This window comes from Armatimonadia bacterium (assembly GCA_039679385.1).
In the GTDB taxonomy this organism is placed as follows: Bacteria; Armatimonadota; Zipacnadia; order Zipacnadales; family JABUFB01; genus JAJFTQ01.
The window spans coordinates 1-57,671 of record JBDKVB010000141.1 but is presented as its reverse complement, the minus strand read 5'-3'; the positions used below and the strand labels follow the sequence as shown (position 1 = coordinate 57,671).

39 protein-coding genes (1 of these 39 running past the window's edge) are annotated in these 57,671 nt (G+C 65.4%); 18 read left to right on the top strand and 21 right to left on the bottom strand.

What is annotated here, in order from left to right:
* Positions 1-132 carry the 3' end of a sugar phosphate isomerase/epimerase family protein gene (locus ABFE16_16150; protein ID MEN6346836.1) on the top strand. Its footprint begins 708 nt before the window's first position, so only the last 132 of its 840 coding nucleotides appear in the window; its start codon lies off the left edge, out of view; its stop codon occupies positions 130-132.
* A 118-nt stretch (positions 133-250) separates the two neighbouring features.
* On the top strand, positions 251-1,828 hold the full coding sequence (locus ABFE16_16145) for a hypothetical protein (protein ID MEN6346835.1): 1,578 nt from the start codon (positions 251-253) through the stop codon (positions 1,826-1,828).
* Positions 1,829-1,948: 120 nt separating this feature from the next.
* Here ABFE16_16145 and ABFE16_16140 read toward each other — a convergent pair whose 3' ends face one another.
* The 13 genes from ABFE16_16140 to ABFE16_16080 form a co-directional block, all read right to left on the bottom strand.
* The gene (locus tag ABFE16_16140; protein MEN6346834.1) at positions 1,949-2,662 is read right to left on the bottom strand and encodes an ABC transporter ATP-binding protein; all 714 of its coding nucleotides are present in this window, start codon (positions 2,660-2,662) and stop codon (positions 1,949-1,951) included.
* Positions 2,638-3,363 carry an energy-coupling factor transporter transmembrane component T gene (locus tag ABFE16_16135; GenBank protein MEN6346833.1) on the bottom strand — a complete coding sequence of 242 codons (726 nt, stop codon included), beginning with the start codon at positions 3,361-3,363 and terminating at the stop codon, positions 2,638-2,640. Before ABFE16_16135 ends, ABFE16_16140 begins: the two co-directional genes overlap by 25 nt.
* 11 nt (positions 3,364-3,374) lie before the next feature.
* The gene (locus ABFE16_16130; protein ID MEN6346832.1) at positions 3,375-3,821 is read right to left on the bottom strand and encodes a formylmethanofuran dehydrogenase subunit E family protein; all 447 of its coding nucleotides are present in this window, start codon (positions 3,819-3,821) and stop codon (positions 3,375-3,377) included.
* The gene (locus ABFE16_16125) at positions 3,811-4,419 is read right to left on the bottom strand and encodes an ECF transporter S component (protein ID MEN6346831.1); all 609 of its coding nucleotides are present in this window, start codon (positions 4,417-4,419) and stop codon (positions 3,811-3,813) included. The genes ABFE16_16130 and ABFE16_16125 overlap by 11 nt, the downstream gene beginning before the upstream one ends.
* On the bottom strand, positions 4,406-5,062 hold the full coding sequence (locus ABFE16_16120) for a prepilin-type N-terminal cleavage/methylation domain-containing protein (GenBank protein MEN6346830.1): 657 nt from the start codon (positions 5,060-5,062) through the stop codon (positions 4,406-4,408). Before ABFE16_16120 ends, ABFE16_16125 begins: the two co-directional genes overlap by 14 nt.
* A 288-nt stretch (positions 5,063-5,350) precedes the next feature.
* Positions 5,351-6,634 (bottom strand): response regulator, encoded by a 1,284-nt coding sequence (locus ABFE16_16115; GenBank protein MEN6346829.1) that lies wholly within the window; start codon positions 6,632-6,634, stop codon positions 5,351-5,353.
* Between the two features lie 115 nt (positions 6,635-6,749).
* A complete protein-coding gene (locus ABFE16_16110) occupies positions 6,750-7,694 on the bottom strand; it encodes a type II secretion system F family protein (GenBank protein ID MEN6346828.1) in 945 nt (314 codons plus the stop codon).
* Between the two features lie 13 nt (positions 7,695-7,707).
* Positions 7,708-8,658 (bottom strand): type II secretion system F family protein, encoded by a 951-nt coding sequence (locus ABFE16_16105; GenBank protein ID MEN6346827.1) that lies wholly within the window; start codon positions 8,656-8,658, stop codon positions 7,708-7,710.
* Positions 8,652-9,998 (bottom strand): CpaF family protein, encoded by a 1,347-nt coding sequence (locus tag ABFE16_16100; protein MEN6346826.1) that lies wholly within the window; start codon positions 9,996-9,998, stop codon positions 8,652-8,654. Before ABFE16_16100 ends, ABFE16_16105 begins: the two co-directional genes overlap by 7 nt.
* A gap of 17 nt (positions 9,999-10,015) precedes the next feature.
* The gene (locus ABFE16_16095) at positions 10,016-11,095 is read right to left on the bottom strand and encodes a pilus assembly protein TadG-related protein (GenBank protein MEN6346825.1); all 1,080 of its coding nucleotides are present in this window, start codon (positions 11,093-11,095) and stop codon (positions 10,016-10,018) included.
* 18 nt (positions 11,096-11,113) lie between these two features.
* Positions 11,114-11,602 carry a TadE/TadG family type IV pilus assembly protein gene (locus tag ABFE16_16090; GenBank protein MEN6346824.1) on the bottom strand — a complete coding sequence of 163 codons (489 nt, stop codon included), beginning with the start codon at positions 11,600-11,602 and terminating at the stop codon, positions 11,114-11,116.
* 16 nt (positions 11,603-11,618) lie between these two features.
* Positions 11,619-12,182: an A24 family peptidase gene (locus ABFE16_16085; GenBank protein ID MEN6346823.1), complete on the bottom strand. Its 564-nt coding sequence runs from the start codon at positions 12,180-12,182 to the stop codon at positions 11,619-11,621.
* 103 nt (positions 12,183-12,285) lie between these two features.
* Complete coding sequence (locus ABFE16_16080; protein MEN6346822.1) at positions 12,286-12,462, bottom strand: Flp family type IVb pilin; 177 nt, start codon at positions 12,460-12,462, stop codon at positions 12,286-12,288.
* Positions 12,463-13,467: 1,005 nt separating this feature from the next.
* Between ABFE16_16080 and ABFE16_16075 the strand changes: the two genes are divergently transcribed.
* A complete protein-coding gene (locus ABFE16_16075) occupies positions 13,468-14,568 on the top strand; it encodes a Gfo/Idh/MocA family oxidoreductase (protein ID MEN6346821.1) in 1,101 nt (366 codons plus the stop codon).
* A gap of 82 nt (positions 14,569-14,650) precedes the next feature.
* On the opposite strand, the gene ABFE16_16070 is transcribed toward ABFE16_16075, so the two are convergent.
* A complete protein-coding gene (locus ABFE16_16070; GenBank protein ID MEN6346820.1) occupies positions 14,651-15,559 on the bottom strand; it encodes a class II fructose-bisphosphate aldolase in 909 nt (302 codons plus the stop codon).
* A 198-nt stretch (positions 15,560-15,757) separates the two neighbouring features.
* Between ABFE16_16070 and ABFE16_16065 the strand changes: the two genes are divergently transcribed.
* Positions 15,758-20,032 (top strand): hypothetical protein, encoded by a 4,275-nt coding sequence (locus ABFE16_16065; GenBank protein ID MEN6346819.1) that lies wholly within the window; start codon positions 15,758-15,760, stop codon positions 20,030-20,032.
* Between the two features lie 74 nt (positions 20,033-20,106).
* Here the strand turns inward: ABFE16_16065 and ABFE16_16060 are convergent, their stop codons facing one another.
* A complete protein-coding gene (locus ABFE16_16060) occupies positions 20,107-22,002 on the bottom strand; it encodes a hypothetical protein (GenBank protein MEN6346818.1) in 1,896 nt (631 codons plus the stop codon).
* Positions 22,003-22,266: 264 nt separating this feature from the next.
* On the opposite strand from ABFE16_16060, the gene ABFE16_16055 reads away from it, so the two are divergent.
* The 4 genes from ABFE16_16055 to ABFE16_16040 all read left to right on the top strand — a co-directional run bounded on the left by ABFE16_16055 (position 22,267) and on the right by ABFE16_16040 (position 28,012).
* A complete protein-coding gene (locus tag ABFE16_16055; protein MEN6346817.1) occupies positions 22,267-22,707 on the top strand; it encodes a flavodoxin in 441 nt (146 codons plus the stop codon).
* Between the two features lie 76 nt (positions 22,708-22,783).
* Entirely contained in the window at positions 22,784-25,240 is a 2,457-nt protein-coding gene (locus ABFE16_16050; protein MEN6346816.1) for a right-handed parallel beta-helix repeat-containing protein, read from the top strand.
* Between the two features lie 83 nt (positions 25,241-25,323).
* Complete coding sequence (locus ABFE16_16045) at positions 25,324-26,304, top strand: glycosyltransferase family 2 protein (protein ID MEN6346815.1); 981 nt, start codon at positions 25,324-25,326, stop codon at positions 26,302-26,304.
* A 73-nt stretch (positions 26,305-26,377) separates the two neighbouring features.
* Positions 26,378-28,012, top strand: a complete 1,635-nt coding sequence (locus ABFE16_16040; protein ID MEN6346814.1) for a sialidase family protein — start codon at positions 26,378-26,380, stop codon at positions 28,010-28,012.
* A gap of 27 nt (positions 28,013-28,039) precedes the next feature.
* On the opposite strand, the gene ABFE16_16035 is transcribed toward ABFE16_16040, so the two are convergent.
* A complete protein-coding gene (locus tag ABFE16_16035; protein MEN6346813.1) occupies positions 28,040-29,242 on the bottom strand; it encodes a hypothetical protein in 1,203 nt (400 codons plus the stop codon).
* 194 nt (positions 29,243-29,436) lie between these two features.
* Here ABFE16_16035 and ABFE16_16030 point away from each other — a divergent pair, with 194 nt between their 5' ends.
* Together ABFE16_16030 and ABFE16_16025 are read left to right on the top strand one after the other, a co-directional pair.
* Positions 29,437-30,720: a hypothetical protein gene (locus ABFE16_16030; protein MEN6346812.1), complete on the top strand. Its 1,284-nt coding sequence runs from the start codon at positions 29,437-29,439 to the stop codon at positions 30,718-30,720.
* 102 nt (positions 30,721-30,822) lie between these two features.
* Positions 30,823-33,852, top strand: coding sequence for a sugar-binding protein (locus tag ABFE16_16025; protein MEN6346811.1), 3,030 nt, complete (start codon positions 30,823-30,825; stop codon positions 33,850-33,852).
* A gap of 133 nt (positions 33,853-33,985) precedes the next feature.
* Here the strand turns inward: ABFE16_16025 and ABFE16_16020 are convergent, their stop codons facing one another.
* The 3 genes from ABFE16_16020 to ABFE16_16010 all read right to left on the bottom strand — a co-directional run bounded on the left by ABFE16_16020 (position 33,986) and on the right by ABFE16_16010 (position 39,529).
* Positions 33,986-37,261, bottom strand: coding sequence for a LamG-like jellyroll fold domain-containing protein (locus ABFE16_16020; protein MEN6346810.1), 3,276 nt, complete (start codon positions 37,259-37,261; stop codon positions 33,986-33,988).
* Between the two features lie 67 nt (positions 37,262-37,328).
* A complete protein-coding gene (locus ABFE16_16015; GenBank protein ID MEN6346809.1) occupies positions 37,329-38,324 on the bottom strand; it encodes a metallophosphoesterase in 996 nt (331 codons plus the stop codon).
* Between the two features lie 80 nt (positions 38,325-38,404).
* On the bottom strand, positions 38,405-39,529 hold the full coding sequence (locus ABFE16_16010) for a hypothetical protein (GenBank protein MEN6346808.1): 1,125 nt from the start codon (positions 39,527-39,529) through the stop codon (positions 38,405-38,407).
* A 255-nt stretch (positions 39,530-39,784) separates the two neighbouring features.
* Between ABFE16_16010 and ABFE16_16005 the strand changes: the two genes are divergently transcribed.
* The 6 genes from ABFE16_16005 (at position 39,785) to ABFE16_15980 (ending at position 49,025) form a co-directional block, all read left to right on the top strand.
* Positions 39,785-42,439: a hypothetical protein gene (locus tag ABFE16_16005; GenBank protein MEN6346807.1), complete on the top strand. Its 2,655-nt coding sequence runs from the start codon at positions 39,785-39,787 to the stop codon at positions 42,437-42,439.
* Positions 42,440-42,568: 129 nt separating this feature from the next.
* Positions 42,569-43,777 (top strand): GDSL-type esterase/lipase family protein, encoded by a 1,209-nt coding sequence (locus ABFE16_16000; GenBank protein MEN6346806.1) that lies wholly within the window; start codon positions 42,569-42,571, stop codon positions 43,775-43,777.
* 239 nt (positions 43,778-44,016) lie between these two features.
* The gene (locus ABFE16_15995; GenBank protein MEN6346805.1) at positions 44,017-44,985 is read left to right on the top strand and encodes a Gfo/Idh/MocA family oxidoreductase; all 969 of its coding nucleotides are present in this window, start codon (positions 44,017-44,019) and stop codon (positions 44,983-44,985) included.
* A complete protein-coding gene (locus ABFE16_15990) occupies positions 44,982-45,860 on the top strand; it encodes a sugar phosphate isomerase/epimerase (GenBank protein MEN6346804.1) in 879 nt (292 codons plus the stop codon). Before ABFE16_15995 ends, ABFE16_15990 begins: the two co-directional genes overlap by 4 nt.
* Before the next feature lie 55 nt (positions 45,861-45,915).
* Positions 45,916-48,081: a hypothetical protein gene (locus ABFE16_15985; protein MEN6346803.1), complete on the top strand. Its 2,166-nt coding sequence runs from the start codon at positions 45,916-45,918 to the stop codon at positions 48,079-48,081.
* 71 nt (positions 48,082-48,152) lie between these two features.
* Complete coding sequence (locus tag ABFE16_15980; protein ID MEN6346802.1) at positions 48,153-49,025, top strand: sugar phosphate isomerase/epimerase family protein; 873 nt, start codon at positions 48,153-48,155, stop codon at positions 49,023-49,025.
* Positions 49,026-49,028: 3 nt separating this feature from the next.
* Here the strand turns inward: ABFE16_15980 and ABFE16_15975 are convergent, their stop codons facing one another.
* Entirely contained in the window at positions 49,029-49,898 is an 870-nt protein-coding gene (locus ABFE16_15975) for an AAC(3) family N-acetyltransferase (GenBank protein ID MEN6346801.1), read from the bottom strand.
* Between the two features lie 55 nt (positions 49,899-49,953).
* The gene (locus tag ABFE16_15970; protein MEN6346800.1) at positions 49,954-52,923 is read right to left on the bottom strand and encodes a beta-galactosidase; all 2,970 of its coding nucleotides are present in this window, start codon (positions 52,921-52,923) and stop codon (positions 49,954-49,956) included.
* A 206-nt stretch (positions 52,924-53,129) separates the two neighbouring features.
* On the opposite strand from ABFE16_15970, the gene ABFE16_15965 reads away from it, so the two are divergent.
* Both ABFE16_15965 and ABFE16_15960 read left to right on the top strand, forming a co-directional pair.
* Positions 53,130-54,653: an SBBP repeat-containing protein gene (locus ABFE16_15965; GenBank protein MEN6346799.1), complete on the top strand. Its 1,524-nt coding sequence runs from the start codon at positions 53,130-53,132 to the stop codon at positions 54,651-54,653.
* Between the two features lie 108 nt (positions 54,654-54,761).
* The gene (locus ABFE16_15960; protein ID MEN6346798.1) at positions 54,762-57,479 is read left to right on the top strand and encodes a hypothetical protein; all 2,718 of its coding nucleotides are present in this window, start codon (positions 54,762-54,764) and stop codon (positions 57,477-57,479) included.
* Positions 57,480-57,671: the final 192 nt, after the last annotated feature.

Below are 57,671 nucleotides of genomic sequence, written 5' to 3'. Positions count from 1 at the left end.
GCTTCGAGCTACCGCAAGTGGATCAACCTGGAGGTCTCGCAGTCACGCTCGGGCTATGAAGATGAGCAAGCCTTCCTGCGCGACGCCTTCGCCATCGCCAACCGCCTGACCGAGGCAGTACAAGCGGGCTAGGCCAGGCCCCGCCTCGCACCCTACACGTCCTCCTCGGGCAAAAGGAATCGCCGGCGGGAACGCGAACACCGCCTGTGTTTCCTGCGCACGCACACTCGGCCCTCGAGGAGGACGTACCATGCCCGCCTGGACCTTTGCTCTTGTGTGTCTGTTGCTCGCAGTCGCCGCGAACGCGGCACCCCCGGTCACGACGGTCTCTCTTGACGCGAACCGCGCTCTCTGCGTCAACGGTCAGCCCTTCTTCCCCATCATGATCTGGCTGCAGGACCCCGCGAATTTCCCGAAGGCCAAGGAGACCGGCTGCAACACGGTCGCGGGTTACTGGCCCGGCAGCGGCGGCACCAAAGATGTCGCCGAGTACCTCAAGCTCGTGGAGCAAGCGGGCCTGTACGGGGTCATGCCCTTCGACGCCAAGCTCAAGGGCCATCCGGCCTTGCTCGCCTACATCCACGGCGACGAGCCCGACCTGTCGCACGAGGAGAGCGATGCCCAGGTCCTGCCCGGCGAGGGCCTGCGGATCAACAAGAGCGCTCCGCTGTGGAAGATCCTCGATGGTGTCACCAGCACCTGGTCCGTCCTCGATCCAATGGAGGGCGCGTCCCTCACGATCAAGCCGAAGGCCCCCGTGAAGCTGCAGAAGCTGGTAGTCTGGCTGACCATCTCCGCCGGGCTGGCAGTGGCGAAGGACGTCGAGTTTTTGGCCGACGGCAAGCCCCTCGTGAGCGCAACCCTGGAGAACAAGCGCGGCGGTCAGGAGCTGACCTTCGCACCCACAGAGCTTGCCGAACTCACCCTCCGGGTCAAGAGCGCCTATCCCGGCACCAACGTCTGGGGCTCGATCAGCGAGATCCAGGGCCTCGACGCCGAGGGCAAGAACCTGCTCCTCAGCGCACCTCATCAGGTTCCCCGCGCCACACCGGAGGAGACGCTCAAGTCCTACCAGGACTTGCGGCAGGCCGACAGCTCCCGCCCAATCTTCATGACTCTGACCGCAAGCTTCATGCCCGTCTTCTCCAAGTGGCCCGAGGAGCAGCGCGAGCCCCTGTACCGCGCCTACATCGAGGCCGCCGATGCCGTCGGCTTCGACATCTACCCGCTCTATGGCTGGGGACGGGCAGACTGGATCGACCGCGTCAGCGACGGCGCCGCTCAGCTCCGTCAGCTTGCGGGCAACCGCCTCACCTACCAGTGGATCGAGACCTCCAAGGGCGGCCAGTGGGTCGGCGAGAAGAACCAGGTCGACGTAACCCCGCGCCATATCCGGGCTGAGGTCTGGATGGCGATCTGTCGGGGCGCAACCGCTATCGGCTACTTCACCCACATCTGGAAGCCCGCCTACTCGCAGTTCGGCGTGCCGCCCGAGAACGTGGCGGCGATGAAGCAGCTCAACGACCAGATCACGCGCCTGAGCCCGGTGCTATTGACCGCAGACAGCAAGAGAGAGGTCAAGATCACTCTCGCAGGCGATCTCAAGGCCGCCGTGCTGGCCAAGGAGCATGACGGCGCCCTGTACCTGTTCTGCGTCAACTGCGACCCGCACGATAAGGGCGGCCTGGCCACCCTCTCCGTCGCCGGGCTGAAGGCAGGCACCGAGATCGAGGTCGTAGACGAGGGCCGCAAGCTCACCGCCGCCGAGGGCAGCTTCACCGACGACTTCGGCCCTCTGGCTGTCCACGTCTACAGAATCGCCCAGTAGCCTGTTGCAGTCACTGAACCGGGAGCGTACTCCGTGTCTTGAGGATGGGCGAGAACGGCTTGGTGAGCATTGCCCACCAGGGGTAGAGCCTGAGAGCACTGTGTGGGCGGGCTACGCCCGCTAACCCAGTAACGCTGACCGGTGTTCTCGGCACCCGTCCACCAGCTCCGGCAGAGCTCCGTCGCGAACCACTACCCCGTCCTCGATGACGACGCCGCGTTCGCAGGAGGCAGAGGCAAAGGACAGGTCGTGGGTAGCGACCAGGATCGTGGAGGGCAGCGAACCGAGGAGGGCAATCAGGGATTCCCGTGCGGCGGGGTCGAGACTCGCCGAGGGCTCATCCAGCACCAGAAGACGGTTGTCTGTCACGAGCACCGAGGCGATGGTGAGCCGTTTCCTCTGCCCCAGGCTGAGGTTGAGGGGATGCTTGGCCTCCAGCCCGCAGAGGCCGGTGATGGACAGCGCCTCGTCGACGCGTTGCCGCACCTCGTCCCGGCTGTAGCCCGCGTTGATGGCTGCGTAGGCAGTCTCATCGAAGACGGTGGGCATGAACAACTGGTCGTCAGGGTTCTGGAACACGAGACCGACCTGCCGACGTATCGCCGCCAGATTCCGACGGATCAGCGGGAGCCCCAGGACACACACCTCCCCAGAGCCGCGCAGCAACCCGTTCAGGTGCAGGAGCAGAGTGGACTTACCGGCACCGTTGTTGCCCAGGACGGCGAGGCGCTCGCCCTCGCGCACGCGCAGGCCAATGCCCCGCAGGGCCTCGGTGCCGTCAGGGTAAGCGAAACGCAGGTCCTCGATGCTCACAGCCAGAGATGTGTCAGCCACAGCAGCGCCCCTGTCAGGAGAGCAAGCGCCAGGCCGTGTGAAAAGCGCAGCGGCCGGACCTCCAGCAACTCCAGGCTTCCTCGAAACCCCCGCGCTGCCAGAGCCAGACCCTGAGTCTCGGCCCGGCGACCCAGCCTGAGCAGCAGCGTCTGACTCGTTGACGCCGCTACCCGCAACGCATAGAGCCCTCGCGGTCTTCCACGGGCTTCCCGTGCGCGTGACAGCCGCTGGACGTCCTCGCCCACAGCGTTCAGACCACGGACCATGAGGTAAGTCAGGACCGTCACCCGCGGCGGCAAGCGCCAGGCCATCAACCCTTCCAGCAGATCTCGCTCTGAGAGGGCGTGCGCAAAGGCGGTGAGCCACAGGACGATCAGTCCCGACTTGACCCACAGCGAGAGCACAAACGCCGCACCCTGGGCGGGCACGGAGCGTCCCCATAGCGGGAGTACCACCACCGGTGCACTCGGGGCAGCGGGAGCGAGGAGAAGAAGGGCTACTGCAACCAGTCCGCAGGAGACCAGGGGCAGGAGGCGATGCACCAGCGTCAACACCGGAGCTCGCAGAACTGCCATGGCGCAGAGCCCAAGACCCAGCATGGCGATAGGCCCGGCCCCGTGCGTCATGTCCAGGACTGCGCAGACGACAAGCCCGCAGGCAAGCAAACCAAGATGGAAGGCCGCGCTCACCAGGGGACCCACAGGCCCATTCCTCACCGCGTCGGCAACTCCTCGATCAGTTCCTCATCCGACAGCCCCTCCACGAAGGCAGCCCCGGCGACGTCGTTGGCGCGTTCCATCTCCTCAACGGCCTGTGCGATAGCCTCCGGACGCAGCCGAACCGTCAGCGTCTCACCCGTACTCCGCTTCCGGAAGGTCGCCGTAACGCCCTCGGCCACATGGTGATGGATGTTGCGCTTGCCAAGAGTGCAGCCGCTCGCGAACTGGATGCCGTCCATCGCACAGGACGGCGGCGGCGCGTCCGGGCAGTACACATCGGCCTCTACACCAAAGTGAGGATCGGCCTGGAGGCGTCGGAGCGCGTAGCGTCCCAACCGTAGACCCGCCACGACATACGGCCCGAGATGACCGTGAAAGGCCTTCAGGATGGTCATGTCGTCTACGCCTTCGGGCACGACGCCGCGATGCTCATGCTCCATAGGTGACCTTCCTCCAGCGTGATCCCAGTAGACTTGTCTTCTCCAGCGCACACACCGTCGCAGGGACCACAGTAAGTTGCAGAACGAGGCCCGGCCAGGCAAGAGCCAGGCTCAGCACCGCGTACTGCCAGATGCTCTGGTTGTAGCCCAGGGCATGGCCTATCGTCAAGAGCGCGAGCGTGCCCACAACCCGCGAGGCCACTAGGGCCAGGACGCAGGAAACCCACAGGGGCACACCAGCACTTCGGGCCAGCCCGGCGGCCGCAGCCAGCGCCGCAAGCTCGGCACTCATCAGCAGGGCAATCGGCGGCGCCATGGGGGGCATCCCGGTCAGCACGGAGGAGAGCAGTGGAGCCAAAAGCCCCACCAGTACCGATGTTCTCCATGAGACCAGCAGGCCTAGCGCCAGAATCGGCAGATACATCGGCAGGAAGACGGGGCCTACGCCCGGGCCGAGGGCATGGAATACCACCGGCAAGACGATGGCAAGCGCCCCAAACAGCCCGCCCAGGGCCACATCCCGAGCCTCGAAGAGCGGCTCGCGATCGGTCGCTTCCGGCGTCTCTACTGCCTCGGGAAGAGGGCTAGTCGGCTTCATAGGTGATGTCCCAGTATTTGCGCCAGGTGCTTTCAGACACGGCGGCCGCTGCTGCCGGCACCGGATTGCCTGAACTGTCGGCGTACTCAGTATCACTATGGTACACGCTCGGGTTCATCCACTTCGCGTGGCCGTCGCAGAACACGATGTTCGACCCACCGCCATGCACACGCGTGACCGCCCAGTAGCAGGTCGCACCGCCCGAGAGCAGCCCTTTCGGCCCGCAGGGAGGGCCGGCGTTGCAGCGATCCCACTCCACTATCAGAATCTTGTGGCTCGGCGAAACGATGGCGGTCTCGCTCTGCAGCGGCACACCGGTCACCACAGGTGAGCTGCAGCCGATGTTCAGTCCCTGACCGTAGTACCACGGCAAGGAACTCCGGCTCGGGCAGACATTGATCTGGGTGTTCTTGATGTACGGTTGGAGGTTCATCTTCCAGTTCGGGACCATCGGATAGGTCGAGTCATAGTCCTGAATGTACATGAAGAAGGCGGTTCCCAACTGACGCAGGTTACTCAGACATGTCACCTGCCGGGCCTTGTCGCGAGCTTTCGCGAACACCGGGAACAAGATGGCCGCCAGGATGGCGATGATCGCAATGACTACCAACAGCTCGATGAGTGTGAAACCACGCCGTGACATGATGTGGCCTCTCTCCACCTGCGACTGAGGTGCCGGCAAGCTCAAGCATTGTAGCACGAACGGAAATTCTGTGCTACCGCCTTTCGCACCTCTCTGTGTGGAGCGAGGAACCAGCCCGCGCTTGAGGCCGTCGGCGAGATGGGGGAAACGCAAACCGCCGGCACCGAAGTGCTGGCGGAGGGTCGACTCAAGTTCACCGTGACGGCCAAGACCCGGGCCTTCCGTCTGCATCAGTAACCCGACGCAGGGCGCCCTCCGGCCTCTCGTTCCCGGCTCTGGCTTCCCCCTCTAGGTGAGCCTCTTGGGAGAGCCGCCACCAACCTTTCCACGGCGCCGCAGCTTCTCGAGCACACTCTCAGCTGGCTTGTGCGCTCGCGGAGCCGAGGGTCCGCTCTTGGGAGGCATCAGCAGGTCCGCAAGCGCTTTCACACTTGCGCTCACCGGCGCCTCCGGGTTGCTGATGACGAAGGGAACGCCCGCATTCAGTGCGGCTACAGGGAGGTCGCCGCCGTCAGGAATCCGATAGGCGACGGAGTGGCCGAGGACCTGCTCGAGCTCCTCCACCGCATACCGGTTCTTCGGGGTCACACGATTGGCGATCACCCGGATCCGGTCCTTGCTGGTCCACTTGCCCGAGACGGCCTGCAAAAGAACGGACGTGTCGCGCAGGGTCGTGAGCTCCATCAGGTTGCAGATGACCAGGAAGTGTCCGCAACGCGTCATGATGTGCGCAGACGCCGGGGTGATGATGGGGGGCAGGTCAAACACCGTTACCCGGAACCGCCGTCGCAGCACTGTGAGCAGCCGCGCCACGAACTCCGGGGTGATCATCTGCTCCCTGGCCACAGGCTCGGTGGCGCCCGGCAGGAGCCACAGGCCACTGCTGTGCTTCACGAGGTACTGCTCAAGGTCCCCGTCCTCGATTGGCCCGTGCGCGGCGAGGTCAAGGATGCTGTGCCGGTGTGGCAGCCCCAGGGCAACCGCGTCATCGGCATACTGCGCGTAACAGTCGACCAGAACGGTCTCGTTGGGCATACGCTGAGCGAACACGCTCGCCAGGTTGACCGCGATCGAGGTCTTCCCGACACCACCCTTGGCGGCACTGACACCGACGACAACCGGTGCCTGCGTCGGGTCGGTGACCCGCGCGAACTCGACGGAATGACGTCGTTCGTCGATGGCCGCGATATCCGCCAGGATCTCCAGGAGTGCTCGGCTGTCAGCGTGCGGGCTCACACAACCACGAGCGCCCACCCGCATCGCGGTCTCCATCAGGAAGGCGGAGGGCTCGCCATCCAGGATCACCGTGGCAACCTCGGGCGCCGCGAGGCTGATGAGCTCACAAGTCTGGTAGCCGTCCATCCCCGGAAGCTCCGCGTGCACCACGCAGGCCATCGGACGCCACTCGCGCGCCATCTGCGCGGCTTCGAGCCCGTCCCGGGCCTCCCCGATTACGTCCACCAGGGCATGCTCTGCGAGGGCGGCACGCAACCAGGTAGCCGTCTCGGGGTCCGAGACTGCGAGCAGAACGGGGATCCGTTGTGCCTCGTCGGCCGGCTCTTTCCCAGGCATGCTGTCTCCTCGGCACCTCACGCCACTGCCGGTTGCTTGGACTTCGACGCTCGTCAATCCCAGCCCTCCCTTGCCCGGTTGTCCGAGACCAGGCAAGCACTCCACTCCCCGCCGGCTACGGGTTCAGGAACACCATGCTGCGCATGATGCTAACCGCGGCCGGCCCCAGCACAACCACAAACAGCGCTGGGAATATGAAGAACACCAGCGGAAACATCATCTTAACCGGCAGCTTCGCTGCTTCCTCACGGACCCACATCGAGTAGCGAGCGCGCAAGGCGTCCGACTGTCCACGCAAGACCCGCGCAATGCTGGTACCCATCTGGTCGGCCTGGTAGATCGCCGATGCGAAAAGCCGCAACTCCTCAACCCCGACCCGGTGCGAGAGATCTCGCCAGGCTTCCGCCCGCGTCTTGCCGAGGGCGACCTCTTTCAGCAGCCGCCCAAACTCGTCGGCCAGTGCACCCGGCTGACGACGCATGACCTCGGACAGAGCCTGATCGAGACCCAGACCGGCCTCTGCACAGGCGACCATCAGGTCAATGCTGTAGGGCAGTGCCACCTTTATGGCCCGCTCTCGGGTCTCTATCTGGCGTTCGAGCCAGTAGTCGGGCAGCAGGATCCCCGCGAAGGCCACGAGCACGGCCACCAGTCCGTTGGACATACCCGTCGCTATCGGCCATCGTAGCAGGGCGAGCCCCGCCAGGATACCAAGTGCCGTCGAAGCGGCGCGCAGACCCAGGAACTGGATCGCCGTTAGCCCATGAGGACTGCCTGCCCGTTCAACCCTCAGGCGCGCAGCGGCCAGAGTGCGTGCGGGGGTGATCGCCTCCAGCATCCCGCCCAGACGCAGCAGCAGCGGGACGACTACGCGCACGTGAAAGCTCTGGTCCAGGCCGGCAGCAAGGGGCAGGGGTCCGACGCGCCCACTCGCCTCCTGACCTGACAGAGAGGCGAGCTGCTCGGTCAGTCCCGGCTTCGATCTCATCGCCAGGACGCCAAACACAAGATAGAAGACCGATGCGAACCACAGCACTTCGATCGCCACTACTAGGATCATCGCTGTCCCGCCTCTACAGCTCGATCTTCACGAGCTTGTTCAGCACGTAGATGCCCAAGACGAAAGAGACCGAGCCGCCCAGGAGAATCAGGCGTCCCAGGGGGTCGGTGACCAGCGGATCGAGCCAGCCGGGCCTGATGAAAGCCAGCAGAACCGCCATGCAGGGAGGCAGCACAATGAGTACCCCCGCAGAGAGCCGCCCTTCGGCCGTCAGGGCTGCGACCTCACCGGCGAGGCGTACGCGCTCGCGAATCACCTCTGCGATGTTGGAGATCACCTCTCCCAGGCTGCCACCTGTTCGGTTCTGCACCTGGACCGCGGTGCACATCACTGCCAGGTCTGCCTGGTCCGTACGGAGCATCATCCGGTCGAGGGCCTCGTGCAGCGAAAGCCCCATGGCGAGCTCATCGACCACACGACGAGCCTCCTGCCCCAGAGGCGGCGGTGTACGGTCTCCCACGGCCTTCAGCGCCTGCGAAAACCCATAGCCGGCGCGGAGTGACGCACACATCTGATCAAGCGCGTCCGGCAATTGCCGCATCAGGGCTTGTTTCCGGCTGCTCTGGCAGATCTCCATGGCGACCCAGGGCAGCACGGTCAGCAGCGCAGCCCCGGTGACTGCTCCTGGCAGGCGCCAGATGAAGGCCCCTACAAGCCAGCCAACTGCCCCGGCCATCACACTCATCGCAACAAGCTCCGACGGACGTAGCGGCCAGCCCGCACGTATGATCCTCAACTGCAGCCGGCGTCCGAGGGGTGTTCGGGCAAGAACCCGCGTCAGGGTCGGTATCGCATCCGGGCGCGTGCTGATATCCGGCGGTTCAGGACTGTCCAGCGTCAGCAGCTTCTGCAGCGAGCGCTGGCCGGGCGCCGCTCCCGAAGTGCTCGACCATAGCGTGAAGAGGACAGCCGCAGCTACGACCACCAGTGCCAACAGGCCCCAGAGGAGGCTCGCAATCACCATTTGCTCGCACCACTCTCTCGGACGAAGCTAATCGGGAAGGGGATCCCCTGGGCCGCCAGGCGCTCGGCAAAGAGCGGCCGCAGACCCGTGGACTCATGTCGCCCCTCGACGCAGCCCTCCTCCGTGATACGGTCCTGCTCAAAGGCGAAGAGGTCGGTCAGGGCGATCACGTCGCCCTCCATTCTCTGTACCTCACTGATCTGTACGATCCGACGAACGCCGTCGCGGAACCTCGCTTGGTGCACGATCAGGTCGATCGCGGAGGCTATCTGCTCACGGATCGCCCGCGAGGGCAGCTCCGTCCCTGCCATCAGGACCATCGTCTCCAGACGCGAGAGCACGTCCTGAGTGCTGTTGGCATGGACGGTCCCCATTGACCCCTGATGACCGGTGTTCATCGCCTGGAGCATGTCCAGGGCCTCAGCACCGCGCACCTCACCCACGATGATGCGGTCCGGACGCATGCGAAGCGAGTTCCGCACCAGTTGCCGGATCGTGATCTCGCCCTGCCCTTCGAGGTTCGCCGGTCGGCTCTCGGTCGTGATCACATGGCGCTGCTGTAGCTTCAGTTCCGCCGCATCCTCAATGGTGATAATCCGCTCGTCACCGGGGATGTGCGAGGAGAGTGCGTTCAACGTCGTCGTCTTCCCGCTACCCGTTCCCCCGGAGATGATGATGTTGAGCTTCCCGACGATACAGGCTTTGAGGAAGTCACTGATCTCCTGGGACATCGTGCCGAAGGACACCAGGTCCTCCGGCGTGAACGGGCTCTGCGAGAACTTCCGAATCGTCAGATGCGGACCGTCCACGGCTAGTGGTGGGACGAGAACGTTGACGCGTGAGCCGTCCGGGAGTCTGGCATCGACCATCGGCGAGCTCCCATCCACACGCCTCCCAAGCGGCGTCACGATCTTGTGGATGATCCGCATGAGATGGTCGTCGCTAAGGAACCGTGCGGTAGTCTCCTCCAGACGTCCCTTTCGCTCGACGAAAACCATGTCATGTCCATTGACCATCACCTCGGTGACCGTCGGGTCATCGAGGAATCGCTGGATCGGGCCATACCCGGTGATCTCATCCACCACTTCTGCCTCAGCCCGTTGGCGCGCTCCGGTCGAAAGCGGTATGCCGGCCTCCGCGGCGATTCCACCCACCAGGCCCTGCACATGGGCCGTGAGTTCCTCGGGGCTGAGGTTGTCCAGCACCGTGAACTCGGTCTGCTTGAGGATGCGCTCGTGCACCAGCCGCTTGACCTCAAGCAGCCGCTGCTGCTGCTCCTCCTCGGCAGACAGGAAGGACGTGCTCTTACGCCCCTGGAATCGGCCCACGTAGCTCGTCATCTCCCAGCCCTCTGACCTCACGCAATCGGCCTGACGATGAACACCCCGCCACTACCCCCGACGCGAGGGTCAAGATCGCCGCCGCCACCGCTGAAGTAGTTGTACTGCAGGAACTGGACCTGGATCTTCTTGCCGCCCTGGCACACGTCGAGGAGCCACATCTCTGCGAAGCCGACGACAGTGAACTTCGCCGTCGACCCCGTGCCACCGGCGTAGTCGACGACGGGCACCTGGATGAGCCGTGGGTTATCCCTGGAGTAGTTGCCGGGCTCCGGCGTCTCCTGAGACCACGTCGGGTCGTTCATCGCGCGCTCCAGACGGGCCTGCCCCTGGTACTGCCCCGTCTCCTGTTCGAGATAGTGCTCCCACTGCCCGGTACGCTCGCCGGTTAGGGCGGTCACCACGCCGCCGGCTTGGACGTAGGCGGCTCTCGCAACCGCCTCGGACACGTTGTAGCCACTCAGTAGCTGCCGAAACCAGTCCTCGCCCGACACCGAGAAGTCGAGGAAGCCGAAACTGCCCGGCGGGACAGCGCCCTTGGGGTCATCCACCTTGAGAAGGTTGATTGGCCCGCCGCTCCCCAGCTCGGGCGAACCTGACGAGATCCACATCGGGATACATTGCATCCCGCTTGCGGCTCCTCGCACGACGACCGCATAGCGTGTCGCGATGCCTGTCGCACGGCCGATCACTCCGGCGAAGGCGAAGTCGACCTGCACATGCGCCTTCACCATGATGCCGTGAGTGCTGCCGCCAAGCTGGGTCAGCACGCTCCCGTCGGGTCGGAAGATGGTGCTCCCGGGCGGGTAGTAGGTCACGTCCTCCGATCCCACGACGGTCGGCCAGGCCGGGGCCTGTGCGATGTTGGTGGCGGCAAGGCTCAGCGCTGTGGTCGTCGCCACAGTGCTGTCGGGAAGCTTGCCACCTGCCCCGAAGGCCGAGGCGTCCGCGACGCTCTGCGCCCTCTGCGCCGCGACGTACATCCGCGTGACGTCGATCGACAGAGCCGCCATCCCCAGCAAGGCCCCGAGTGCCCCAAGCAGCATCACCAGCGCAGCACCCCTGCATACACGTGTCGTCCGGTATCGCGCTCTCATGGCCCTACCCCTCTTTGCCTACTCCCGGCGCATGATGAGGCTGGCACCCAGTGTCATCGTGCCGGGTGTGCCCTTGTCTGACAGTCCGGAAAAGAGCTGCCCCGCCACGAGCTGGTGCGGATACGTAACGGTGATCATCACTTGCGCATCCACCGGAGCGATATTCCGCAGGTCGGCGCCGCTGCCGATGTTTGTGAGCTCTGTCCAGCCGCTCCATGCTCCCGTCGACTTGCTGAGCGTACGGTAGGATTTGTCGCACCTGATCGCGGCAGGGTTGAGCGACGGAGCGCTGCCGCGAACACGAGTCTCGATGGTCTCGATCGAAGCCCCCACAGCGGCGGCCCTGACACCCTCTCGAGCAGCCTGGTTGATCGTCAGCGCGTCCTTAATGATCAGACCAACCTCCAGGATCGAGAAGACCAGCAAGACCAGCAGCGGAGCGACGATGGCCATCTCCACCGTGACCGCGCCTCCGTGCAGCCTTCCATAGCGTGCCGGAACCGTCATGGTAACGCCCCTCCTTTCAGAAGAGCGGCGACCCCCGAAGGACTAGAGCGGCCGTAAGGGCTCCCAGACCCGTAGCCGCAGCAAAAGGCACGCGCACCCCTGTGGCCGCTGTCTCAAGACCACCGGTGTCCGGGTCCGTGCGCAGGGCCGGTGGCAGCAGCAACCACGACCCCGCCCTGCGAGCACAGGCAAGAAGCCGCCTCTGTCGGCAGGCCAGCACGATGCCCATCAGCCCTGCCCACAGGAAGGCGAGAATCATCGTATAGAGGAGGAACTGCGGTCCACGCAAGGCGCCAATGGCGGCCAGGAGCTTCACATCGCCGCCGCCCAGCGGCTTGCCCAGGATCGGCATCACAAACCACACCGCCACTCCGATGCCGAGGCCGATCAGGCTCGACCGAGTGCCGTCGAGCCCCAGGAAGTATGTGTTCAGCACCAGCCCCAGAACCGCGCCAGGAGCCGTCAGCCAGTTGTAGACCTTGCCGTCTCGGACGTCGGTAACGGTGGCGATGATCGCCATCATATATATGATTGCGGAAGTTACGACCGTCAGAACTGGGTCGTCGTGCATGGGCTCCATGCGATCACTCCCGGTGAGTGATGCCGGCGGAGGGGGCGCTGCGGACCATCGCCGGGGTGAGGATCCGCAGCGCCCGCAGCCGCCGGAAGCGGCTGGTGACCGACTAGGTGCTAGGGACCGCGATGTTGTCTGCCGCCCTGTTGGCGGCAACCGTCACGTTGCTGCCCAGCCGGCTCCACGCAGCGATTGCCACAATCGATACCAGGACCAGCAGTAGCGCGTACTCCACAGTAGTCGGCCCGTCTTCGTCCTTCCACAACCCGGTAAGTGCTCTCAGCATTTCCCCTGCCTCCTGAACCGTTTTTGGGGGTCACAATGCCCCCTACGACGAGTGGACGGGCGTGGCCGCGTGCCATCCGCCCTGCCCTTGCGTCCTCGAGAAGGTACGGCTACCGGCTGTGTGCCTGGTGCATGCGGCACCTCAGTCACGAATGCCACCGGTCAGGTCAGGGGGTCTCGAAGACCCCGACGACAAGTTGACAGGGGTTTGAACAGGAGGTTAATATGGGGGATGCGAACAGGCCGTAGCCAAGTTGTCTGTTTGCCCCCGGGCGTCGGGAAGTTGCCGCTTCTCGACGCCCCTTCTGTTCTCCCCAGTGCTTCTCAAGGGCGACCTACTCCAGCCCCTCACCATCTGGCAACTCCGCGTCCGTTTCTGGGAGGTGCCCCTCAGGCCTTCCCCACAAAACAACAACGCGGACGTGTCTCCGAGGTCCGGAGCCGTCCGCGTCTGCTCGCGCGAGTGGGTTAGGACGATCTAGAACCGCGGCGAAGTGTCGCACTGCACACACGGGCGGGTCCGCTCCGCAACTCAACCCAGGCCTCCGCTGCCCCTCAACTACTACCTTGCCCGCAACCAAGGTGCCGTTGCCATCACCGACTGCTCCACTTCCGTTGAGTTCACGTATGGTCAGTATACAGACGTCTCGGCAACAGTCAACTCATAAGTACCTAAAATGACTCGTAGCTGTATACAGTTACGCCCATCATGTGGTCGAGCGTCGCACAAACATCAATACCAATCCCCCACGTCCCCTAGGGACAACGGAATATCGCGCCCTTCTGTAGTAGCAAAGGCCGGCACACTCTCCCTTGGGCCACCGCAAAGTGCGTGCGCAGAGTACCGCCCCCGAGGGCGGTACTCTCAGTGTGATCCCCGCGTGCACGCAGATGCCACAGTGCCCAGGGAGGTTCGCACGCCCCGAGGGAGAAGTCAGCATCGCCGCCTGAACTGAAACTGGTGGCAAGGCCTTCGCACACCGACACGAAGGGAAACAGAGCAAGTATGCAAAAGCTGAACATCGGCATCGCCGGTCTGAGACGCGGACGCGGGTTCGTCTCCCTCTTTGCGGCCCATCCGCAGCTCAACGTCACCGCCCTCTGTGACTTGAGCACCGACACGCTGTCCGACCTGGGCAAGGCCTTCTCTCTGCCCGATTCGGCGCTCTACACCGACTACGACCAGTTCCTCTCTGCGCCGATGGACATCGTCATGATCGCCACACCCATTCGCTTCCATGCCGAGCAGACGATCAAGGCGCTGCAGTCCGGCAAGCATGTGATGTGCGAGCAGACCGCCGCCTACACCGTCGAGGACTGCGAAGCGATCGTCCAGGCCGTCAAGCAGACCGGGCGCTCCTACATGATGGCCGAGAACTACAGCTACTTCCACTATGTCCGCCAGTGGCAGAAGATCGTCCAGCAGGGCAAGCTCGGACCCATCTACTACGCCGAGGCCGAGTACATCCACGAGATCGAGAACCTGCTGATCGACGCAAAGACCGGCGAGTACTTCTGGCGCCACGAACGTCCGCCGATCTGGTACTGCGCTCACTGTCTCGGGCCACTACTCACGCTGATGGACGACCGCATTGTGGCAGCCTCCGGCAGCCAGGCAGGCTTCCACAAGCGCCCCGAGCAGAGCGACCACCTCGGCTTCCTCGACATGGAAGTCGGGCTCTTCCGCACGCAGAAGGGCGCGCTCCTCAAGATCGCCCGCAGCCAGGTGGCTCCGCGCTACCCGCACACCGTCTACTACTCCCTCTATGGCACGAAGGGTTACGTGGAAAACGGTCGCTCGGGCAGCAACACCGAAGGCTACCTCTGGATTGAGGGCGAGACCCCCGACGACGAAAAGGGGCAGCGCAAGGCGGAGGTCATCACCTGCGAGATCGTCGACCCTGAAGCCCCTGAGGAGGCCAAGCAGGGCGGCCACGGCACCTCGGAGTACTACATGATCCGAGACTTCCTCGAAGCCATCGAGAAGGGCACACACCCCCCGATCGACGTCATGCGGTCCATGGACTTCACGGTCCCCGGAATCATCGCCCATGAATCCGCGATGACCGACGGGAACTGGCGCGACGTACCCGTCTTCAACTGGTAGCGTCTCCCTTCCACCGGACACACAACGGCCCCGGGACCAATCTCGGTCTCGGGGCCGTCTCCATTCCAGCTTGCGGACTCCGCTATCCCTCTCGCAGCCGCTCCGCCGATCCGGCCAACTGGTACTCCTCCACCAGCAGGCGCACGACTTCGTCATAGACGGCCTGCCGACCGGCCTCCACGGACTTCACCAGCGCCGCCTCGTAGGCCTGACGCACATTCGTGCCGACGTTGATCTTCGCAATCCCCTCGCGGAATCCGGCGCGCACGAACTCCTGCTTGATCCCACTGCCGCCATGCAAAACCAGCGGAACCCCCGCTGCCTCGCGCAGTTTCGCCAGGTGCTCTAGGTTCAGCCGCGCCTCAACCTTCTTCTCGCTCCTCGCAGCCTCACTAACCGCCCCGTGGATGTTCCCCACGGCGACAGACAGCCAGTCGACGCCTGTCTCCTGCACGAAGCGTCGGGCCTCGCCTGGATCGGTGAACCCGCGACCGGACTCGTACAGCTCCTCGTAGGGCGGCAGCGGGCCGGCCTCATGTCCCAGCACAGCGCCCAGTTCAGCCTCCACTGCAGCACCCGTCTCCTGGGCCATCTCCACTACCTGATGCGTCGCCGCGATGTTCTCCTCGAGCGGCAGCCGCGAACCGTCCACCATCACCGAGTCATACCCCAGTCCCAAGGCCTCGGTGAAGAGCGGGACGTAGTCCACACGCTGCTGGTCCTCATCAACCACCGGGATATGGTCCAGGTGCAGACGCACGAAGCGCTCATCCTTGAAGCGCTGGTACTCCTCGAAGATCGGCGTCGGTCCACCGGCGGCGAAGCGCTTCCACTCCACCCTTGCCACTGCCACCTGTCCCATGGTCCCAGTATCACGCAGCGCCTTGATGATCGGCTCCATCATGGGCAAGTGCGGTACGTTGAAGCTTGGTAGCGCCAGGCCCAGCTTCCAGGCCCGGTGTACGAGTTCGCGAGAGGTCGGCTCTGTCATGATGTCTCCTACAGTCTTAGGGATGCCTTCCCTTTCGCAGCCGATCCGCGAATTCCTCCAACGAGGTCACCGGCACCCTCCGCGAGGAAGGAGCCGGCGGCACCGACGACCAACCTCCCTCCTGCCACCCAGAAGACAGACGCAGCCACGAGCAACACGCGACTGGCAGTCCCACTCCTGCGCCCGGAGGCCTTCCTGATGCTGCGGCCCACGCTTTCCCTGGTTGCCCTGTTGCTGTCCTGCAGCGCCCTTACTCACGCCGCCTCTTTACCCCGTGAGACACAGCCGGCTCAGCCCGTGCTGCCCGACCTTACCCAGGTGCGCAACTTCCAGACGCAGCCCGTGCCCTGGTGGCCCTACGTCATCAATGCCGGCTGGGGCGGCGGACGTGGTGGCCCGGAGCGTCTTCAGGGCTGGACCGCCGACAACTGGCTGCTGCTTGATGTCCTCGACCGCTCCGGCGACTTCACGAGCAACGAGTGGCTGACCCACCGTGGCATCTGGTATGAGGTCTACGGTCACAACGAGTACCAGGAGACCATCCACTTCGTCCTCGACGGCGCGAGGAGGCTGTTTTGGGACAACGGCTTCGCCCAGGACTTCAAGGGCGACCGCGTTCTCAGCCCCGAGTACAACAACAGCCAGCAGTGGTGGAAGGACAGCATCGGCTGGGATGCCTACATCGTGTGCAACAACGCGCCCCGCTGGTCGGCGGTTATCGACTACGACCTCCTCAGCGCGGCTGCTCTCGGGCACGCCACCAGCCAGGACAACATCGGCGGACCCACTTCCCGCATCGGCGCCGGAGGCCATGGCCGCTACTGCGACTTCTGCAACCGCAGGTTCTTCGACTACCTCACTCGCACTAACCGCCTGCCGGAGTTCCGCAGCCAGTACAAGAGCATCCGCGACTATGTGCAAGCGACACAGATGGACACCCTCAAGCAGCTTCCGCCCTTCGGCAAGTGGACCTTCGACCCCGCACAGGCCCAGGTCATCGAGAAGCTCTGCGCCCCGCCGGTCATGAACCAGTACCAGAAGTTCCTCTACCTCTCGCAGCTATCCAACTGGATCACCTACTACAACGACTGCAAGCTCGCAGCCGCCCGTCAGGGCCGCGACTTCGACGTCCACGGCAACCAGGGAGGATCGGCCATCGGGGCGACGCCCTACCAGGTCGCGCTGGCCGACTTCGTCGACACCGTCTGGTTCGAGACCCAGGGCGTGTCAGCCTACGACATGTTTCGGTATCACTGGAACAACGCCGACGGCGCCCTGCGGTATGTGATGGGCCGGGCCATGACGCGCGGCACCAAGCCCTTCATGTCCATGCTCCGCTTCCACAAGCTCACGCCGGATATCGTGGAGCACGAGATCGCCGAGTGCTGTGCCGGAGGCGGGGTGCTATTCCCCTATCAGGACAGCCTCAGCAAAGAGTCGGCCCTGCAGCAGATCATGACCGACTACTACCGCTTCCGGCACGAGAACCGTGGGCTCTACCAGCCTCAGAACTCCCAGCCGCTGTCCGATGTCGGCCTGATCTACTCCATCCCGAGCCTCATGTACCATGACTATATGTACTCGGTCTCCAGGCCCCTGTGTGCCTTCGAGGGGATTGCACGAGCCTGTCAGGAGGGGCATGTCCAGTACGACGTCGTCATCATGAACCACCCGGAGATCCACGCCGATCACTGGGGGCTGGACGAGCTCAAGCAGTACCGCGTCCTGATCGTGCCCGCAGTCGAGTGCATGACGGATGCCCAGATCGTGCTTCTCACCGACTACCTGAAGCAGGGCGGAACGCTCGCCGTCGCCGGCGATTGCGGAACCCGAGACGAGGACAACCTGCCACGCGAGACGTCTCCCCTGGAGGCCTGGAAGAAGGCTGGCCGTGTTCTGGAGATCCGGCCGGGCAAGACCTTCCTGCCGCCACGGGCTTCAGAGGGCGACGCCTCAAGAGCGCAGACGGCCGAGACCCTTCAGGCGCTGCGAGAGGCCGTCCAGAGCCCTATCCTCCAGGGCGATCTGCCTTCACTCCTGTGGGTCAAGACCTGGACTCATGGCGCGGGTGAAGCCGGGACCTCGCGCACCCTCAGCGCCCATTTCGTGAACTACAACGTGAACTTCGAGACCGGCACCGCTACGGACACGCAGCCTCTGCCGGTAACGCTCACGGTACCGCAGGGCGTAGACGCCGGCGAGGCAACCTGGCTCCTTCCGGGCAAGGACTCGCTGCCGCTCGAGATGCAGGTGACCGACGGCAAGGCGACCGTCACCATCCCGTCGGTGCACATATACGGTATCCTGACGATCGGAAGCCGCGAGGCGCAACAGCAGCGCAACGATGCTCTGCAGGCTCAGGCCTTGCTTGCCCGGGCGCAGATAGCCGTCGCGACGAAGCCTGCCAACGACCCGCTTCGCACCCGCGTTGACTCTGCAGCGCAGACTCCGCAGACGCCCCAGTCAGCCCGCGACCTGCTTCAGTCCGTGGCCCAGCAGAGCGATGCGGACTACCTCGCCGGCTTGAATTCTGCCGTCACCGCCGACAAGCCTCTGGTCGCTTTGGCCTTTGGTGCGCCTCAGGACTTCGCGGGCTGGAAGTCCGTGAAGGCCGACATGGCCTACACCGCCGAGCGTGGCTTCGGCTGGCTCCCGGTGACCGATGACAGCGAACCCCTGCCGGACGAGACCTACTATGACTCCGCCCAGAAGTACGGCAAGGACCTCGTCGGGCCCGAGCCCAAAGCCCAGCGTCTCCCCTTCTGGCCCTACAAGCAGCCTGTGCCGCAGCCCTTGCAGTTCAGCCTCGCCTCCGGCACCTCGCGCAGCTTCCGCCTTGATGTTCCCGCCGGGCGCTACCGGGTCCGCATCGTCAACGTGAATCCCTCCTGGACCAACTACAACTTCCGCGTGTCCGGAATGGTGCAGTGCAACGGAAAGGTCATGCTCCTCGACGAGGCCCTGGACAAGAGCGCCCTCCTGGCTCGGGAGTTCGAGGCCACCAGCCAGGACGGTCATCTCGACCTCACCTTCGGCGGCCCAACAGGCTGGGGCGTAGCGGCGCTGATCGTGGAGGCGATCCCACCGGACACACCCGCAAGGGCCCTTCCCGAGCGCACTCTCCTTCGCGACTGGCAGGTCAGTCCGCGCATCCCGAATCCGGAGTGGTGGCGTACCGTGACGACGCCGCTCGAAGAGCGCCTCAAGGACCTGCCGCTCGCCGACTGGACGAAGCTACAGGCGAACTGCGACAAGGACTACTCGCCGACGGCAGGGCTGCCGGTGATCGATCTGGGCAGCAACCGCGAAGCCGAGACCGGCGATGTCGTCTACGCCGTCACGACTCTCCAGGGCCCCGCAAGCCCCGGAGCCACCCTGCGCTTCGGCTCCACCAGCCAGGCGACGCTCTGGCTCAATGGCGAACTTCTTGGCTTCGTGCCCAACGAGAAGGGTCTGCGCGAGGAGTTCCTTGTCCCGATAGCACTGAAACAGGGCGAGAACAAGCTCGTCGTCAAGCTACAGCGGTTCTGGGAGCGACGCTGGATGTTCACAGCCACGGTCGCCCAGGACCTTACACAATCCGGAGGGACGCAGATGACGGCAAAATGGGAGTGCATCAGCAAGGAGGCCGCCTTCAGCACGCGCGACACGGCTGAGGACTTCGTGCTCGACGGCAAGATGTGGCTCAGCAATGGCTACCACCAGGGCAACGTACTGAGCCGCGATCTGTGGAACTCGGCCGACGGAGTCACCTGGACGAAGGTCGCCGACGAGACACCCTATGACGGCTACTCCGAGATGGTCGTCTACCAGGGCAAGGTCTGGGCCATCAAGGGCAGCGTCTGGAGCTCCACCGACGGCCTGAACTGGACGCGAGTACTGGAGAAGACGCCCTTCGGCGTTCGCGGCTACGGCGAGATCGTTGTCCATGACGGGAAGATGTGGCACCTCGGGAGCGGCGACGATGTATGGAACTCGACGGACGGCGTCAACTGGACGCGCACCCTCGAGTCCGCACCCTTCGGCAATCGCTATGGCTCAGCCGTCGCCGTCTACCGCGGCAAGCTCTGGCTCCTGGGCGGCAAGATCCCCGGCAGACTGGACCCGCCCGAGAAGGGCTATCCCGACATGACCACCTCCAACGACGTCTGGTGCTCCGCCGACGGCGTCAAGTGGGAACGCGTTCTGGAGCACGCACCCTGGTCGCCGCGCATGTGGTTCATTGCCCGGGAGTACGCGGGGAAGCTCTGGTTCATCGGCGGCTACGACAACAAGAACGCGCAGAACCTCGGGGACGTGTGGTTCACGGAGGACGGCAAGACGTGGCAGCAGTTCGCTCCCGCGCCGGAGTTCACCCCCCGTCACGAGTCCACCGTCTACGTCTTCAACGGCAGCCTCTGGGTCGTGGCGGGCAATTCCTGGCCGCTGATGAATGACGTCTGGCGCTTGACGCTACCTGGCGCAGACCATTGATAGGCAGCCTGCGCCAGGCCAAAGCTATACCCTCTGCCGCCGAGGGGCCGGGGAGACCGGCCCCTCGGCGCTTCTCACATGTTGCGAGGCACAGTCAGCGCAGCCGGCGGCCGCACAGTCGGCGTCGTTACGCCACTCGGAACCGCCATCAGTTTCAGGTGCTCAGGTGCAACGGGCACCGGGATGGGGATGCCAAGCGCATCGAACTCCGGAGGCACCGGCCCCTGGAACTTCTCCGGAGGCACCGGTGTGAAAGGCGGCGCAGAAGGCGTGGGCAGAACCTGCGCCATCCCTGCCGCCTCGGGGGCGATGGCAAAGGCGCGCACCGCGCCGGCATCATAGCTCGCGATGCGGTTACCCCAGCCGGTCGTTGCCTTGGCGTAGACGTGCAGCACCTCGGCAAAGGCCGCCCACCCGGGACACTCCGGTGGTATCAACTGGTTGATGAGAAAGTCGTGGCCGAAGTTCCCGTTGCCGTCGCCCTCGTAGGAGCCCAGCGCGGTGGCAAAGACCTCACCGTTCGCGGAATCGACGGTGGTTGAGGCTCGGACGATACTGAAGCCCAGCACCGCGTAGTTCCGCGGGTGAGTAGCATGGTAGTTGATGCTGATCTGGTCGGTCGCACGGTTCGTATAGTGCAGGAACCCCCAGGGGTCGGCGACGTTCATATCGCCAATCTGCGGATTGTCGATGACCGCGCTGCACAGGTGGTTATCGACTTGCAGGGCGAAGACGTACCCGCCGCCATTGATCTCCGGTCCTAACGCGTTGCGGGTCAGTGTGTCTCCGTTAGCGGCGACCCCGGTGGGCACGATGAAACGGAAGGTGGACGCACCCGGCATCACCTGGTTACCCGTGGCGTTGAACAGCTCCAGCTTGATGCGGTAGGTGCCGTCGATCAGCTCCGGCGAGTTGAGGTACCCGCTGTAGATGTCCCCGAACCAGTCACTGGTCGGCCACTTCGTGACCGCACCGGCCTCGGCTGGCGGGTTGTGAGGACGGAACTCGTACAGCAGCTTCCCTGCCACGCCCTTCGGCCCGAGCATGTAGACGGGGAAGGTCACATGCCCGCCTTCATCCCTCTCGTAGTGCACCCCGACGGGCTGGTTGAACTCGTGCCACTCCGTCTCCCCCACTCGCTGATAGAGCCAGCGGTAATGGGTGAGCGCCGGAGTGGGAAGCGAGGAGTGGTAGCCGTGGCGCAGACCCAGGTATGCCCCGAAGGGCGCGTTCACCATGGAAAGCCCGCTGCCGTCGGTATAGTCGGTGAGGCCGGTGGGCTTGATGCGGTACAAGGGCGTTCCTCCCACCGCGTACGGCATCACCCATACCCCGGGACCGGTGTCCACTCCAGGCGCACTAGGCGGCGCGATCATGACCGGATAGCAGAAGGTGTTGTTGAACTCCCGCAACTCCCACACAGCTCGTGATGGGTCAACCACTGCCCCGATCCAGTAGAGGCCCGGCGGCGTGTTCCTGGGGATGTAGACCGGGTGCGAGTACGTCCGCTGCGCATTGGGGGCGATATCGCCGGGTATGGTGTCACGTCCCCCTTGCAGCAGCATATCCTCGACGAAATCGTCCCTCGTCTTGCCGGCGTAGCCGGGCCAGACAGCAACACGCACCGGGATGATACTGTTCGAGGAGAGAACCAGGTCGATGAAGTAGTTGTGCCCCGGCGCAGCCGTGTTGGTCCCCAGCGCCACCGCAGTTCCTTCGTTGCGTACGGTTACCGTCAGGTTGATGTCCGTGCCCGCGACGGCCTCGTAGGGTCCGGTGACCTGGACCGTTAGGTCCGGAAGGCTGAGAAGCGGGAACCGTGGCCTCAAGATCCGAAGCGGCCTGATTCCCGGCGTCACTCTCGGCGCCTGACCCAACTGCGCCACCTGCAGACCATCCTCAGGCCACACACAGGGAGCCAGGCACGCCAGCATCGCGACAACGGCTATCACCACGCGTCCTATCCTCATTACTGCCACCTCCTGCGTCTGTCTCAACGGCCTCGTATCAACGACTTCGGACTCCACTCCCGGGTTCCTGCTGCCCCGCCACAATGTTCACAGGCCCTGAAGCGCCTTCGGGGCCGGCCATGACGTGCCCGGGAGCAACAGATTCCCCAACACCAAGGAGGAGGGCCGGGCTCAAGGGCGAAGTCAGCTCTGCACAACCAGCCGACTTACGAGTTCGGGGGACTCTTCAGTCTTGAGCCCCTGGAGAACGGAAGGGGTACTGACATGGCAAAGGTGCTCGTTGTCTACTGCAGCCTCACAGGCCACACGAAAGCTGCTGCCGAAGCCGTTGCCGCCGGCGCCAAGGAGGCCGGGGCTGAGGTCGTTGTGAAGCCCGGTTCGGAAGCCGGACCGGACGACCTGAGGGCCTGCGGCGCGGTTGCCCTGGGCTCCTATGATGCCTTCAGTTACATGGGCGGCGGCCTCAAGGACTTCCTGGACCGGTCCTTCTACCCCACCCAGGGCGAGGTCACGGACAAGCCCTTCGGCGCCTTCGTCACCCACGGCGGCGGCGGTCGGGCAATCGACAGCGTCGAGTCCGTTGCCAAGAGCTTCAAGTTGAAGAAGGTGGCCGACTCCGTCTCGGTCAAGGGTGCGCCCGACGAAGCCGCCAAAGCCCTGCTGAAGGCTCTTGGCGCGAAGCTCGCCGCAGCCGCAGCCGGATAGGACGCAGGACGGCGCCGCAGCCACTCAGCCCACATCACTGAGGCCTGAATCCCAGACCTCTGCTTTGGGGTGCCTGATGCACAAGACGCTACTGGTGTTAGCTTCTGCCCTGCTCGTGACGACAGCCTTCGCTGCCGAGTACTACGTCTCCCCACAGGGCAAGGACGAGAACCCGGGTACCAGGGCCCTGCCCTGGCAGACGCTCGCGAAAGCCTGTGCCGTCGCCGGCCCTGGAGACACGGTCTGGCTGAGCGCAGGCACCTACCGCGAGACGCTGCGGCCGAGGGTCTCGGGCGCCGCCGACAAGCCCCTTCGCTTCCTATCGCTACCGGGCGAGAAGGTCGTGCTGAGCGGTGCCGATGCACTCACTGGGACCTGGCAGCAGCATCAGGGCAGCGTCTACAAGCTGCAGACGAACCTCAGGTTCCTCCAGCTCTTCGTCGACGGGAAGATGATGCAGGAGGCCCGGTGGCCGAACTCGCCGCTGAACGACCTGATGGCCATGCAGCGTGCCCGGGCCGGTGAGGGTACCGGCTATGAGGTCCTCGCTGATTCCAACCTTCCCGCGGGCGACTGGAACGGTGCGGTTGTCATCTTCTGGCCGGGCAGCGAATGGGTCAACATGACCCGTCGCGTCGTCGACTACCAGCCCGGCAAGTCCTTCCGCTTCGATGTCACCACCGAGGCCCAGAAGAAGGACCAGTACCACAAGGAGGACCCGTACAAGCCCCGTGCGGGCAATCCCTACCTTCTCGTCGGCGCGCTGGCCGGTCTCGACAGTCCGGGTGAGTGGTTCCTCGACGAGAAGACCGGAACCGTCTACCTATGGACACCCGACGGTAGCTCCCCCGCGAACCATGTCGTCGAGGTCAAGCAGCGGGAACTGGCCGTTGACCTTGGCAAGCTCTCCTTCATCGAGGTCAAGGGCGCGGACATCCTCGGTGCAGCGGTGAGCATGCGCGATTCCCAGGACTGCACGCTCGAGGACTGCCGCCTGCGCTATGTCGAGCATATCCGCGAGTACCCGGGCGGCAAGATGCCGTCGACGCCAAACGCCATCACGGGCAAGCGCAACACCTTGCGCAACTGCCTCATCGCCTACGGCGCCACCACGGCCCTGTCGCTCTCCGGCGAGGACAACGCGCTCCTCAACTGCGTGGTACACGACGCCAACTACCTGGGCAGTGGTCGTGGCGGACTTGACCTGGGCCGATCGGTCGGAGCGCGAGTCGAGCACTGCACCCTCTTCCGCGCCGGTCGCGATACCGTCCAGCACGGCGGCAGCAAGCGCATCAGCCTCCAGTACAACGACCTGTACGACGGCAACATGCTCAACAACGACGCCGGAGCAATCTACTGCTGGGGCACCGACGGCGAGGGCGGCGTCATCGCCTACAACTGGGTTCACGACAACCCGCGCTGCAACGGCATCTACCTCGACAACTTTAGCAGCAACTTCGTCGTGCATCACAACGTGGTCTGGGCCTGCGGGGGCAACGCCTTCCACATCAACAGCGACGCTCTCCATCACCTGATCTATAACAACACTCTCACCCAGACCGCAAACGCCTTCGGGACCTTCTGCTATGCCGCCTACGTCCCGACCATGAAGGGTACGCGCATCGTCAACAACCTCGTCAACGAGGCCATGAACCCCAAGAACCCCAACGAGTTCGTGCAGGGAGAACTGGGGCCCGAGCTGTCCCACAACGCGCCGGGGGCAGTCGACAAGGATGGCTACCCGACGCAGGGTTCAGTCGCCATCGACGCCGGGGTTGTGATTGAGGGCATCACCGACGGCTACAAGGGCAAGGCGCCAGACCTCGGAGCCTACGAGTTCGGCGGTCCACGCTGGGTCGCCGGCGCCGACTGGAGCGACCCCGAGGCACCTCCGGCACCGACCCATGATCTCGCCTACGCGCCCCGCGGACCCATCACGGCTCAGACGATGATCACCGACGGGCTGGCGCTGTGGCTCGATGCAGCCGACAAGACAAGCCTCGACCTCAGCGCCGACGGCACCGTCCTCGCCTGGCGTGACAAGTCACCCAACAAGCACGTCGCACTGCCGGCGCTTCCGGACGGCGCAGTGAAGTGGGTTGCCCGGGGGATGAACGGCTTACCTGTCCTGCGTGGCAACGGTACGGGCAGCCTGCGCGTCGCTGACCTCAAGCGCGAGCCGGGGGCTGTCACGGTGTTCGTGGTCTCACAGGCGCAGGAGGCCCTTGGCCCGACGTGGCAGCGCATCCTTGCCAGCTTCACCGGCGTCGGGCAAGAATGGGTGGCGCCGAACTGGATGATCGGTGTCCCCGGCGGCGAGAAGCCCAGCACCTGGCCGCCTCGCCTCTTCACAATCCAGAAGCGCAACGGCGCAGCGCTTGGCACGATCACAGTCCTGGGCGCTTCGGCGGCTCAGGGGCAGGCCCTCGGCGGCGATGTAGGTGAGGTCCTCGTCTTCGGTCGAGCCTTGCGCTTCGATGAGACGGAGGCCGTACAGAAGTACCTCGCGGGCAAGTGGGGCGTGACCGAGTAGGTCCTGATCCGCAGTCTGCGAGGCGTTCCTTCCGGGCTGCTGCACGCCTCTGCCCGGAGCTTGGTGCGTTACGAAAGGTCTCTATGCCAGAGCCAACTCTCACAGCCGGGTTCCCGAACTACAACCACAGCCACTACCTGCCGCAGGCCATCGAGGCCATACTGTCACAGTCGCGTCCGCCTGACGAGTTCATCATCGTCGACGACGCCTCGACCGACAACAGCGTCGAGATCATCGAGTCCTATGCCCGGCAAGATTCCCGTCTGCGTCTGGTCCGCCACGAGCGCAATCAGGGCGCCGTTGCCTCACTCGACCGGGTGCAGACCGAGGCCCGGGGTGATTGGCTGTACTTGGGCGCTGCCGACGACTACGTACTGCCTGGTTTCCTCGCAGCCACTATGGCCCTTGCAGGCGAACACCCGGAAGCAGGGATACTCTTCGGCCAGGTGCAACTCGTCGCCGATGGTGACGAATCGAAGGTACTGGAGTCGCGCGAGGTGAGGCGCTGGCAGGAGCCACTTTACGCTCCTCCGGCCCGCTTCCTGCAAGACTTCCTCCAGACCACGCCGACCTGGTACTCTCTCACGCATGCGACGATCTACCGGCGCCAGGCACTGCTCGACCTCGGCGGCTTCCGTAAGGAGGTCGGGCACCTGAGCGACACGGTGGCGCTCCGCACACTCGCCCTCAAGTTCGGCGCGGGCTACGTGCCCTTGCCCTGCGCAACCTGGCGCGTCAAGCCCGACAGCTTCGCCGCCGGTGAGGGCTGGGACGCCGAGACCATGATCCGCATCACCAACAGCCTCGGCACACTTCTGCGCTCGCCGGGCTACCGTGAAGCCATCCCCGAGGACTACGTGCAGCGCTGGCAGCGCGACCTGTGGGCAATGACGTTGGAGCGGTATATCTGGAAGCTGCGCGAGGAACGCTTCGGACACTCGCCCTGGGGTCTGCTGCGAGGCCGCATATACAAGCGTCTCCTCCGCTTGCGAGTGGCGTTGCAGCATCACGGGGACGTCGCCGCCTTCCTCCAGGCCGACGCGGCCCGGCGTCACGGATCCTGATCGACACCACAGTGCGTGCCGTCCTTCGCCTCACCCGCAACCACCACTGACCCGAGCCGTCGAAGGGAACCGAATGATGAATCTTCCACACGCTCTTGCCGCCGCCGTGCTCGTCCTCATCACCCAGTCCACCTTCGCCGACACGCCCCTGCGCACGTTCTACGAGAAGGGGAACTGGCACCTCAACGCGACCTCTTGGATCGGCGACGGCACCCGGTCGGAGCTGACCGGCGAGGGTCTGCTGATCGCCGATGAGTCCACGCAGGCCGGCAGCGGTCGCTGCTACCTGCTCAACTGGGAGGCCGATCCCCCGAAGGGTGCGGCGCTTGAAGCACGCGTGAAGGTGGTCTCCTGCAGCGCCCCCTGGGGTGTAAACATGATGGCCGCCGACGGCATCCACGAGGAGGGCCTGACGCTCTTCCCGGATCACCTGCTCCTCCCCCACTCCGGTCTGTCCGCCTCCTTCAACACCACAGACGGGTTCCACACCTATCGGCTCGAGGTCAAGGGCAGCGACGTGCGTGCTTATGTCGATGGTCGCCTGCTGATCGACGGCGCCGGCAGGTACACCACACCCGCCAACGCAGGGCGCAACCAGTGCTCCTTCGGCGCTGCGGCATCGCCTGCGACGGGTACGGCAATCTGGGAGTGGGTCCGCTACCAGAGTGAGAAGCCCGAGGGTGCCCTTCCGGCGAAGCCCGAGGTGCCGTCCATCGAGGGACTTGAGGTGAAGGTCGGCGACACCGTCGACATCATCCCCGGACCGACCTACCGCAGTCTCTTCCAGTTCCGCGACGGCAAGCTCGCAGTCGCAGACCGCCGCTCCGACGATGGCGGCAAGACCTGGACGAAGGGCGATAGCAGTCTCGGGACCAGCGCCTTTCAGTTCGAGGACGGCGAGATCATCGCGCCGGGCTTCAACACCACCAAAGCCGGCGACGGGGTCTTCGAGGTTCCACTCTCGCGCTCCACTGACGGCGGCAAGACCTTCCAGCGCGAGACGGCACGTCTCAACATCCCCCTTGGCACCGGGGGCACGGGCGACGACGGCAAGTACTACCCCGGTCCCGGCGTTGACCATGCCATGGTGCAGTTGCGCGACGGCTCCCTGCTCATGGCCATGTACGGCTACTTCACGACCGACACGGTCCTCTGCCCGGCCTTCAAGCCCGAGTGGAAGGTGTACAAGTACCGCACCTGGGTCATGCGCTCCACCGACCGCGGGCGGACCTGGAACCTGCGCGCCACGGTCGCCTATGACCCGAGCGTCGGCGCCGAGAGCTTCTGCGAGGCCGACTTGCTGCAGCTTCCCGGCGGCGACCTCCTGTGCTTCATGCGCACCGGCGGCGAGCCGCCCAAGTACACAACCCCGCTCTACTGCAGTCGCTCCCAGGATGACGGCCTGACCTGGAGCAAGCCCGAACCGGTCGCGGATCGTGGTGTCTGGCCGAACGCCTGCCGCATGCAGAGCGGCGTCCTGGCCGTCACCTACGGGCGCCCGGACAACTGGCTGGCCTTCAGCCTCGACGAGGGCAAGACCTGGACCGGCCACTTCTGCTTCTACCGCGGCGCGACGACCAGCTACAACACAGTGGCGGAGGTCGCCCCTGGTACCTTGCTGGTGGTCTACGACCGCCGCCGGCTGGGTCCCGACGGCAACCTGCAATCAGGCATCGCCGGCACCTTCCTCACCGTCACGCGACGCTGACAGCCAGACCGCCTGGGTCCTCCCGCCCTACCGCACGAACCGTCGCGTCTCTGCCTGCAGCATCCAGTAGGCGGCCGACTGCATGACCCCCGACGGCGGCAGAATCCGTACGTCGTAGCCCCGGATGTCCACCAGGGCATCGCCGAAGGGCCAGCAGGCATCAAGGTTCAGGTCCGCACCCATGTCCTTCGCAGGGCGCTCGGGCGTTCCCGATACCAGGGTAACGATCCGTGCGCCTTGCGCATGGGCTGTCTCGACCCACGGACCGAAAGGCTCATAGTAGCCCACATACAGCAGCACATCCCCTGCCTGTATCTTCCCCGCAACAGGCTCAGGCTTCGTGTTGGGGCTGTCCAGCGGCGCCAGCAGGCCGGTGTCGCCCTTCTGCCCCACTTCATACGGGGGCATGTGCCCGACACCCACATACCACGCCTTGTGCCCCTGCGCAAGGGCTTCCGCTGCCATACGTCCCGCTTCCGCAAACCCCTCCATCTGCGTCTTCCGCAGGCGGCGCATGCAGGTGGCGAGACGCTCGAGGTACCTGCGGCCGAGCAGCCCCGGTCGCAGCGGCGTCACTGTCCCGGGCTCCCAGTCAAGTGTCAGGTGCGACTTGTTCCGCTCACGCCCGCCGGGCACCACGACACTCTCATACATGGGCGGCATCTTCCCCAGCCGAGTGAGTGAGCCCACGAGCTCCCCGGTCAGCGTCCAAAAAGCTGCGGCGAGCGCAGGCGACGCCACCGGCAGCACACCCTCCTCACCAGGCTCCGCCGCATGTGGGGACACGTACAGGTGCGTGCCCTCGACGTTGCGCGGAGCCAGCAGGATCACCAGCGCACCCGCCTTCGAGGCGTCACGCAACAGCGTCTGGTCCGCCGAAGACTCCGCAGACAGCGTTCCGACCAGCACCACGTCCTTAGGGGCGAGCTCAGCCACGTGACCGGCCAGCGTCTTCACCCGCATCATGCCCCCGGCACGCACATACGCCTCCTGGATGAACCCACGGTGCGAACCAGCGAGCCAGAGAGTTCCGCCGGCCACGAGTCGGGCGGCGGCTTTGTCGGCGACCGCGGTGATGGCCGGAAGGTCGGCGGCGATTCCAGAAACGCAGGACAGCAGACGGGTGGTGTAGTCGGCAGCAGGGGACGCAACTGCCGGAGCTGCAACTGCGACGTTTGCACAAAGACCGAGGCAGGCTACGAGCAGCAGGCACGCAACGGTTTCAGTCATCGAAGCACCCCATTCGCAGATTTGGCACGGCCTTCTCCCCTGGAGCCGCCCACACCTTCATCGAAGCCCGTCCCCCGGGCAAGGTGTCGGGAGGCCGAAGGACGAACCTGCACACCGGGTGGTGGCCGCCTGATCCGGACGACGACTGTGTCCCCCGGCAGCCGCCACAAACGACAGCAGTACGAGGTGACCGCATGCTGAAGGCCGGCGTCTCTTCCCTTGACGTCACTCCCCCGCTCGGAACCCACATGAGGGGCTATTTCGAGGAGCGCACCGCAAGCACCGTTCATGACCCGCTTTACGTCCGCAGTTTCGCCCTGGAGAACGATGGCAACGCTGTCGCGGTTGCGGTCTGTGACATCATCGGCATCGACCGCAAGTACCTCGACCAGGCCAAGGCCCGCATCTCCGAGACCACCGGACTGCAGCCCAACCAGGTCATCATCTCCTGCACCCATACCCACACCGGCCCGCTGACCGGCGATGACCCCTACACCGAGTGGCTCTGGGGCCGCATCGCCGACGGCGTTCGCATCGCCTGGCAGGCTCGCGAAGAGGCCCAGATCGGCTGGGCTCGAGCAACCGAGGACCGTCTCGTCTTCAACCGCCGCTACCGCATGAAGGACGGGACCGTGCAGACCAACCCGGGGGTCAACAACCCCGACGTGGTCGAGCCGGCCGGCCCGACTGACCCCGAGGTCGGCGTGATGGTCCTGCGTCGCACCACCGGCCAGACCCTCGGCCTGCTGGGCAACTACGCCCTCCACTATGTTGGCATCCCCGACGACTTCACGGCCTTCTCGGCGGACTACTACGGCTTCTTCTCCTCAATGGTCCAGCGTCTCCGAGGCGAGGGCTTCGTCGCTGCCTTGTCCAACGGCGCCTCCGGCGACATCAACAACTGGGACGTCCTGGGCCATGCCAACCCCAGGAACGACAGATACCAGCACTGCGAACGTGCCGGTGCTCTCGTGGCCGCCAACGCCTTCTGGGCCTGGAACGAGGCCGACTTCGTCGCCGAGGTCCCGCTGGCCGGTGCGCTTGCCGAGGTGACTCTCTCTCCTCGACCGCCTGCCGGCCCGGAGGACCTCGCGAAGGCCCAGGACATCGAGGAGCGCCTCGCTGCAGGCAAGCCGGTTCTCATGGGCGAGCGTTCCTTCCGCAACCGCGTGAGGCGCTTCGAGCAGCAGCCACCGACCGCACGCACCTCGATCGTCCAGGCCCTTCGAGTCGGCGACCTTGCCCTCGTCGGCGTGCCGGGCGAGTTCTTTGTCGAGCTTGGGCTGGAGATCAAGCGCCGGTCGCCCTTCGCCCAGACCATGATCCTCGAACTGGCCAATGACTGCGTCGGCTACATCCCGACTCGTCGGGCCTTCAAGGAGGGCGCTTACGAGCCCAACTCCAGCCCCTACGAACCGGGCTTCGGCGAGGCCATCGTCGATTCCGCCGTCGGCCTCCTGGAAGGCCTGAGAGCCTAGCTCACGGTCTCCTTGCACCGCACGACGACCCGGGCGAGGTCCCTGGGGAGCAGCTCTTCGCGGGGCCTCGCCCGCACCCATCCTGGACGGGAGAGTCATGCCATGCAGACCAGCAACAGGAGAGAGCACGTCGCAGGGATCGCCGCCGTCGCAGCCCTGCTCTTGATGCTAGCCGGAGTCCAGTCGTCCCTCGCCGCAGCAGAGCAGTCAGACGTCAACCTGCTCGTCGACAAGCCGCTGCTGCACGTCGCGACCTTCTCGCAGGCCCCGAAACTCGACGGCCTCCTCGACGACCTCTGCTGGTCAACGGCGCAGCAGTCCGGGCCCTTCTGGCATTTCCAGACGGGCGAAGCCTCCAGGAATGATACCTGGGCGAAGATGGGCATCGACCGCGATTACCTCTACGTGGCCTTCCGCTGCGCCGAGGCCGAAATGGCGAAGCTCAAGGCAGACAAGCTGCCGCCGGACTCGATGTCTCTCTTCGCCAACGACCACATCGAGTTCTTCCTCATGCCGGATGCCCTCGGCGCCATCTACTACCACTTCTCCGTGGACGTCGCGGGCAATCGCCACGACGAACTCGGCAACGGCGGCGACTGGACCTGCGACTGGCAGGCTGCGGTGAATCTGGCCGGCGACTCTTGGACGGTCGAGATGCGCCTTCCGCGCAAGGCGATCGGGCTGACCGACCCGCAGATGTCTCTCGCCAACTTCTGCCGCACGCGACGCCTGGAACCGGCCGAGACCTCGGCGTGGTCGACGACCTTCGGCGCCTTCCACAACCCGTCGCGTTTCGGCCGGCTCGTGTACGGCCCTACCAGCGGCATCGACTTCGCCGCTCTCACACTGAGGCAGCCAAAGGTCGGCGTGAATCACCTTCACGTCACCCTTACCGGCGCCGACCAGCCGGCCGAGGTAGTCGTCGAGGGCTATCGTCGCGACAGGGAGGCGACCTCGCTCTTTGGTGTCCGCAAGGTCCGCCTGTTCGAGGGCCGGAGCGCTTCGCTCAGTTGGCCGCTGCGGGTGGATCATGACACCCGGGCCGGCCTTCTCGTCGCCGTCCGGCGGGCAGGCCATGTGCTGACCTTCTGTGATGCCGCCGAGGTCGCCCTCTCCGGCGCCAAGGCCAAGCCCATTCCCCAACTCCTCAGCACGGAGACAGCACCCTCCTTGCGCTGGATCGACCAGCAGCGACTCCGCGGCATCTCCTACGGTGTTGGCTTCTCAGCGCCCATGCCTGAGGACGGTCTGGTCAAAGCTGCTGCGGCGACCGCAAGCGGTTCGGGCGATACCCTCCGTCTCCGCGGCGAGTACCACTTCCGCCTCCTGCTCGAGCATCAGGAGGAGCTTCGCTTCGAGCTCGCCGCGACCGCCGGCGACTCACCCTTCACAAGCTCGATCTACGCGGTCTTCGATCCCCAGGGCAAGGTCCTGAGCACGGGGATTGTCGAGGCGGGCAAGACCGCTCAGGTCAGCCTCCGGACGACGACCGAGGGCCACTACACGCTCCTGGTCAACTCCGGACCGGCCTGCTGGAACCCCTTTGCCATCACCTTCCACAACCCCTACTGGGCGCTGGACGCCAGGGGCAAGAGCACCTATCTCAGCACCCCGCTGGCCCTGCATTCCTTCCGCGACTGTACCCTCGCCGGGATGAATCTCGCCCTCATGGCGACCTGGTCCTGGGGTATCCCCTTCAAGGACGAGACGGGGCTCGCGAACTGGAGCGCGGCGGTCGAGAAGCTCTGCCAGGCTTCCCAGGACGCCGGGATCAAGCTCATCCCCTACCTCGGTTGGGGGTGCGCACAGGCCGACTGCGACGCGGCGGGCGACTACACACGGGCTCTGACTCGACTGTCCGTCCGTGGGCCTCAGCCCTGCCCGATCTCCCGCGAGTACTGGGAGCGCTCCTTCCTGCGCCGCGCACTGGAGGTTGCGAAGCTCTCGAAGAAGTACCCCGCCGTGATCGGCGTCGGGCTCGATCCCGAGTCCTACTACTTCGGCGGCTGGTACGCGACGAACCTCAAGTCACCCGAGGAGCAGCGCCGGGCAGGCTCCATCTACATGCCCTATGGCCCGAGCCGCGAGAAGTGCGTCTGCAATCGCTGCTTCGAGGGCTACCTCGAGTCCCGGGGCCTTCGCTCACCAAGCCTTCCCGAGGACGGCAACGCACGCTTCGACTGGATCGAGAAGCAGAACCTGCTCGACGACTACTGCGCCTATCAGCAGGCCGAACTGGAGAAGCTTCTCTCTGAGGTCCGCGAGCGCGTGCAGAAGGCAAACCCCGACCTGTGCTTCGCAGTGATGCTGCTGAGCATTGACGACAACTGGTTCTGCCGGGGCATGGCACGGGGTCTCGGCACACCCCGCACGCCGGCCCTCGACTTCGATGAGGGCACCTACACTCCGGGCTACAGTGCTGCCGCCGTGGACAGAAAACGTGACCTGTACGCAAAGTGGGGTGCCCACGTTCTCCATGGCGGAACGCTCTGGACCCTCAAGCACCCGCCGGCCAACCCGCACTTCCTCTCCTCCCAGATGTTCAACTTCGCCCTCTACGGCGATGGCTACTGGGTCTGGCCGGGGGCCATGTCGCTGTGGCGCAGTGCGAACGAGGTCGCCGGGTACTACAGCCTCTCCGGCTACCCGGAGGATTACTGGAAGGCCATCGTCACCGCAAACCAGGAGGTCGACAAGCGGCTCGCAGCGCCCGACACCTACCGCTCTCCGCTTGAGCAGCTTCAGCAGCGACCGACCATCCCTGTGGAGCCCGCTACCGGCAAGAAGAACGAATGGGCACAGAAGCCCTGCTACCCGGTCCACGTCTACGCGGGCACACGTCTCTCCTTTGTCGTCCCGTCGGGACGCAAGCAGCTCCAGGTACACTGGGGCTATCGCGAGACTCTGGGACAGCAGACCTTGGTGGTCAGCCTGGCCGGACAGGAGCGGCGCCTGACAGCGAGCGTCGAGGCAGAGAAGGACAACGTGGCCGACTTCGAGGTCCCAGCAGGCGGCTGCACCGGCTGGATCGAACTCCAGGCGCCCGCCGGAACCGACGCGACCTGCATCGGCGTCAACCTCGTCGGTGCGAAGCCCTTCTTCGGCGCCGCCGACGGAATGCGCCTGCAATAGGTCACCAAGTTACCCTTGCCATCGACTGCACCTGGCAATCCTACTGGACGCACCTCCAGAACCGGCAGGCTGCGCGAAGGCACCCGTCTTCGCGCAGCCTGTTGCTTGTCGCCATCCCGCTGGAGGCCCGCTACTACTTTGCCGTCACCGGCGCCAGCGTCCGGGTATCCCAGGGCCGAATCGCCAGCCGGACTTCCCGCTGCCCGTTGCGCTCCACGATCTCACAGCGCGTTCCGAGCGCGAGGTCTTCGAGTCCACCGAGCGCATAGCCGGGCGGCAGCACCAGCGTAACTTCCCTTGCCTCCCCGCAGTCGTTCACAAGGCTCAGGCGATCTCGGAACATGCGCACACACAGCCTCGGGTCACTGGCCGCTTCAGACGGTCTCACCTGACCCGCAAAGGGCGTCGGCGCAACCATCGGCAGTCCACGGAAGGCCCGGCAGAACTCGCGCAGGTCAACCTCATGCCCCATGGTCGCCCGGAACCAGTTGTAGAAGCAGAAGCTCCCCGGATTCTGGTACCGCAGCGCATGGGTCATCGGCTCATAGAAGGCACGTCCCTGCGGTGAGCCAGGTCCGACGCGGAACCCGAGCGGGTGATCGGGCAGCTCCCAGTAGATATAGTACAACTCCACTCCGCTGGGCTCTGCGGACTGGAAGAACCCGCTGAGCTCGGGCTCGAAGAAGAAGCGCTTGTTCCAGGGCTGCGGCCAGTACCGATCCCCGTCGATGCCCATCACCCGCGAGAGCGCAAGGCCCTTGTCCCCCAGGTACAGTGCGGGGTCGTAACCGTGGTATCGGTGCAGGTCGAGCAGATCGACAGGCGCCTTGTCCCAGTCCCGCTTCTCACCCGGATCGTTGCCCGGGATCTTGGTGAAGACAATCAGCTTCTTGGTCGGATCGACGGCCTGCACGGCCTGCGCCAGACGAACCCAGTGATCGTGAATCCGCCGGCATCGCCAGGCGATCCACTGGTCCCAGCAGTTGGCCCGGAGGTAGTCGTACCTGCTCTGAGCGTCGCCCGCGGCCCCACCGACCTTCGCCCCGCAGTCCTTCTCGAACTCCCGTATGTCGAACTCGCTGTACCCGGACTCCTCCGGCGGGTGGGCGCGGTTGCTTCCCACATAGAGGTTCCCGAACTTGCCGTTCGCCCGGAATCCCACGGCTGGCACATTGCTCCAGCCCTTCGTCTTGCGGGCCAGCTCGCAGAGCATGTCCTGCAGGAGCTGCTGAACCTGCGGGTGAAGCGGATCCGGCACCACGCCGAAGAACTTCATCGTCTCACCTTTGCGGGTGAGCTGATAGGCCTCCGGGTCGGCATACAGGTTCTTGCCGGCGTCATCCGACAGGTAGAAGACCATCGAGTCGATCCGCGGTACGACCTCGATCCCCTTCGCCGCCATCACCGGCAGCGTGTCCTCCAGCACATCACTGCCAGTCGACCCGGCGAAGATCTCAGAGGCGAAGTCAGCGCCACGACTGAACTTGTACGGGTGGAACTCAAGCCTGCTGAAGCCCATGAATCGCAGGTAGTCGGCGAGGGCATCCAGCGACGCTCGTCGTGACCCCTGCGTTCCGGCGCTGAACCCGAACTCGTTGTAGAGCGGGCTGCACCAGGGGTAGAACAGGCTGACGCTACGCTCGCCCTTCTCCACACCGGCCGCAATCCGCCCCAGGTCCGCTGTGACCTCATAGACCGCAATCCTGGCGACTGCCGCACCCGTCATCTCGTCCTGCTGAAGCTCGCGGCGGGAGTCCGTGATCGTCGCCGTCACCGCGTCGCTCTTCGGGTAGAACAGCGTGACCTGCTGGTAGGGCTTGCCGTCCGAGGGGTACTCGCGCCCGGTGTAGGTCACGTTCAGGTTGATCAGGTCGTGACTGCCGGCGCCACTGGTGGCCAGCAGCGGCGTGATGGCGCTGCCCGGCGCCACATCAATGGCGGTCTCCAGAACCCGCTCGCGATCGTTGAGGGTGTCGATCACGAGCAGGTGCGGCACTGGCCTCTTCAGACCCTCCAACCGATACTGGAAACCGGGCACTACCCGCGTCTTGCCTCCGCTTTTGGCCGCCTGTTCCTCCGCGCTCTTGCGCGTGCCGGTGATGCGATACCGGCGTCCGTCCGCCAGCGAGGCCACCTGCGACGTACCCCACTCGCGGAAGCTGTGGTCGGTCGCGGTGCAGTTGACCTCGTCCACCAGCCGGCACGGCACCACATCGGCAATGCGCCCCGAGGCCACCAACCCCTCACAGAGCCGCTGACCGGCCTCATCATACGGGCGAACTGCCCCGTCGAACCAGAAGGCCATGCCCTCTCCGGGCTCCAGGTACACTTCTTTGCCGCGCAGCACCTTACCCCGCTCGAATCGCCACTCGACCGGTCCCGCCGACTCGGGCGCTCGCGTGACCTGCACCTCGGCCTTCCACGGTGCAGCCTCCGTGACACTCGCACCCGCCACCTCCGCCGTGAGCTCATGACGCCCCGGCATCATATGGTAGTAGGCGGGCAGCACGAAGGAGATCGGCCCGTACTTCGCAGCGCCCTTCTGCAGCGCGACCTCGGTCGGCCCCGTCACACTCGGCAGCGGCAGCCCGTCGAGACTCACCACCACCGGCAGCGCGTCCGGCGTACTGGTCTCCGCAGTGCCTTCCAGTGTGACAGCGAAGGGCCTGCCAATCTCAAGGCTTCCAGGCACCCTCAGACTCTTGGGCCGCAGGATCGGCAGGTCCTTGCCGTCGGCCACTCTCGCCACCTGCCCGGCATCCAGCGGCGCATCGTAGACCCTCACCTCTTGTATGAGAGCCTGCGCCGGCGACTCTCCCTTCCAGTTCGCGCCGACGAGGAACCGGTTCGCCTGCTTCGGTTCCCATTGCAGGCCCAGGGTAGCCACGAGCTTCCCGTCCGCGAAGAGCCGCGTGCCGGTTTTGCAGTCCCAGGCAGCCGCGAGGTGGTGCCACTCTCCCGCCCGCCATCCGGTCACCCGGAACTCGGCATCCCTCGGCGGATCGGTGCGCAGGTCCAATCGGAGCGCATCGTTGAGCACCCACTTCCACAGGTGCAGGTTGTTGTCCGCAGGCTTGTTGAAGTCCAGGTCATCCGACAGGAAGCTGTGGCTCTTCCCATCGTTCCCGTCCCACTGCGGGCAGACCCACATCGTCACCGTCCCGCGAGCCTTGTCCAAATTGCCCACCGTCGGGTAGCTCAGAACGCACGAGCCGTCCGCCACAAAGGCCTGACCGTGACGACCGGCAGCGAAGGACGCAGTGCCCTTCACTTCGGCCTTCCCGGAGCCGACCTGGCAATCCAGGCTGCCGTCAAGGTCCGCCCGGAAGGTCAGTCGAGCGAGCTCACAGGGCCCCGGCGCTACCATCAGGAGCATGAGCAGAAGGGCCGCTGTCATCTGCCTGTACACTGTGCACCTCACTACCTTCTCCGCGGCGGCGGTGACTCTCACTTCGTCTCAGCGCAGACCGCCGACATCACTTGGCGGACGCACCAAAGTCCAGCCGCAGTGTGAACTGGTGCTTCTCCGGCTCTGGCACGATCTTGGTCCCCGGGCACGTGTGACCCAGCGTCGGGCTGTAGGTCATGACCTCAAGGCGACTCTCCTTCGGAACAAAGCGCAGCAGACGTATGTAGCCCTCACGGATGTCACACATCAACTCATGGATCGTGTTCCCCTGCGCCCCGGTGGAGGTGATGGTCATGGACTGCGTGCGGCTCTGGTCGCCGGACAGAACGAGGAACACCTTCGCGTGCGGATACACCAGTTTGTCGTAGATCTGCTGCGGGGTGTTGCCCAGCTTGCCGTTGCACTTCTTCCACTGCATGCGTCCCTTGGGATCGGTCAGGAACCCGGCATTGTCCTTCGGCTGTAGCAGAGGCCCGGCCCACATGTGGGTAGCGATGATGGCGTGCCGATCTGCGTGAGCCTCCAGAACGCCGGAGGCCCACTCCAGGACCTTGTCCGGCGCGTTGCACTCCAGGTGCAGGACGATGAAGTCCATGCCCTCGGCGCTGAACAGTTGATAGCTGTTGCCGTTGTTGTCCCGGCTGCCGCCGTACCAGTCGAAGCTCGCGTAGCGTTCCTTGCCGAAGTACTTCTCGAAGAGCGTCTTGTCGCCATCGGCCGCGCGCATGTCATGGTTGCCGACCCCGAGGCCGTAGGGGATCACACCGTGGATCGTATCCATCGCCCGTCGAGCGTTGATCCACTGTGCCTCGTCTGATGCCTTGTCCACGATGTCACCCGTGTGGGCGACGAAGACGATGCGCTGAGTCTCCTTGCTATCGACGATCCAGCGTGTAATCGTGTTATATATATCCGGCTGGGTCGCGGAGTAGTTCTGGGTGTCCGGCAGGACAGCAACCGTGAAGGTACCTTCCGGTGCCGGTGCCAGTTGCGCCCAGGCACCGCAGGACAGCGCAAGCCAAAGGGCAATCAGCAGCAGGGGCAGGGCTCTGTTACGCTTCATCAGCTACCACTCTCCAGCTTCCAATCGTTGCGGCAAAGGGCGTCAACTCGGTGCGGCCGGCAGCATGCGGTCCGGGCGCCTTAGTGCTGCGCTCCCACCGCAGGCGTGCGGTGATAGTCTCCTCCAAGCGCTCGGGCCACTGCCTCAGCGACTCGGGGCTTGCGCACCAGGTTCCCCAACTCGGCCATCTGCAGCGCACCGGCGCCGCTGTCCCGCAGGATCGCCAACTCCGCCGCGATCCTCCCTGATGACCGGTAGTCGCGAGGGGGATTCTCGTAGAACCCCAGGAAGGGTGCCGCGGTCGCAGTGGTCACGTACTCGTGCTGACTGGCCACGAGGTTCTCCGTGAGCCGGCGCACCTTCTCCAGCGGCCAGTGCGGGCGGAAGAACCACGAGACGGTCTGCCCCACCGTGTCCAGCTCCAGGCGGTTACCATAGAAGGGGTTCGGGCGGAAGTACGGGTAGACGTGGATCGTCAGCTCAAGCTCGGGCCGCACTTCCCGCGCTGCAGCCGCCATCTCGTTGGTGAAGCTCACCAGCGTGTCCTCGGCCACGATCTCCGCCGCCCGCCCGTAGGGCAGGTTCGGATGAGCATGCAGAAAGTCCCTGAGCTTCTCCTGGCAGACGGGGCAGTAGCACCGGCGGTAGTTCGCGTAGCCGATGTAGTCGAAGGCCAGCCCGTCCACCGGCAGCTTCGCCCACTCCTGCACTCTCTCGCGGAAGAAGCTGCGAACCTCGGGGCGGTTCCAGCAGGGCGCAGGGCTCTCGAACACCTCGCCGGGGTCACGTGGTTCTCCGCCGTGCTGATGAGTTGCGGGCACCGGCTGGTCCTTGCGTGCCCGCTCCTCCGGCGTCATGACCTGCTGCCATGCGGGGTCTCCACCCGAGAAGACCGTGGACAGGTACAGCCGTATGCCACGTGCGTGGCAAGTCTCTGCCATGAAGGCAATCCGGTTGCGAGGCGGAGCCATCATCAGGACGTTGAACCCCAGGCTGTGGCAGGCGTCGGCGATGGCAACCAGGCCCGCCTCGCTGCGGTGATCCATGCTCCACTCCCAGACGCCGCACCACTTCATCTGCTCATCAGCCCCCGTGGAGACGACTGGGGAGAGGCCGATCACGAGAAGGCAAGTCAGGAGTACGACTGCGGGCGCAGGTCCTTCACAGGTCAGCGAGCTGTGCCGGCGTCCAAAGGGATGAGCCATACAATCCGCACCCTCTTCCGAAGGAACCAGGAGCCAGTAGTTGTCGGGCCTTTCGCGCCGAGGTGTGACCACACCTTCCGCTTCCGCGGGACGGCCTTCACCACTCAGGACCCGCGCCCTCCAGACTAGAGGAGACCTCCTCGCCGGCGAGGAATCCGTAGCGTACGACTTCTGACCGCCGCATCAGGATCTGGAGTCCTGTCAATCCCACGCTCTGACCATCCCGTGTCAGTCTACAAGGAGAGGTGATCCGCCATGCACCTGTACCGCCTCGGCGCTTTCATCACCGTCGGCCTGGGCTTGGCCCTGACGGCGCTTGCAGCCCCTGACACACAGCCGGCAACCCCGACCGCCGTTAGCTGGGAATGGGCAGGCTGGGGTGGCGGCGGCTTCTACTACTCGGCGGCCTTCCACCCGACCCGAGATGGCGTTCTGTACCTGGGTGGCGACGTCGCCGGGGTCTACAAGAGCGAGGACCACGGTCGCAACTGGCGGCTCCTCAACAAGGGGCTGGCGAACTACGGCGTCTTCTCGCTCGCAACGGACCGGTCCACGCCCGAGACCATCTACGCTGCGACGGCAGGCGGTCTGTGCAAGAGCACCGACGGCGGCGAGAGCTGGCGTCTCCTCCCCAACACCGGCCCCAGAGGCCTGCGCCTCACCGGTGAGAAGGGTCGCAGCGTCCGTTGCGTCGCCGTCGACCCCACCAACAGCAGCGTCGTCTATGCCGCCAGTCCTGCCGGAAGGGTCTGCAAGAGCACCGACGGCGGCGAGACCTGGCGCACGGTCTACGAGCGGGCTCTGGAGCAGGAGCCACCGGAGACCCTCCGCGTCCAGTTCGGGAAGGTCAACCAGGAGTGGTTCGGCGGCTTCTGGTTCCCCCTGACCTTCCCCGCGGGCATGACTTCGGCCGACTGCATGGGCTTCGGCTTCAGCTTCAGGGCCGACGGTGTCCTGCCCCGCGACTGCTTCCTGACGCTCAAAGCAGCCGACGGCACCGCGTACCGCAGTCGCAACCTACGCGAGGTCTTCGGCCAGACTCAATGGGGCGACGTCATACTCCGCGCCGAGGACTTCGTCCTCGATCCCGACTACGCGAAGAAGAACCCCGACAAAGCCAGGGCCTACCAGGGGACGCCCGACTGGAGCACCCTCAACCGCATGGACTTCGGCTGCGTCGGCCCGCTCATGGAGACGGCCTCGGTCGGCAAGTTCACCCGTTTCTACTTCGCCTTCAGGCGGACGCCGGAGGGCCAGGAGGCTCCAGCCACGACGCCCTATCAGCACGTGGTGAAGGAGTTCTCGAAGAGCAAGTCGGTCCCGACCTATGGCAACGTCCGCATGGGTGATCTGCAGAGCGGTCCCATCTACACCCTCTGCGTTGCGGAGAAGGACCCGTCCCTCGTGGCGGCAGCCACCGACGACGCCGGTGTCATCCTCAGCCGCGATGCCGGCGAGACCTGGCGCGAGCTGCCCACTCCGAAGAAGGCCCTGAGCGTCGCAATCGCTCCCTCCGATCCCAGGGTCTTCTACGCCGCCTTCGGCAAGGATGGACTTCGCCGCTCCACGGACGGGGGCGAGACCTGGCAGGACGTCTCGCAGGGCCTTCCCAAGGACTGCGCCCTCCAGGAGGTTGCCGTCAGCCCGGCCAGTCCCCTCGACGTGTACGTCATCGGCTCCTCCGGCTGGAACGGTGTCTTCTGCTTCTCCAGTGACGGCGGCCAGACCTGGACCTCCTCCTCTCAACTGCGGCCCGATCCGTCAGCAAACCCGACCATACCGAGGGACTACGTCACCACGACTCCCCTGAGCTCGCCCAAGAGCCTCGCCGTCAATCCGCTCAACCCGAAGGAGCTCTACATCGCCGCGAACTGGCGTCCCTGTCACAGCGAGGACGGAGGACGCACCTGGACCGAGCGCGTTCGCGGCGCCGACATCTCCTGCGTCTACGACCTGCGCTTCTACAAGGGCCGCACCTACGCCTCGGCGATGGATGAGGGCGTGATGGTCAGCGAGGACAACGGCCGTAACTGGCGTCAGCTATGGCCGATCAAGTGGGACGTCGAACTCAGCGGGCATTACTGGCGACTCGCGATCTCCGACGGCAAGAGCGGCGATCACATCGTCAGCACTTGCAGCCCCTGGGACTCACCCGGCCCGAACCGCGTGGTTCTCAGCGACGATGGCGGGAAGACCTTCTCTCGCACCGCGACCGGCCTGCCCACTACGGTGCCGACTGCCAACACCATGTGGGGTACCGGCTACCCACGAGCCCTGGCTGCCGATCCGCAGAACCCGAAGGTCCTCTACCTCGGCATCGACGGTGATCCCTCTCCCGGCAAGAGCGGTGGCGGTGTCTTCAAGTCCGAGGACGGCGGGCTGACCTGGAGCGCCCTGCCGGGGCAGCCCGGAAGTCGCCGCATGTTCTTCGGTCTGGCGGTCGACCCGACGGAGTCCAGACGTATCTTCTGGGGCGCCTGCGGTGCTGGAGGAGGCCTGTACCGGAGCGAGGATGGCGGCGCCTCCTGGCAGAACGTCTTCACCCGCGAGCAGTGGATCTTCAACCTCCACGTCGCCGCCGATGGCGCGGTCTACTGCCCGGGACAGAACCTGTGGCGCAGCACCGACCACGGCCAGACCTGGAAGCAGCTCACCAGGTATACCGACGGCTCGCGGATGACCGTGGGCTTGGAGACCGATCCGGCCGATCCGAAGCGTCTGTGGTATGCCACCACGACCTGGGACGGCAACGCGATGATCGGCGGCGTGTACGAGACCCACGACGGCGGCGTCTCCTGGCAGGAGATCACCGGCGACCTGCCCTACCGCAAGCCCTTGACTCTGCGGTACAACCCCGAGACTCACGAACTCTGGGCCGCCGGCGTCTGCCTGTTCAAGTGCCGTCGCTAGCCCAGTCCCGGTGTCCGGCGGCGCCGGTCGTTAGCCTCGGCCTCACCCTTCCGGGGCAGGACTCTCGGCAGCCGGTAGCGAAGCGTCCAGCCAATCCGACAGCCCGAACTAGAACACGGGAGGCACCCTATGCGTTTGACTCTATCCACTCTGGCCCTTCTGGCGCTGCTCGTCGTCCCCTGCGCAGCCCAGACGCTCCTCACCGGACTCGAGGACATATCCAAGTGGCAGGCGACCGGCGGCGCCGTTGTCGAGAGGTCCACCGACGCCCATGAGGGCGCTGCCTGCGCCAAGGTCACCATGCCCGGACAGCTCAGCGGCAGGATCCTCGACAACTACCCGCCGGCGGCCTTTGATACCGCCCAGGGCGTCAGCTTCTGGGCGAAGGGCGACGGCTCCAGGGAGTGGGGCTGTATCGCCCTCTTCGGAGATGGCTCCAACAGGTCCTACTCCTACTGCTACTTCTTCCCCCTCAGTTCCACGGAGTGGCGCAAGTACGACGTCCCCTGGGCCGACTGGATTCCCGAAGGCGCTTTCACCGCCATCGGCACTCCCGGCGGTCTTCCGCCCAGTGGCGTCCAGTGGCTGCGGCTTGGCACTCGCTGGACCATCACCTTCAACAACGCCCAGATCGCGAAGCACACCTACTGGGTCGATGAGGTCCGCCTGGAGCAGAGCGCGCCACAGCCTGCAGCGGCACCCGCCCCGGCGTCTCTCGCAAGCGTCATCACCAAGCTCCGCGACAAGAAGCCCGTCCACATCCTGTGCATGGGCGACTCGATCACCGCCGGCACCGGCCTCCCTGACCGCGACGCTCAGCGCTATGCTACCTTGCTCCAGGCCCAGCTCCGCCAGCGCCTCGGCTACAATGAGGTCTATGCGGAGAGCCGTGCCGTCGGCGGCGCCAAGGTCACCGACGCCCGCGCCTGGGTCAATCGAGACTTCCAGGGACCAGCCCCAGACTTGGTGACCACCCTCTACGGCTACAACGACAAGAGCAACCTCTTCTCCGCCCAGCAGTTCGCCGACTCCCTCAACGACTACTACCGACGCATCTGTGCCGTCACCGGCGGCAAGACCGCCATCCTGCCGCTCACCACGATTCCCGGTGCCGGTCCGCGCTTTGTGATGATGGACGACTTCGCCCAGGTTGTGCGCGACGTGGCAGGCTCCTGGCATATCAGCTACCTCGATCTCGGCGCTGCCATGAAGAAGATCGGGCGCGAGGAGCTCCTGCCCTACATGGGCGACATGGCGCATCCGAATCCCTCCGGCCACGAGCTCATGGCGACGGTCATCGCCGACTACCTGGTCCAGCAGGTCGAAGCGGCCAAGTAGACCTGACACCTGGTGTCAGGTGCTTAGGACAAGCTGACGCACGGTAAGGGGGTCCGGTTGACCTCCTCCAGAAGCGACTTCGGGCGTGCCGCAGGGCACGCCCGACCCTTTCCGAGGGTAGACCAAGAGTCAGCACCGGGGAGGCCTCTGCGTCTCCAGAAGCGAACTCCCAGCCGAGCGGGGGCGGCCGAGGTGGCGCAGGTTCGTGCCGATAGCGTGGCACCCTCATGGAGGCAGTCATGGCATCTGACCAGCCCCTGCGTTTGGCCTATATCGGAGCCGGTGGCTTCACCAAGAGCTTCATGTACCCGCAGCTACGCGCTCATCCGGTTACTCTCGCGGCGGTCTGTGACCTGGCGGAGGAGAAGGCGCAACTGGCATCCGCCCAGTACGGCTTCGAGCGCGTCTACACCGACTTCCGCCGCATGCTCGATGAGGTGCAACCCGAAGCGGTGATCTGCGTCGGCGGCCCGAAGGTCCACTACGAGGTCGGTCGGCAGGTCCTCCAGGCCGGCTTCCCACTCTACCTCCAGAAGTCCCCGGCGCCTTCTGCCGAGCAGACCCAGGAACTTGCCGACCTCGCTGCTGCAGCGGGTGTCGTCTGCCATGTCGGCTTCAACCTGCGTCAGAGCGAGGCCGTCCGGCAAGCCCGGCAGTTCATGTCCGAGGACTTCGGTCCCCTGACCCTGGCGATCCTCCGCTACGGTCTTGTCTCGGGCCGGACGCTCGAGGACGCCGTGATGGACCAGCACTGCCATGCCTACGACACCCTTCGTCATCTGGCCGGTGAGGTCGAGGAGGTGGAAGTGCAGGTGGCCACCGTCTCAGGCCTGCGTGCCTATGTAGTAGCGGCTCGCATGGTTTCGGGGGCAGTGGCCACGCTCAACTTCACTTCCGAGCAGCCTGCGGCGCAGGAGTTCTTCTACTTCGAGATGACCGGCAGCCAGGGACACGTCCTGTACAGTCATGACTTCGACCTGCGCTGCCGCCGACCGGGCGCTTCCGAGACGTACCTGCGTCGCGGCGTCTTCACCGGCGACCGGCTGGCCGACCTACGCTGGCTGGGTTACGTCCAGGATGTCGCCAGCTTCCTCGCTGCAGTCCGCGGCGACGAGCCGGACCTGTCGCCCATCGCCGATGCCGTGCCCACCATGCGCCTGTGTGAGAGCGTGTACCGCAAACTCCGAGAGCAAGGGGCCGAACAGTGAACTTCGCCACCAGCGTCCATGCCCTGACCGAGTGGGGCCAGCCCGTCAAGTCCTTCCGCCAGGTGCTCGCAGAGGCCGCCGAGCTGGGCTACTCGGGCATCATGCTGATGCACGTGCCCGGCCAGCATGCCCTGACCGCCGCGAACCCCGACCCGCCGGGTGCGATGCTCGACCTGGCGCAGTCGGACCTGGGCTTCGTACGGGAGGTCGTCGAGGAGGCTGGTCTCACCGTCGCCTGCGTCTACCAGGGGCTAATGAAGGTCGGCGACGAGGCAGAGATGGCAGGCACGATCCGTGGTCTCACTGACCTCGCGAAGTGGGGCGAGGCCCTCGGGACCAACATCGTGCTGCCCAATGCCGGAGCCGCACCACAGCCGCAGATGCCCGCGGCAGAGAAGCGGGAACTCGTCGAACGCGTGGCCAGGGTCCTCACCGAAGCCGTGCACGCATCGCCCGCAGGGACCAGGATTGCGCCGGACATCCACTACGGCGGCATCCTTGAGACGGTGGCCGACTGCGAGGAGCTGTTCCGCCTGACCACCGAGCCGCGAGTGGGCATTGCGCTGAACATCGGCCACATGACCACCCTCCATCAGGAGGGCTGGCGGCTGCTGGAGGACCACGCCGACCGCGTACCCGTGGTGGCGTGGAAGGACCATCTGCTGCAGCCTCCGGCCGGGCACACCCATCCGATCTACTCAGTCGAACTCGGCACCGGCGATTCGCCCTTTGCTGAGTATGCACGACGACTGCCGGCGGACGGTGGCCCGCACCTGCACCTGATCACCTTCGAGCACGTTCCGCTGGAGCAGAAGAAGGACTCCCTGGGCCGGAGCCTTCAGTACCTTCAGAAGCTCTGGGCCCAGACCCATTGACCACCGGCCAGCGACGCCGCAAGCCGACGCATGACCCTCAGAAGAAGGTGAGCCCGTGCGTATAGGCCTGCTGATCGTCCCGGTGCTCCTCATGGCTTCGGTCGCGGGAGCCCAGTTGCGTGATGTGCAGAGCGACACCTGGTCTGCCACGGATGGCCTGGGTCGAACGGTGCCCGGCTATGCGGAGTGCGGTGCTCCACGGGCCGACCGCCAGGTGGGCATCTTCTACTTCCTGTGGCTGGGTGCCCACGCGAGCGCAAAGGCTCCCTACGATGTCACGAGGATTCTCGCCCAGGACCCGGACGCTATGAGCAAGCCCGACAGCCCGCTCTGGGGACCGCAGTACGCGGCACATCACTGGGGCGAGTCGATCTTCGGCTACTACCAGACAGACGACGCCTACGTTCTGCGCCGCCATGCCCAGATGCTGTCCGACGCCGGCGTCGATGTGGTCATCTTCGACGTAACCAATCAGATCACGTACAAGCCCTACTACATGGCGCTGCTCAGGACCTTCGCCGAGGCCCGCCGCATGGGTGGCAAGACGCCCCAGGTAGCCTTCCTGTGCCCCTTTGGGAATCCGGCGAAGGTCGTGAAGGAGTTGTGCGCTGATCTCTACGGGCCGGGCCTGTACTCCGACCTGTGGTACCGCTGGGAGGGCAAGCCCCTGATCCTGGCTGACCCGAACATGATCGCAGCGAGCGCCGGCTTCTCTCAGCACGACACGCCGGCGCGACTCGAGCCGGGCCATACGCTGGGCCAGAGCTTCCGGGCCGAGCGCCCCGTTGATGCAGTCGGCGGCAGCTTCCCCACCTGGGAGAGCCTTGGCGCTGGTATGGCCCTCTCGATATACCGCGACGGTCCTGGTGGCGAGAAGCTCGCGACCAGGACCTTCTCGAACACTCCCGACAACGCCTGGCAGGTACTCAAGCTCGATCCGCCCTTGCCCGCAGGAGCTACCTACTACCTGGAGATGTCGCAGCCGGTGGGAACCGTGGGCTGGTGGACGCAGAGCACGGAGGCTTTTGCCGGTGGCGAGGCCTTCGCCGACGGGAAGCCGACGACAGGTGACCGCAACCTGCGCCTCTCCTACACCGACGACGAGAGCCACGTGCTCCGCCAGTTTTTCACCTTCCGCAAGCCGCAGGCCAGCTACTTCCAGGGCCCCACGGGGCCGGATATGTGGAGCTGGCTGGAGGTCTACCCGCAGCACGCTTTCATGAACTCGCGCGGCGAGAAGGAGCAGATGTCGGTCGGGGTCGCGCAGAATGCCGTGGGCAACCGTCTCGGCTCCATGAGCGAGGTGAACGCCAAGGGACGCAGCTTCCACAACGGTGCGGAGGATACCCGACCCGATGCCGTGCGCTGGGGCCTCAACTTCGACGAGCAAGCACAGCGCGCCCTCGACGAGGACCCGCGCTTTGTGTTCATCACGGGCTGGAACGAGTGGATCGCTGGGCGCTTCCCGGAGTTCGGTGGAGTGAAGCTCCCCGTGATGTTCGTGGACGAGTTCGACCAGGAGCACAGCCGCGACATGGAGCCCATGAAGGGCGGACACGGGGATGACTACTACTACCAGTTGGTCTCCTTCGTCCGCCGCTACAGGGGCGTCCGCAAGCCACCCGCCGCGGGCCCCGAGAAGACTATCAACCTGGGCGCAGGCTTCGACCAGTGGGCTGACGTCACGCCCGAGTTCCGCGACGATGCCGGCGACGAAGCTCATCGCGACCATCCCGGTTACAACAACTCTACGCGCTACACCAACGACACAGGCCGCAACGACTTCGTCAGCCTCAAGGTCGCCCGCGACCGCACGAACCTGTGGTTCTACGCCCAGACTCGCGAGGCAATCAGCCCCTGCACGGACCCGCGCTGGATGATGCTGTGGCTGGATACCGACGGTGACCCGAAGACAGGCTGGCAGGGCTTCGACTACCGGGTGAACCGGACCGTGCGGTCCTCCACAGTCACGGTGCTGGAGCGCTGGACGCCGCAGGGCTGGCAGCCGCAGACCGACGTCCCGCTCAAGGTTGACGGGAAGGAACTGATGGTGCAGATTCCTCGCGACCTGGTTGGGCTGGCCGATGCAGCCCGGCCGGTTCGTCTGCACTTCAAGTGGGCGGACAACCTCCAGAAGGACGACGACACCGACGAGTTCATGCTCAACGGGGACGCCGCACCGAACTGCCGCTTCACTTACCTCTACGCGCAGGAGCCCTGAGCGGCACTTCAGACCGGGTCGGTTCCGTGTCCGCGAGGTCCGTTTCGCAGCCCACTCGAGGTGACCTGACCATGCCTTCCTTCGACCCGGCCAGACTGGGTTTCAGCACTGCCTGCTTCGCCCGCACGTCGCTCCCGCGAGCGCTTGAACTGGGCAGTGCGATGGGCTTTCGGGCCCTGGAACTGCTCGCCTTCGACGGATACTGCCACAGCCAGGGGCCGTTGTCCGGGTTCTACTTCGAGCACATGACCGCTTCGGAACGGGACGCGCTCCGGGAGCTGGCCTCCGGCTTCGACTACCTGAGCACGCACGCGCCCTTCATCGAGATCTGCCCACTATCGCCCAACCCCAGCGTGCGTGAGACCGCACAGCGGCAGTTGGAGATCGCGATCGAGAGCGCCTCCTTCCTGGGCGCTTCGACCACAACCACCCACATCGTCCCCCGGTTCGGCTGCGAGCTTGCGGACTTCAGGGAGGAACTGACGGACCTGTACCGTCGGCTCGGGGATCAGGCTGCGGCAGCCGGCGTCACGATCACCATCGAGACCGGCTATCCCGTTCCGGTGGAGCAGTTCGCGGAGGTCATCTGGGGCATCGACCACCCGGCGGTCGGGGCGAATGTCGATGTGGGGCACCTGCGAGGGGCAATCCCTGCGGACCTGCGCTGCACTCCCGAGGGTGCCGCGAGCTACAACGACCTCCTCGAGGCGCATGTCCGTTCACTGGGCGCGAAGCTCTTCCATTTCCATCTACACGACATCAACCCCGACACCTTCCGTGACCACAGGGCAGCGGGTCGGGGCTTCCTGGACTACCCCCGGCTATTCCGGACGGCGGCGGAGATCGGCTACGACGGGCTCTTCGTCTTCGAGCTGGAGGAGCCCGACCTGGAACAGGCCCTTCGCGATAGCCAGACGACGATCTTCAAGGCGATGGCGCAGTAGGCCCTATCTCCCCAGCGCCTCGTGCCACCAGGACAGGAAGGGCTCCTTCAGCCACTTCTCGGGCTCTGCCCTGAGGGTGGCGAGGATCGTGTCCACCATGTCCTGTGAGCGGATGGCGCGAAGCGTCGCCGAGCCGATCTTGCCGAACCGCACCAAGCCCAGTTCGGCCAGATGCTCCCCCATCGCCTGGAAGCTGAAGCTCGGCCACCGGAAGATCACGGTGGGTGTGAGGCCTTCCCCTACCTGGCGGTAGTACTCTCGGGCGTCGTCCCAGCGTGAGATGCCTGCGTCCAGCTCAGCGCGTCGGTCAGCGGGTGCCTGATTCAGGGCCCATTCGATCAGGCGGCACTGACAGTAATGCCCCATTGTGTTGACGGTGAAGTCCACCCCAAGGAAGCAGTAGTGCGCGTTCCACTGGTACAGCCGCTCCCAGGGACTGGCCTCTGCGAAGGCCGTATCGCCATACATGCAGGGCCTCAGACCCCACTTGCCGTGGTCGGCCGTCAGCTCCGCTGCTCGGGGTCCAATCGCCGAGACGGAGTGTGTCGGATTGTTGCTGCGCAGGCTATCCGGTCGCTGGCGGAAGACCTCGGTGATGATGCCCGGGTAGGACGGCGAGGTCGCGCAGTCCCAGTCGGCGAGGTCCTGCGTGCCGTTCCACCACAGGGTCGGCACCGCCACCGTGCCTTCAGGGCCGACCGCTTGCAGGAAGCCCTCGATCACCGTGTTCGGCCCACCGCAGACGTGGCCCATGCTGCTCAGAGAGCTGTGGAACATCACCAGGTCGCCGCGACTGACGCCAACGCTGCGCAGACCCGCCGCTACGTCGTCGGCCGTGACCTGCAGCGACTTGTCCCCGGGTTCAGGTCTCATGCTCGTGCGTCCCTCCAGTTGTGGGCAGGCCTGACCGAAAGGCGTTATCTCAGGACTACCGAGCAGCCTCGTCCAGCTCCAGCAGGACCGTCTCGGCGCGCTTGAGGTCTACGGTCACCGCTTTGCCCTCGACCGTGACCTTCTGCCCTGTCACGACTCGGCGCAGGGAGGCCGACGCCGGCAGGTAGATCGTCTTGGCGCCGTCGGTCGCAGCGTGCAGAGAGACGTAGTTGCCGTCCGCGTAGAGCGCGTCGTCACTGTCGGCCCACAGGTGAACGCCGGCCTGCCGGGCCAGATTCCGCATCACCGCCGGCGGCAGGTCGATCACACTCGAGTAGTAGCAGGTCCAGCCGTCGCCTTCCTTGCTCACGAGCGCCGGCTTGCCGTTGGCAGCCAGTCGCGCATGCACAGTCACCGAAGGGTCATCCACCCAGAACACCGGCGACAGCTTAATCTCGCGTCCTATGGGCTGCTTTGCGTCAAGGCCCCGTGCCAGCGGCGATCCCGACTCGAGCAAGGCCTGGGTAGTGCCCTCAGCCGCGTCGCTGGTCACCTTCATCCCTAGCAGTGCGGCCATCGAGGCAGCCGGATCGGCCTCGTCCCCGAAGTACCCCGGCGCATACAGGAACAGCGCGGTCGCATGGTTGCGCTTGAGCTTCGCCGTGATCGCCTGCTGCTGCGCCGTGGTCAGGCGGAAGGCGTTCAGGAACACGTAGAGCTTGTAGTCCGGCAGCCACTTTTGGCTGAGGTCGTCAAGCAGGCAGTAGTCGAAGGGTGCACCGGCCTGCGGCTGATGCACCAGCGGACTCTGCACCAGTCCCGGCTGAGCCGGGCTCGGACGCATCCAGTAGAAGCTGTCGGGATCGACGAACAGCCCAACCTCGGCCGCGAAGGGCCTGCGAGTCGCGAGACTGTCCTGCATGGCGGCCTTCGCCTGGCCCAGGTTGCTGAGAATCTGCGGGTCGGAGAACCAGCCACCGGTCATGTCAAAGAAGCTCCCGGCGGCCCGCTTGCAGAGGCACTCGGAGAACTCGCGCCAGAACACACCCAGAGTGTCGTGCAGGTTGGTTGCCCGACTGAACCCGGCGCTCGGATCGCTCAGGTACGTCCGGTGGTCGGACTCATCCAGCCACAGCTTCCCGCGCCTCCGGAAGGAGTCCGTCGCCGACATGAAGGTGCTCGTCTCGCCCGGCCCACGGAAGGCGTAGTTCGGCGGGCTCATCAGGAAGTCGATGTCCGGCGAGTCGTAGACCTCGCGGGCTGCCAGGTGCCCGCTATCTTGTTGGTTGACGCCGTGCGCGCTCAGATAGGCGTAGTAAGTGCCAACCAGAACCCGGCCGGCGGTTGCCCCGCGGGTGATGCGGGCGAAATGCTGGATCGCTTCCGCGTCGAGGTGGCTGATGAACTCGTAGAAGTCCATCGCCTGACGCTCGGTCAGCGGATCGCGCAGAACCTGCGAGCCCGCAGGACGCCGCGTTGCCATGTCTGGCATGACCGCCGTCTCCAGAGTCACCTGCGGGTCCTTCCAGGACTTCCGCAGGGCCTCGTCAGTCTGGTAGCGCTGTCGCAGGAAGGCCCGGAAGGCTCGCAGAGCGGGAGCGCTGTAGTCGTCCTTGTTCTCCTTCCAGGTGCCCCACATCTGCCACTCGGCGGTGTAGCCGCTGTAGAAGATGATGCCCGTGATCCGCTCCGCGTAGGGTGCCCGCCGCAGGTGCGTCAGAAGCTTGCGCAGGTCGTCGCCCATCTCCTTGCGCCACAGCTCCGACGCAAAGGAGGGTGGCCCGGCGGTGCCGTCGGAGAATCGCGCCAACTCCTCCGGATGCGCCTTCTGCCACCACATCGGCGCGGCAAGACCGATGTGCGGCAGGAAGTAGGCGTCTGGCTCGGCCTCGAGGATCGTGGCGAAGTACTGATCGTACTCCGTGTAGTCATAGGTGTCGGGCTTCAGGTGCCCCAGGTCTGCGGTGACCGAAGCGCCGAACCAGTCGCTGTACAGGTGGATGCCCTGGTCGGCCACTTCCTTGTGCAAGTCGGGGTTCAGGGTGCGCGGGAACACGCACAGGAAGGGTGCCGTCGGCTTGCCGTTGATCTTCAGGCATGGGTCGCCCGCAACGGGCTCCAGACGCACCAGCGGGAAGTCGGCCTTGCTGAGCTTCGCGTTCTGGTATTCCACGGTCACCTGACCCTCCGAGGCATCAGCGAAGGCCAGCTCGTATGCCCCGAACTCCACCGCGATCGGACCGGGGCTCCAGTAGGCTGAGAGTGGGAACTCCGCCGATAGCGTCACAGTGCCCGACTTCAGCGACAGCGGCTGTTCATGAACCCGCAGGAAGGTGTCGCCACGTCGCAGTCGGATATACTCGGTGCCGTTGGTGAGCCCCTCAGGAACGGTCGCCTCCAGCTCCGCGGTGATCTTCAGGCTGCCGCCGGCCTCGACGGTCCTGGGCACCTGCACCGACTTCACTGTTGCCTTGCCCAGCGGCTCCGCAGCGACCCCGTGCTCGAAGCCTGGTTCGGCGCCGGAGAGCTTCACGTAGTCGATGATCACCAGGCGACTCTGCTCGTTGCCGGGGTCGAGACGCAGCGAGACCAGACGCTTGTTCACTCCACCCCACTGCCGTGAGTCGTCGCCGGTAGTGGTCTCGCGCCAGCGGCAGCGGGCGAGGTCCACTCGGTAGGTCGCCCAGCCCTGCTGGATCGGGAAGCAGCCGCCCAGGCACCAGCGCCCGTCATCGGTCTTGTAGTAGATGTCCAGCACATCGGCCGGCGCTGAGGAGTACAGCCGGACGGTCATCCAGGTAAGCTCGCTCACATCGACGGGCGTCTTGGGCAGGGTGAGGTACACATACGGGTCCCACTGGGTCCAGCCGGACACTGCGCCACGGCTCACCCGTCCCGGATCCAGTCGCGAGGTGGTCTGCACGTCCGTCGAGCGGTCGAAGGTCCATTCGACTGCCGGTGCTGCGTCGACCGCACCGAGAAAACCAGGGATCAGCAGGAGAACCAGGAACGCCGTCTTGCGCATAACCAGGATCGGACTCCTTCGTGGCGAGGCCCGGAGGTCGCCGTCTACCCTCTACGACACTGCCGGACGGTTCCCTCACAAGGCCTCCTGCACCTGCCTCCAAGAGCCTCGACGCGATCGCCTCGCGGCAGGAGACACGGGCGGTAGCGCGAATCTGTGGGCAAGCTATCCTCCACATATCGGCTGCCGGGGAGTCTGATTGAGCTATGCGGACCTGCCCTCGCCTGAGTGTGCTCGGCATCACGACGCTTCTGGCTGCGATGCTGCTGGTGTCATGTCTCGCTCCGGGAGGCTGCGACGCCTCTCGATTCCGCCTCGTCTACTGCACCTATCTGGGCGGCCCCGCCTGGGAGCAGGCCCGGGAGATCATCCCCTACCCCGACGGCTCAGTTCTGATTGGCGCGCAGGTGAACTCGGATGGACTGCCGGTGAGCGAGGGCGCGGCACAGCCCCACTACGCCGGCGATGACCCCAACCTCGGCCCCGGCGGCGTGTATGGCGGTGACTGCTATCTGGCACACCTCAGCGCCGACGGGAGCGAGGTTCTCGCAGGCACCTACTTCGGCGGCTCGCGACAGGAACGCAACACCTACGGGATGGGGCTGGACCGCCAGGGCAACATCGTCATCACCACCACCACGCGCTCCACGGACATCCACACCACTCCGGGCTGCTTCCAACCGAAGTATGCCGGGGGCGAGAACGAGATCGTCGTCGCCAAGATCACGCCGGACTGCAAGAAAGTCCTCTGGTGCACCTACTTGGGCGGCTCCGCCGGTGAGTCGCCCCGCGGTGGCCTGGGGATCGATGCAGAGGATAACGTCTATATCGTTGGCACCACCAACTCCGCGAACTACCCGACTACGCCCGGTGTGGTCGGAGGCAAGCTCAAGGGCCCGCGCGACTCCCTCATCTCCAAGCTCAGCCCGGACGGCTCGCAACTCTTGATGAGTACGCTTCTGGGCGGCACGGGCGAGGACGACGCGATCATGGGGATACGCCTCGACAAGGCCGGCAACCTGTACGTCGCGGGCCACACGCGGTCAGCGGACTTCCCGGTCACGCCAGGCGCGCCCCAGCCGAAACTCGGTGGGCAGTCCGACTGCTATCTGGCGAAGCTCAGCCCTGCAGGCGACCGCATCCTCTACGCGACCTACCTGGGCGGCAGCGGCAACGAGTTCGCCGAGCACCGGCCCTGGCTCTCTGAGGACGGGACCTTCCTGCTGGCAGGTTCGTGGGGCTCGGCAGACTTCACGGGGACAGTTCCGGGAAGGCGTCTCGCAGGCCGAACCGACGGCTTCCTGACGAAGCTCTCCAGTGACGGCACGCGCTTTGTCTTCTCGCTGCTGCTGGGCGGCGCCGGCACGGACAACCTGCTCATGCCGACGCCCGATCGTGACGGCAACATCTGGGTGGTCGGCAGCACCGCCTCTCGCGACCTGCCCGTGACCGCGGACGCCTTCCAGAAGTCCTTCGGCGGCGGGCAGGAGGATGCTGTCCTGGCGGCCTTCAGTGCGGAGGGCACGCGGCTTGTCTACTGCAGCTACCTGGGAGGGACCGGCGACGAGATGATCCGGAGCCTCGCTTTCGGTCCCGATGGAGCGCTGTACCTGGTCGGGAACACGACCTCGCCGAACTTCCCAGCGACTCCCGGCGCCCTGCAGACCCGCTTTGGCGGCGGCCCTTCCGACGCTTTCGTCATGAAGCTCGTGCCGACAGGCACCGAGTAGCGAAGAGGTCACTCCGGGCGTCACGTTCCGAGTTCGGAAGTCACAGCCATGCTCTGAGGCGCCACGGTTCGTTGTCTGTCCGGCCAGACAACGGAGGTGAACCGAAAGATGGGTCGCCTGTGCTCTGCGCATCGCCCTTGTGCCTGTGGCGTGTCCCTGCTGGCAGTCGCGTTCGCGATGCTCGCGGTCACCGTCTGCCTCGCCGAGGTTCCCGCTCAGTTTCGCACCTGGGGCTCGGCCGGTGGCGAGATCCCGCCGCCTCCCGAAGGCTGGCATGAGGCAGCGGTCACGGCCCCGGCTACGGGTCTCTCGCCGAGTCCCGAGGATCAGTCACGTGGTTGGGTTGCCTTCGTCCGCGATCCGCTGCAGCTCCTTGAGCCCACCACGCTTCCCTGGCCTGAGGAGTGTGGCCGCGAACTGCGTACCGTGACAACTCGCGGGGAGTACGAACCGCTGTCTGTGGGGGTCCTCGCCCTCTCGAACCTCTCGGACCTGCGCGTCACCGCCGGGGAGCTTCGCTGCGGCGAAGCGATTATCCCCGCCGACTGCCTCGATGTGCGTTTCGTCAGGGCAGTGCGTGTGCCGGTTGCCGGAGCGCCTCGGACCTACCGTCAGGTTCCGTGGCTCCTCGAGAAGCGGCCCAACCTCTCGCTGCAGGAAGGTCAGGTAGGGCAAGTCTGGGTGACGGTGTGGGTGCCCGCCGACGCAGTGGCCGGCGAGTACCGGGGTGCGCTGCACCTGAGCGCCTCCGGCCGATCCGCAGCGGACCTGCCGATCCGTCTCCGCGTGCTTCCCCTTCGTCTTCCACCCGCGTCGGTTAGCATGGCCATGTACGCACAGCTCTCAGAGGACGATGCACTCTTGCGCCGTGAGCTGACCGACCTGCGCGAGCATGGCATAGAGAGTGGAGGCATGGACCTGAGCGTGGTCATCAAGTCCCGCGACCAGGTCTTCGGCGAGGACGACCTCGCCGCCACGCGACAGAGGTGCCGGCAGGTCATCGCGGCTTACCGCGAGGTCTTTGGCAAGCCGCGCTTCCCGGTGGCCTTTGAGGCCGGGCACCAGATCGCCTACTACTGGGACACGAAGAAGAACTGGTTCTCCTTCTGGGAGCATAGCCCCAAGATCGACGACGATCTGGAAAGGGCCATCGACGTGGTGGTCGAGGAGGCCTCCGCTGCCGGCTGGAACCAGCTCCAGGCCTATCTGCTGGATGAGGCCGGTGCCCACAACCTGCTCGACGAGGCGGTCCACTACTACCGACTCGCGAAGCAGCACAGGCCGCAACTGCAGACCTGGTCCGACCTCGGCGGCGGCATCGCCATGGGCCACGACGAGATCGGCAAGCTATCCCCCTGGGTGGACTTCCTGAGCACAAACCGCTTCACCCCGGAGATCGCTCGACAGTTGCTCGCCCGACAGAAGCCCTACGGCATCTACAACGGTTGTGGCGATCTGCCCGCAGGTGCTCGCCTGTTCTTCGGCTTCTACGGCTGGAAGACCGGGGCCACGAGCATCTCCCAGTGGGCCTACAACTTCAACCGCGACAACCTCTTCCGCGGTGGAGGGATGCGGGGCTCCGACGATGGCTACGTCTACTACGGCCCCGACGGCCCGGTGCCTTCGATCCTGTGGGAAGCGGTACGTGAGGGGGTCAAGGACTACCGAGCGGCCGACTACCTAGAGCGGCTGATTCAGGCAGCCAAGGTCTCCGGCGCAACGGCAGCGGCTGACAAGGCCCAGCGGGTTCTGGACGGGGTTCTCGGACAGATCGGCTGGGACGTGCAGCCGATGACTTCGGGGGATCGCGCGGCGCCGCCAGACCCGTCATCGCTCCGCAAGTGGCGCGTGGCGCTGCTACAGGAGGCAGAGGCCCTGCAGGCCGTCCCAGGTGCCACGCCTGCGCCTGCGACTGGAGCTCGCTCACCCTTCGATCGTCCCTGGCCACAGGCTCGGGCAGTCCACGAGGAGATCGGTCCGCCGGTGTTCGCGAAGGCTGACTTTGAGACGACTCTCGCCCCGTGGCGAGTCGAGGCCTGGAAGAACAAGGGCAGTGGCCGCCAGGACGCGACTCAGGCCCACAGCGGCAGCGGCTCTGTACGCATGGACATCCCGCCCGAGGAGAGCGCCGAGGCGATCACCGTTCTCGTCTGGCCCTCCTGGGGTGGAAGCAAGGTTACCGCAAACCTCGAGTCCCAGCGGATCTACGAGCTTTCTGCCTGGGTGAAGCTGGAGGGTCGCAGCAATCCACCGGACCTGCGCTGCAGCGTCCCGGCGGCAACGATCCGCAGCACACGCACGGGTCGCGATCCTGCGGAGCCCTCCGGCTGGCAGCGCATCTGGCTGCGTCTCGACATGGAGGCTCCGGCTACGCCGACCTACCTCGCCGCGTGGCTTCAGGGCCCCGGCACCGTGTGGATCGACGACCTGGAGATGCACGAGATCATCCCGCCGCCGCTGCAGGTGAGGCTCGATCAGTCCGCTTACGACTCCGAGGATGTCGCCGGCGTTCTCACGATCACCACTGCCCGCAGGCTGCCGCAGACGCCGCGCGAGGTCCTGGTTCGATTGGTGAGCGAGGACCAGACCGAGGTCGGGCGGCTGAGTGCGCCCTTCCAGTCCACCGTCGCCGTCAGCAAGACGGAGGCCCCTCTGCGCATGGCGCTGATGGCACCGGTAAGCCTCGGTACCGCCGAGACGCGGTTCTGCCCGGCCAAGCTGGCACCTGGGGTCTATGCGGCGCAGGTCTCGCTACTCGACGACCAAGGGGCTGCGCTCGCCACGGACCAGGTGCAGTTCACGCGACTCCCGAAGACCTTTGAGTGAGGTCTGCGGTGGTCGGGTCACCGCAGGACAGGCCTCACCGACCTGCGGCATACAGCGCCGTCAGACTGACCGGCTCCAGCGTCAGCGACAGGCGGCCGTCGGCTTGCAGCGTCTCGCCCGTGACGAGGTTGCGCAAGGTATGCCCGCCGAGAGCCGCCGTGTCTAGCTGCACCGGCTTGCTCTCGGGGCCCA

Coding starts and splice junctions, on each gene's coding strand:
- ABFE16_16060 (MEN6346818.1), bottom strand. CDS start 22,002: ATGAGGATAGGACGCGTGGTGATAGCCGTTGTCGCGATGCTGGCGTGC.
- ABFE16_16125 (MEN6346831.1), bottom strand. CDS start 4,419: ATGAAGCCGACTAGCCCTCTTCCCGAGGCAGTAGAGACGCCGGAAGCG.
- ABFE16_16025 (MEN6346811.1), top strand. CDS start 30,823: ATGCAGACCAGCAACAGGAGAGAGCACGTCGCAGGGATCGCCGCCGTC.
- ABFE16_15965 (MEN6346799.1), top strand. CDS start 53,130: ATGCGGACCTGCCCTCGCCTGAGTGTGCTCGGCATCACGACGCTTCTG.
- ABFE16_16040 (MEN6346814.1), top strand. CDS start 26,378: ATGATGAATCTTCCACACGCTCTTGCCGCCGCCGTGCTCGTCCTCATC.
- ABFE16_16000 (MEN6346806.1), top strand. CDS start 42,569: ATGCGTTTGACTCTATCCACTCTGGCCCTTCTGGCGCTGCTCGTCGTC.
- ABFE16_16050 (MEN6346816.1), top strand. CDS start 22,784: ATGCACAAGACGCTACTGGTGTTAGCTTCTGCCCTGCTCGTGACGACA.
- ABFE16_16105 (MEN6346827.1), bottom strand. CDS start 8,658: ATGGTGATTGCGAGCCTCCTCTGGGGCCTGTTGGCACTGGTGGTCGTA.
- ABFE16_16015 (MEN6346809.1), bottom strand. CDS start 38,324: ATGAAGCGTAACAGAGCCCTGCCCCTGCTGCTGATTGCCCTTTGGCTT.
- ABFE16_16110 (MEN6346828.1), bottom strand. CDS start 7,694: ATGATCCTAGTAGTGGCGATCGAAGTGCTGTGGTTCGCATCGGTCTTC.
- ABFE16_16035 (MEN6346813.1), bottom strand. CDS start 29,242: ATGACTGAAACCGTTGCGTGCCTGCTGCTCGTAGCCTGCCTCGGTCTT.
- ABFE16_16100 (MEN6346826.1), bottom strand. CDS start 9,998: ATGACGAGCTACGTGGGCCGATTCCAGGGGCGTAAGAGCACGTCCTTC.
- ABFE16_16085 (MEN6346823.1), bottom strand. CDS start 12,182: ATGGAGCCCATGCACGACGACCCAGTTCTGACGGTCGTAACTTCCGCA.
- ABFE16_16090 (MEN6346824.1), bottom strand. CDS start 11,602: ATGACGGTTCCGGCACGCTATGGAAGGCTGCACGGAGGCGCGGTCACG.
- ABFE16_16030 (MEN6346812.1), top strand. CDS start 29,437: ATGCTGAAGGCCGGCGTCTCTTCCCTTGACGTCACTCCCCCGCTCGGA.
- ABFE16_16005 (MEN6346807.1), top strand. CDS start 39,785: ATGCACCTGTACCGCCTCGGCGCTTTCATCACCGTCGGCCTGGGCTTG.
- ABFE16_16130 (MEN6346832.1), bottom strand. CDS start 3,821: ATGGAGCATGAGCATCGCGGCGTCGTGCCCGAAGGCGTAGACGACATG.
- ABFE16_16055 (MEN6346817.1), top strand. CDS start 22,267: ATGGCAAAGGTGCTCGTTGTCTACTGCAGCCTCACAGGCCACACGAAA.
- ABFE16_15970 (MEN6346800.1), bottom strand. CDS start 52,923: ATGCGCAAGACGGCGTTCCTGGTTCTCCTGCTGATCCCTGGTTTTCTC.
- ABFE16_15960 (MEN6346798.1), top strand. CDS start 54,762: ATGGGTCGCCTGTGCTCTGCGCATCGCCCTTGTGCCTGTGGCGTGTCC.
- ABFE16_15975 (MEN6346801.1), bottom strand. CDS start 49,898: ATGAGACCTGAACCCGGGGACAAGTCGCTGCAGGTCACGGCCGACGAC.
- ABFE16_16080 (MEN6346822.1), bottom strand. CDS start 12,462: ATGCTGAGAGCACTTACCGGGTTGTGGAAGGACGAAGACGGGCCGACT.
- ABFE16_16070 (MEN6346820.1), bottom strand. CDS start 15,559: ATGACAGAGCCGACCTCTCGCGAACTCGTACACCGGGCCTGGAAGCTG.
- ABFE16_16045 (MEN6346815.1), top strand. CDS start 25,324: ATGCCAGAGCCAACTCTCACAGCCGGGTTCCCGAACTACAACCACAGC.
- ABFE16_16010 (MEN6346808.1), bottom strand. CDS start 39,529: ATGGCTCATCCCTTTGGACGCCGGCACAGCTCGCTGACCTGTGAAGGA.
- ABFE16_15980 (MEN6346802.1), top strand. CDS start 48,153: ATGCCTTCCTTCGACCCGGCCAGACTGGGTTTCAGCACTGCCTGCTTC.
- ABFE16_16065 (MEN6346819.1), top strand. CDS start 15,758: ATGCTGCGGCCCACGCTTTCCCTGGTTGCCCTGTTGCTGTCCTGCAGC.
- ABFE16_16115 (MEN6346829.1), bottom strand. CDS start 6,634: ATGCCTGGGAAAGAGCCGGCCGACGAGGCACAACGGATCCCCGTTCTG.
- ABFE16_16075 (MEN6346821.1), top strand. CDS start 13,468: ATGCAAAAGCTGAACATCGGCATCGCCGGTCTGAGACGCGGACGCGGG.
- ABFE16_16145 (MEN6346835.1), top strand. CDS start 251: ATGCCCGCCTGGACCTTTGCTCTTGTGTGTCTGTTGCTCGCAGTCGCC.
- ABFE16_15995 (MEN6346805.1), top strand. CDS start 44,017: ATGGCATCTGACCAGCCCCTGCGTTTGGCCTATATCGGAGCCGGTGGC.
- ABFE16_16120 (MEN6346830.1), bottom strand. CDS start 5,062: ATGTCACGGCGTGGTTTCACACTCATCGAGCTGTTGGTAGTCATTGCG.
- ABFE16_16095 (MEN6346825.1), bottom strand. CDS start 11,095: ATGAGAGCGCGATACCGGACGACACGTGTATGCAGGGGTGCTGCGCTG.